Origin of the sequence: Neobacillus sp. C211, assembly GCF_051842875.1 — a bacterium.
Taxonomy (GTDB): Bacteria; Bacillota; Bacilli; order Bacillales; family Cytobacillaceae; genus Neobacillus.
In genome coordinates this window covers 1-57671 of sequence record NZ_JBPXRO010000014.1, presented here as the reverse complement: position 1 = coordinate 57671, position 57671 = coordinate 1, and the positions used below count along the sequence as shown (strand labels likewise).

Below are 57671 nucleotides of genomic sequence, written 5' to 3'. Positions count from 1 at the left end.
ATGCTGCCCTGATGTATCATTCATTTTCTTCCCCTTATTCCCATTAAACCCTCGGGGTTGTGTGCCAGTATGGCTAGGTACAAAATGTTTGCTATCTTTTTTCGGATTACCCATGTCATGATCCCTCCTTACTTTCATTTTCTCCATAAGGTTGGAAAACATAATTGGTAATCTTTTTTAGTTATTCTGCTTTACCGAGACGTTTTTCTTCCAAGCGTTGTTCGATTTTTTCAATTGCAGCACGATCTTTTAAAAGCTGTGATTTATTTTCGGATACAAGCTCTGCAAACGAGCGTTTTCTAGGTTTTCTCATCGGTATCACCGTCCTTATTTCCTATTGTAACAGTTATTATGCCCGGAAACGGTTGCAATTATTACAACTTTTTGAAAATTATATCGTTTTTTAAATATTTATTATAAAAGAAAAAAACGCTGGAGTAATCCAACGTTTTTTGTTTATTTTAGTTTATTTGTAAAATCTTTCATATCTTCAAGTTTCATTCCACCGACATATTTATTCTGGATCATCCCTTTACTATCAATAAAATACGTAGTTGGAATGGAAAGTACTTGATAGGTTTCATTTACTTTATCATCGGCATCAAGAGGGATTGGAAAAGTAATTTTATTTTCATCAACAAATCCTTGAACATCTAATTGTGGATCAATGTTAACCGCTAAAATTACGATATCCTTTTCCATTTGCTTGGAAAATTGCTCCATAGCTGGCATTTCTGCTTTACAAGGAGGACACCATGTTGCCCAAAAGTTAAGCATAACTTTTTTTCCTTTTAAATTGGAAAGTTTCACGGTCTCACCTGTTAATGTTTTAAGTTCAAAATCAGGTGCCTTTGCTCCTATAGCGAGTCCTTCATTACCAGCTGTTGTTTGACTTGTAGTTTCGGGAGTTTCTGTTTTTTTATCCATTGCCTGAACAATCGCTACTGTAAGTAATGTAACTAATATTACAGCAGCAATTACTTTTTTAATCATCCCCGAATCCTCCTTTACTTCATACTCTGCTACTTCGATTTTACACTATAAACCTAGGTGAAACAAAACTTGGATATGCCGAAACTGTGACAATTCACAAAGTTTACATGTTTTTATAGGTGTTTCCCAATTCAGCTAAAATATTTTTCGTGACTATTTTAACGATTAGGTTAACTGCTTTCTTTTCTTCAGGATATAAAAAGTCTGTGAAGCTCTTCCTGATAATTTCCTTTTATTATACCCTTTTCGGTTATGATTGCTGTAACCAAGTCATAAGGAGTGACATCAAAAGCAGGGTTAAATACTTTTACACCTTCAGGGGCTGTCCTTTTGCCAAATCCTTCAGTTATTTCGGAGGCATCTCTTTCCTCGATTGGGATATCAGCACCTGTCTTAGTTTCTAAATCAATGGTAGAGAGCGGTGCCGCTACGTAAAACGGAATATTATGGGCCTTCGCTAATAATGCCACACCGTATGTACCAATCTTGTTGGCGACATCACCATTTGCCGCTACGCAATCACAACCGACGATAACAGCGTCAACCCAGCCTTTTTGCATGACCATTGCTGCCATATTGTCTGTGATTAAGGTGACATCAATGCCAGCTTGCATAAGCTCCCAAGCTGTCAAACGAGCCCCTTGTAAAAGCGGTCTTGTTTCATCCGCAAACACCTTTATATCCCAGCCTTTTTCTTTTGCTAAATAAAGCGGAGAAAGGGCTGTTCCATATCTTGCAGTTGCGATGCCGCCCGCATTGCAGTGTGTGAGAACTCCCATCCCATCCTTTAAAAGGTTTAATGCATGCTCCCCGATCGTACGGCAAACTTCTTCATCTTCATTACGAATTGTATGTGCTTCATTTTCTAGTGCTTCTTTGATTTGATGGATCGGTAATTCTTTTTCTTTTAAGGCTCTGTCATTCATTCGTTTTAGTGCCCAAAATAGGTTAACCGCGGTAGGTCGTGAAGTGGCCAAATAATCTGATTGCTTTTTAAAATGAGCATAAAAATCTTCAAAGGAATTTTCAGGTGCATCTTTTATACCAAGCACTAAACCATATGCTGCCGCGATTCCAATCGCTGGGGCACCTCGGACTTTTAATTGTTTTATTGCATCCCAGGCGTCTTCAATTTTAATCGTTTCAAGAAATTCTGTTATATTTGGAATTTTGGTTTGATCAAGTATTTTAAGGACTCCGTTTTCATAAGAAACGGATTGTAAGTATGTGTTTTCCATGGAGAAACATCCCTTCTGCTTAAATAACCTCTATTATGTATTAAATTTCAACTTCTACCTATGTAATTTTAACAATATCCATGACATATGCAATACTTTCATTTTTATAAGATGGAATTCTTAAATATTAACTAAATTGCGCAAAAATTTGTTAAAATAAAAACAAGACTGGAGGGGATTCTTTTGAAGATTCTTGTTTTAGGTGGAAGTCGCTTTTTGGGGAGAACATTTGTGGAAGAGGCTTTGAGGCGAAATCATGAAGTGACGATTTTTAATCGCGGAATTCAAAATCCAGGAATAAAAGACGTTGAAGTCCTTACTGGGAATCGGTTTGGTAATTTGAAAGCGCTTCAAAACCGCAACTGGGATGCTGTTTTGGATACAAGCGGATTTATTCCATATACGGTCCAAAATACAACCAATTTATTGAAGGATCGCGTAAAACATTATACATTCATCTCGAGTATATCCGTTTACCAAGACTGGGTTCCAGAAAATTTAGATGAAAGCTACTCTGTTTTAGAAATGTCACTTGAGGAAGCTAATAAACTTTCAATGGATTCAGACGAGCCGGTTTATGAATATTATGGACATTTTAAAGCGTTATGTGAGCAGATTGCTGAAAAAAATTTGCCTGGACGAGTGTTAAACGTGCGGGCGGGTCAGTTAATTGGGCCGAATGATTATACCGACCGTGTTCCCTATTGGATTAACAGAATAGCAAAAGGCGGCAAGGTTATGGTGCCTGGGAGCCCTTATCGACGTGTGCAGTTGATTGACAATAAAGACCTTTCGAATTGGATCCTCGATATGGAAGAGCAGGATTCCACAGGAACCTTTAATGCAACAGGGCCTGATTATTCTCTAACGATGAAAGAGTTTATCGACGCATGTATCAAAGTGACTGATTCAAATGCAGAAGTGGTTTGGGCAGATGAGAAATTCCTTTTGGATCAAAAAGTGGCCCCTTGGACAGAGTTGCCTCTCTGGGTACCAGAGAATTATCCTTTATCACCTGAGACTAAAGAGCCTTGGAAAGGTGCTTTCTCCATCAACGTTGATAAAGCGATTCAGAGTGGGCTTTCCTTTAGAAAGCTTGAGGAAAGTATCGCTGATATTTATGAGTGGGAGAAAACTCGCCATTTGACGGAATATGAGTGGAAATCGGGGATGCGAGCGGAAAAAGAGAAAGAACTGCTTACCATATTAAAAGAAAAATAATCAGCTTTTGGATTCGCAAATAAATCCGATTTTTTCACAAATAAACCATCAATTATCGAGGGAAAACAACGGAAGAGAGCAGATATCCCTGCTCTCTTCCGTTGTTAATTGCTTAAATTCCGTTTTTGCTTAAGAAGTTCTTTAAATTCTTGGTCTAATACAAAATATTTAGGATCTTTTTGATCGATTAATGATAATTCTCCCAAAATCACCGCGATCTTGTTTTCAATGATTAATAATGCTTCTTCTTGATTATCCTCTTTCTTTACTTTTTTGTTAAAATATTCCTTTGGCGTCATTTCTACCCGTTTAATTTGCTGGTTTTCAAATACTAGCAGCCGGTCGCATAATTTATTTAAGAAATAATAATCATGGGAAACCGTTATGATCGTCCCTTTAAACTCAGCTAATGTCTTTTCCAGCTGCTCCCTGCTCGGCAAATCTAAATGATTCGTCGGTTCGTCTAGGATAAGAACATCGTATTCTTTCATTAACATATCGACTAGCTTTACTCTTGTTCGTTCGCCCAAACTCAAAGTCCTAATTGGTTTAGTTATGAACGCGTCTTGTAAGCCCAAATTGGCGAGTAAGGTCCGTGCTTTTAACACATCTTCCCTATCTGTGAAACCTAAAGCCTCCATCACCGATTTATCGTCTGGTAAATCATCAACATCCTGACTTAAATAAGCAACGTTTATCGAGTCGCTCTTCCATAGATTACCATCTGTATACGTCTCTTGATCTAGGATCATCTTAATTAATGTCGTTTTCCCGCAGCCATTTTCCCCTAAGAGTCCCATTCGCTCTCCGTGGTTAATGTAGAAGTTAGAGCTATGAAAGAGTGTTCGATCCTCGTACGATTTATTTAGACGTTGGGCCTCGACAATCCGTTTGCCTCTCTTCCCTTGAGTGTCAAACTGGAACCTTACTTGGACTTCATCTAACGGCTTATCAATTTTATTTTTTTCAAGCTCATTTTGCAGACGTTTCATTTTTGATTTCACTTGATTGTCTGTTTTTTTAGCCTTAGCCCGATGGTATTCCTTAATCCCATTTTGTCTTTTACTGGGTCCTGATCCCTTTTTGGTTGAATCACGATGGGCTTTTTCCGACCATGACTTTAATTGTTCCATTTGTGATTCAACCATTTCTATTTGCCGTTGCTGGACGCTATATTGATGGCGCTGATTCTCCTCCCGATGTTGTTTTTCAACACGATAGTCACTATAGTTTCCATTGTAAAAGTGGAGCTTACCATTTTCAATTTCGAAAATACGATGCACTGTTTTATCTAAAAAATGACGGTCATGAGAGATAATTAAGACAGGTCCTTGAAATTTTTCTAGTTCGGTTACCAGCCACTGAATCCCATGAAAATCCAAGTGATTTGTCGGTTCATCCAAAATTAAGAAGTCAGGTTTTGATGCCCAAACCGTCGAGAGTGCCAGTTTTAATTTTTCCCCTCCGCTTAAATGATTTAATCGGTCTTCCTCCCAGTCATAGACCTTTTGAAGACCTAACTCACTAGCATGCAGGAATAATTCTTTCGTTGTGCTTCCTGATAATGACTGATGAAAATCACTTATCTCATAATCAATCGACTGCGATAGATAGCCTATTGTTAACTCGCTTGATTTTTCGATGATCCCTTTATCGGGTGTTATTTTCCCGAAAAGGATATTGGCTAGTGTTGTCTTTCCTGTACCATTGTACCCGACAAGGCCAATCCTTTCCCCGTTCTTTATCTCAAATTGGATATTTTCGAATACCTTTCTTAAATGAAAACTTTTTTCTAAGCCGATTACTTTAATGACTGTTTTTTGATTTGAATGCATAAAAAAACTCCCTTCAATTGAACCTGAAGAGAGTTTATGTCTTAGAAATGATCAAAATTTGCCGTTAATATGAATCAACAAATAAACCTTTTAAAGGTTTTATTGGCATATACGATCAGGACATAAAAAAGGATAGACGAATCCTATTCTTCAGGTTCAACATTTTTCGTTATTCGAATCATGTCTGAAAAATAAGATTATAATTTCATCGTACCTTAATCATTCCTTTTCGATTGTTAGTTTTATTTTATTATACGATCATAAAATTTGTCAAACATTTCTTCCGAAAAAACACCATACCAGCTGGTATGGTGTTTTTCAATATTAAGCTTGTAATTTTTCACGTAGAACCATTGGAAGAATTCCGCCGTGGCGGTAGTAATCAATTTCAACTTCAGAGTCAAAACGAACAAGAACTTCAAATTCTTTCTTGTTACCAGCTTCGTCCGTTGCAGTTACTTTTAGAAAGTCACGTGGTTTTACATTTTCGTCTACTTGAACATCAATGGTTTCTTTACCAGTCAGGCCAAGTGATTCAGCGCTTTCGCCATCTTTAAATTGAAGTGGAAGCACACCCATTAACACAAGGTTTGAACGGTGAATACGTTCAAAGCTTTCAGCAAGAACTGTTTTAATACCTAAAAGGTTTGTACCTTTAGCAGCCCAGTCACGTGAAGAACCCATTCCGTAATCTTTACCCGCAAGAACGATTAATCCAGTACCGTTTTCTTTATACTTCATGCAAGCATCGTAAATAGATGTCACTTCGCCAGTTGGCCAGTAAGTAGTTACCCCACCTTCTGTTCCTGGTGCGATTTGGTTACGAATACGAATGTTTGCGAACGTTCCACGCATCATTACTTCGTGGTTACCACGACGGGATCCGTAAGAGTTAAAGTCGCGGATTGCAACGCCTTTTTCTAGCAGATATTTACCAGCTGGAGTATTTTTACCAATTGCTCCTGCAGGTGAAATGTGGTCAGTTGTAACTGAATCACCAAATTTACCAACAACACGCAGTCCTGCTAATGGCTCGACGATACCTGGTTCTGGTGATAAGCCTTCAAAGAACGGCGGATTTGCGATGTAAGTAGAATCCTCATCAAAAGTATATAAAGGCTCATTGCTTGTTTTGATATCATTCCAACGCTCGTTGTCACCGAACACGTTTGCATATTCCCGGCGGAATAGTTCAGGAGTTACTGTACGTTTAACAACATCATTAACTTCAGCAGTTGATGGCCAGATATCCTTGAAGAATACATCATTTCCATCTTTATCTTTACCAATTGCTTCGTTTGCAAAATCAATATTTACAGTACCAGCAAGAGCGTAAGCAACAACTAATGGTGGTGAAGCAAGGTAGTTTGCTTTAACAAGCGGGTGAATTCGTCCTTCGAAGTTCCGGTTACCGGAAAGAACAGATGTAACTAAAAGATCGTTTTCAGCGATTGTTTTTTCGATTTCTTGCTTTAATGGGCCGGAGTTACCGATACATGTTGTACATCCGTAACCAACGAGATTGAAGCCGATTTGCTCTAGGTAAGGAAGTAACCCCGAATCACGAAGATATCCAGTTACAACTTTAGATCCTGGTGCTAAGGAAGTTTTTACGAATTTAGGAACTTCCATTCCTAATTCAACTGCTTTCTTCGCAACAAGTCCAGCACCTACTAGAACGTATGGGTTAGATGTATTGGTACAGCTTGTGATTGAAGCAATTGCGACGGCACCAGTTTTAATAGTAGTTTCATCACCGTTTAGGAAATTAACAGTTGCAGACTTGTCAAGCTCATCTGCTTGTAAGCCGAAGCCTTGGTTTCCTTGTGGAGCAGAAACAGCTTTCACGAATTCCTCTTTCATTTTAGAAAGTGGAATCAAATCTTGAGGACGCTTTGGACCAGATAGATTTGCTTCAATGACTGAAAGATCGATTTCAACTACATCTGTATAAACTGGCTCGATCGCTGGATCAAAGAACAAACCGTTTGCTTTGCAGTATTGTTCTACTACATTGATATGCTCTTCTTCACGGCCTGTTAAGCGCATGTATGCAAGTGATTCATCATCAATTGGGAAGAATCCGCAAGTAGCACCGTATTCAGGGGCCATGTTTGCAATTGTTGCACGGTCTGCAAGTGGCAGTACTGATACTCCTGGTCCGAAGAACTCAACGAATTTCCCTACAACCCCATGACTGCGAAGAACTTGAGTTACTTTTAAAGCAAGGTCAGTTGCTGTAGCACCGTTTGGAAGCTCACCTGTTAATTTAACACCTACTACTTCTGGTACAGGGAAGTATGAAGGCTGACCTAGCATTCCTGCTTCAGCTTCAATACCGCCAACGCCCCATCCAAGAACACCAAGACCATTGATCATTGTTGTATGGGAGTCTGTACCAACCAAAGTATCTGGATAAGCTTCTAATTCACCATCTGTTTCTGCAACGTGGACAACATCAGCCAAGTATTCAAGGTTTACTTGGTGTACGATACCTGTTGCAGGTGGAACGGCGCGATAGTTATTAAATGATTTTTGCGCCCAACTTAAGAATTGGTAGCGCTCAGCATTACGTTCGAATTCATAATCCATGTTAATTTTTAAGGAATCAGCTGCTCCATATGCATCAACCTGTACGGAGTGGTCGATTACAAGATCAACCGTTTTTTCAGGGTTGATTTTGTCAGGATCTCCGCCTAGGTCTGCCATTGCTTTTCTTAAAGAAGCAAGGTCAACGACTGCTGGAACACCTGTAAAGTCTTGAAGGATAACACGAGCAGGCTTAAATGGTACGTCCACTTCTTTTAGCTCATTTGTGCCCCATTTTGCTAAGTTTTCAACATGCTCTTTTGAAATTGCACGGCCATCTAATTGGCGTAATACAGATTCAAGTAGTACTTTTACAGAGTAAGGCAAATTAGAAACTTTTCCAATTCCAGCCTCTTCTAGTGCACTTAAACGGTAATAGTTGTAACGTTTACCATTCACTTCAAAGGAAGTGCGTGTGTTAAATACATCATTTTTTACCATGTAAAAAACCCCCTAATTCGTCATTAATAAATCGAAAATTAACGAAAAGTTGAAAAGTTTGAATTTTCCCATCCTGCTTAACTTTTCTCACAATTCTTATATTAATACAAGCGATTACATAAGTAAATAACAAGAAAGTTATTGCGATTGATAAGTTTCACTTATGTTTTTTATGTATTTTGTTCTGAAAATTCAAAAAACACTATTTGTGCTTATGTGATTTAAGTCATGGGAAAACCGCCTTTTTCATTATTTATTATCTCAAAAAACTTTTTCAATGTCATGTTTTTTGCTATGGAGGAAATAGTAAAAGTGTAGGAGGTGATTAGAATGGTGAAACGAAAGTCTAATCATGTAATTCCAGGGATGAATGCAGCCAAGGGGCAAGGTAAAGGTGCAGGTTTTAATGAGGAAATGGCGAGCGAACCAGAATTAACTGCAAAAGAAAGAATGAATAACAAAAAACGAAAGAAAAATCAATAATAGCAAAAAGCAGGCGGGCTCCCCCGCCTGCTTTTCCTATTCTGTCTGGTTTACTTCTGTCACCATGCTTTGCAGATCCTGCTGGAAACGCTCTAGCTGCGATCGTTGATGTTCCGATGCCACTTCTAGTGCATTTTCAATTTGTTGGTAGGCTTCATTGACTTCGTCTTTTAGATGCTTTAGTTGATGACCATAACTTGCACTATCACTTACAATTGTCTCGAATAGTCCTTGTGCATTCTCATACCCCTGCTGTGCTGCTTGAAACGCTTGCTGTTTATCTTTATTGTAAGGGAATTTATCCATCTTTCTTCATTCACTCCTTCATTTTGTTTACCGTTAAATTGCACAGAACAACAAAAAATATACGGTATAAAAGGACTTTATCACTGCATCCTAACATATAGGAGGGATGCAATATGAACAAAAACGATGGCAAAGACATGCGAAAAAATGCACCAAAACAATCGGGGCAGCCTGAACCATTAAGTGGTTCCCACAAAGTCAAGAATCGCAACCATACTAGAGCCAAACATAATACACATCACGATATGTAGAAACTTATAAGATAGGCGCAAGCAAAAAATGCCCAGCACTTTATTTAAGTGCTGGGGCATCAGTCGATTACTAAGCTTTTCTATACTTTAATTAATGCCCGAAGCAGGTCCTCTTCTTCTTCTGGAGTCACGGTACGTAAATCAATGATAAATTCATCTTTTTGAATCCTTCCAACAATTGCTGGTTTCACTTCGGATCGAAGCTTTCTTCCCAACTGTTCTGCCGTCAATTCACGATGTTTTAAGGACACGACCATGGTTGGAAGCTCAACATCCGGCATCGTCCCCCCACCCACTTGACTTCTTCCTTCTGTAATTTTTGTAACATATTTTCCAGTATTTTGTAATAGATTTGTAACAAACGACTGCGATCGTTCGTCTAATTCTTCAGAGGAAACTAATAAATCACGAACGGTTGGAATATTTACTACGACATTTTCTCCACGGGCATAATCGATTAACGTCCCCTCAAGCGCAGCCAAGGTCATCTTATCAACCCGGACGACGCGTGCCAACTGGTGTTTTTTTAAGCGATCAATGATTTCTTTTTTTCCAGCAATTATACCGGCCTGTGGACCGCCAAGGAGCTTGTCACCACTAAAGGTTACAACATCTGCCCCTAATTCAATGACCTCTTTTACTACCGGTTCATCACCAATTCCGTGCTTCCTAAAGTCATATAGAGCACCACTTCCAAGATCTTCATAAAAAATAACACCATCTAATCGTTTCGTAAGCCCAACAAGATCTTCGGTATCAACAGATTTGGTAAATCCGATGACCTTAAAGTTGCTCGTATGTACCTTCATGACAATCGAAGTTTCTGAACTGACAGCTTTTTCGTAATCATAAAGATGTGTTTTGTTAGTGGTGCCAACTTCTACAAGCTTTGCCCCGCTTTCTTCCATTATAGATGAGATTCGAAAAGAGCCGCCGATTTCAACAAGCTGTCCCCTTGAAACAATGACTTCTTTGTTAGCAGCTAGAGCTCTTAAAACCAGATAGACAGCAGAAGCATTATTATTAACCACCATAGCCGCCTCTGCACCGGTGATATCTTTAATTAATGCTTCAACATGACTATGTCTTGAACCTCTTTCACCTTCCGTTAGCTTATATTCAAGATTTGAATAGTTCCTTGCAGTGTCAATCACATGGTTGATTGCATTTTCGCTTAACCTAGCCCTTCCTAGGTTTGTATGTAAAATGGTTCCTGTCGCATTTATGACCTTTTCTAAGGTATAAGAATACTGTTTCTGTATTTTTGTTTCGAGAATAAAAAATAGGTCTTCAATAAAATGGTTGGTCCCTGGCCTGCCACCTGGCCAATTATCGTTTAGGATTGCTTCCCTAATGTTGTCAATGACTTCTTTAAGCTGTTTGGTCAGAAGCGTATGATCAAGCTGACTTTGTAGAAGGAGAGTTAAAAACCTCTCATGATTTTGAAGTTCATGGACCGGTGGAATTGAGCGTAGCCATTCTTTCAACATAAAAACTCCTTTATCACATGTTCTTTTTCTCTGACATTTGACTAGTCGCCGCCCGTTTGAATGAGTGGAATTTACAAACGGGCTCTCTAACTTTCCCAATTATATCACATCAGTTTCACGTTTTAAGTCACATTGAATAAAATGAAACGAGCAAGGGGGATTAGATATGTCAAAAAAGAAACAACTTAAAAATCAAGCCTTGGATTTTGACTTAGTGGAGAAATGGCTGGAAAACTATTTTCTTGATCCACTTACTACTTATTATGATGAAACACAATTTCCAATCGATCTTTATGAAACAGAAAAGGAATGGATTGTTGAGGCCATTTTAAGGGAATTCGAAGCTTCGGAAATAAAGGTATATATAGAAGGAAATAAATTAATGATTTCTGCATCCAAATACCCCCCTTACATGAATAAACAAAAACGAGTCCGTTCCATTAATTTTCCGTTTCAAGTCATTAATCAGAACGTATTTGCTACATTTACAAATGGAATTCTAGAGGTATTTATTTCTAAAATAGATAGAGGAGTAGGAAAAAATAGATTCATTACCTTGCCTTAAGAAAACTTGTGGCATCATTTTTTATGCTTAAGTTAACATAATAATTTTATCTGTAAAAAAACACCCCTCATTTCCAAACGGATTTGAGGGGTGTTTGTTAATTTTTAGAAATGATCTCTATCATTTCATCGGTATCAGGGAAAACACCTGTTTCGAGCTTCGAATAGATCTTCTCTCCATTCACGGTCACTTCGAAAGCGCCGCCTGAACTTGGAATCAGTTCCAACTTTTGAATATCTCTAAAAAAATGATTAAATAGCTCTTCCGCGAAACTCGCGGCTTTTGGTGCGTAATTTCATTGCATGCAAAATTCAACAATAACATGATAGTTCTTCATAAAAATACCCTCCAAAAAAGTGTTTCCTACATCAGGATAGTGTTAATATTTTAACCTATTCCTTTTCCTTCAGCAATTTTTTTGTCTATTCGTGCGGTTTTTTTTTGAAAGAGTTATACTATATAAATGGAGGTGGACATGTTGAGTGAACAAGATAAAATTCGCCTAACTTCTTTGTCAACAAAAGCGGGTTGAGGCTGTAAAATTGGTCCTGAGGACCTGGCGCAAGTGTTGCGTCAATTACCGAAACAAGAACCTGTTCCTGAATTATTAGTGGGACTTGATACTTCTGATGATGCTGGAGTTTACCAAATAACCGACTCCATCGCTTTGATACAGACAGTTGACTACTTTACCCCAATCGTCGACGATCCATATATGTTTGGTCAGATCACGGCTGCAAATGCATTAAGCGATGTTTATGCCATGGGGGGTGAACCTAAAACAGTTATGAATATTGTCGGCTTTCCGATTAAAAAGTTGGGTGCCGAAATGCTAGCTGATATTCTTCGAGGTGCGGCAGATAAAGTAAAAGAAGCCGGTGCGATTACCGTTGGCGGCCATTCAATTGATGATCAGGAACCTAAATTTGGACTTTCCGTTACAGGTATAGTCCATCCCGATAAAGTTTGGAAAAATGTCGGCGCCAAGCCTGGTGATGTTCTCGTGATAACTAAGCCGATTGGTGTGGGTATTATCACAACCGGTATAAAGAGAAGTGTGGTAACACCCGAGCAGGAACGAATAGTGACAGAAACAATGGCAACGCTAAATAAAGTGGCAGCTGAAGTGTTAACCGAATTTCATCCTCACGCTGTAACTGATGTAACTGGATTCGGATTACTTGGACATGGCAGTGAAATGGCACGTGGTAGTAATGTCAGTTTTGAATTCTCACTCTCACAAGTCCCTGTTTTAGAAGGTGCTCTTGAATTAGCGAAAAATGGTGTGGTGCCTGGTGGTTCTAAGTCGAATCATAAATGGATAGCTGATGATGTGGTTTATGAGGATATTCTTCCGGAGGAGCAGCTGGTCCTATGTGATGCGATTACATCTGGGGGTCTGTTTGTTTCACTTAGTGAACAGGAAGCGGCTCAATATGTCGACAAGCTACATTCTAATGGTCTAGCATATGCTGCGATTATTGGTAGAGTTACCGAGAAAAAAGACAAATATATCTATGTAACAAGATAACAGCGAAGCCTTAGTTGCTTCGCTGTTTCTTTTATGCAAAAAAAAGACCTGAACCATTTTGGTCCAGGATTATTATAATTATTATTATATTTTCTGACGTAGCTTCTCCACCATATCCTTGGTCATTTTATCCAAATCAAACGCGTATTTAAAGCCCCATTCCTCTTTTGCCGCACTAGCATCAATTGAATTTGGCCAACTTTCCGCAATTTTTTGACGATCTGGATCAACATTATAAGAAATTTCAAATCCAGGTACATACTTAGCGATAGAAGCCGCAATTTCTTCAGGATCAAAGCTCATCGCTGTCACGTTGAAAGCATTACGGTGGATTAATTTTGATGAATCTGCTTCCATTAAGTCAACAATTGCATTTAGGGCATCGGGCATATACATCATATCCATATAGGTACCTTTATCAATGTATGAAGTATATTGGCCATTCTTGAGCGCTTCATAATAGATTTCAACGGCATAATCCGTAGTCCCTCCGCCAGGAAGTGCAACATAGGAAATTAACCCTGGAAAACGCAAGCCGCGGGTATCGACACCAAACTTTTGGAAATAGTAATCAGACAATAATTCCCCTGCCACTTTATTGACACCGTACATCGTCGTTGGACGCATTATCGTATCTTGGGGGGTTTTGTCCTTAGGTGTGGATGGACCAAAAGCACCAATCGAACTTGGTGTGAAAAATTGCGCCTTTAGCTCTTTTGCAGTTTCCAATCCATTCATTAGCCCGCCCATATTTAAATTCCAGGCAAACACAGGCTTGGCTTCTGCTGTAGCTGATAAAAGAGCGGCTAAATGCATAACAGTATCAACATTGTATTTTTTAGCTACTTCCACCATTTGGTTTAAATTCGTTACATCGACGGTCTCAAAAGGACCACTTTGAGCGGCTTCACTGTCATTCTTTTTAATATCTGTAGCAATGACATTATCCGCACCATAGATGTCTCTTAGCTTTAAAGTTAATTCTGATCCAATCTGCCCTAAAGCACCTGTGATTAAAATACGCTTCATCGTCGTTTCTCCGTCCTCTTCACTCTTACTAAAAATAGTGATTTACTTTATTTTTACGTTACTCAATCAGTTAGGGTGATACCTAAATAACGCCCATTTCCTTGCCGACTTTTTCATAAATAGCAATCGCTTGATCGAGCATTTCTTTTGTATGTGCAGCTGTTGGCATGTTACGCACTCGTCCAGTCCCTTGTGGAACGGTTGGGAACACAATCGCCTTTGCATAAACCCCTTCATCATTCAAACGTTTACTGAATTGTTGAGTAAGTGCTTCGTCCCCGATAATACAAGGAGTGATCGGAGTTTCGCTGTTGCCGATATTAAAACCTAACGCCTTCAAGCCTTTTTTTAGATAATTTCCATTTTCCCAGAGCTTTTTATTCAGTTCCGTGCTCTCCATTAAGATTTCAATTGACTTCTTACTTGCTGCCACATCGGCAGGAGTTAATGAGGTCGAAAATAGGAATGGACGGCTGCGAACTTTTAACCAGTCAATGAGATTTTTCTTACCCGCGACATAACCGCCAACCACGCCAATTGCTTTAGATAATGTACCGATTTGAAAATCAATTTTATCAGAAAGACCAAAATGCTTAACGGTCCCTGCCCCATCTCCAAGCACACCTGATCCATGAGCATCGTCTACATATGTAATCAGATCAAATTCCTCAGCAATCTTGACAATTTCAGGCAGTAAAGCAATATCACCGTCCATCGAGAACACGCCGTCTGTAATCACCATAATTTTATTGTAAAGGCCTGACTCCTTTGCTGCTTTTGCTTTTGCACGTAAATCTTCCATATCGGAGTGGTTCACACGGATAATTTTTGCTTTGGAAAGCCGGCAGCCGTCGATTATCGACGCATGGTTTAATTCATCCGAAAGAATCGCATCATTTTTATCCATTACTGCGGAAATAGCCGCCATGTTACAATTAAATCCAGATTGGTAAGCAATCGCTGCTTCTGTATGTTTGAATTCAGCTAATTTTTCTTCCAGTTCAACATGGAGTTTAAGCGTTCCGTTGATAGTTCGAACGGCCCCTGCGCCAACTCCGTATTGTTCTATCGCCTCATTAGCGGCTTTTTTCAAACGTTCATCCGTGGCTAAGCCTAAATAGTTGTTGGAAGACAGATTGACTAGCTCTCTGCCGTTAATTGTTATAACTGGTCCATTTGGGCTTTCGAGTGGATCGATGATATTGTACAAACCTTTTCCCTTTAAATTATCAAGATTTTCATTTAAAAATTGCTCCAAAATAGTACTGGACATATTCAATTCCCCCTTTATTCATTTGAACGTGATTTGTTGTTTACGGAAAAACAATCGTCCGTTTCAGGCGGACGTCTATACCTTTGTTAAACATTGGTATTAAAGGATTGCTATGCTATACTTTATCATAAATTTTTATGGTTGTGCATATCTAGCGGACAAATAAACAAAAATATTTTTTATATTCTTTTAGTGTACCCAATCAAAAATAATGTTATTTCTTAAGATAACAAAACTGCTATCAATGAATTATTTTAGAATGGCATGGTTTTAAGTTATAATGGTTTTTTAATCATACTGAGTCAATCTCTAACTCTATGCTACATAGAAAGGATGTCAACCTTGTCATTTTTGTATTCAACCTTATACACACTAGTTATTGGGGCGGTATTTATTTTTCTATTTATTATTGCCTACGATTTTCTTTACGGTGAAAAACCTGAAAAGCAAACGAAGAAAATACATAAATATTTTCAAAAAGAAACCATTAAAAAAATTGATAGACTGGAACATCAGCCTCGAAAATTTACCATGTACCAAGTCACAATGAATAGTGGTATTAAGAAGATTAAGATGAAACCAGGTTATAAAGTAGTCAATATGGTATCAAAGGAGAAAAACAAAAAGTAAGCAAAATTGGGGGATAAGTTCTTTTGCTCCAAAGAAAAACCGGGCAATGCCCGGTTTTTTTCATCTATTTAATGTTCCTTGTCAAGGACATTTGTTTGCTTCACTGTGAGAGTCTCTTTTCGCAATCGTATGCTTTTCTTATTTGACGGACACCGAACTCAATTTTCCGACATTTCGATTGATATTTTGTAATGCCTCTTTGTATTCTTTTTCTAAACTACTAATTATTTCAGAAGCCGATTCTATTTTATGTATTGCCCCGACGCCATGTCCTGCTGACCAAATATCCTTCCATGCTTTCGCATTCGTCTCCCTTTGCATATTATCAAAGTTTACCTTGTCTTTTTTAACAAGTTTTTCTGGGTCCAAACCTGCCTTTTTGATACTAGGTACCAGCATATTGCACATGATGCCGGAGAAAGCATCCGTTAAAATGATATCCTCTTGTGTGGCTTCAACCAGCATTTCTCTGTATTCATCATTGGCCATACTTTCTGTCGCAACAATAAAGCGGGTTCCCATATAGGCAAGGTCAGCGCCTGCTGCCTGTGCAGCTAAAATTCCCTTCCCTGTTGAAATGGAACCAGCAAGGACAATGATACCATCCCAGAAATTACGGACTATATCCACGAAGGCAAAGCTGTTGATTTGACCCGCGTGACCACCCGCCCCGCTTGCCACCAAAATAAGTCCATCGACACCAGATTCAGCTGCTTTTTGAGCAAACTTCAAATCACTCACATCAGAGAATACGAGCCCACCATATTCATGCACAATATCGACGACTTGTTTCGGACTTCCTAAGGAGGTAATTACCAATTGCGGCTGATGCTTTTTAATCAATGCAAGTTCTTCCTGCAGACGGCTGTAAGAGCTATGTACGACCATATTCATCGCCCAAGGTGCAATTTTTCGGCTAGGATCGAGCGCACGAGCCTCTTCTAACTCTTCATTTAATTGCCCCATCCACTGATCAAGAACCTCAATGGGTCTTGCATTTGGAGCAGGGAAAGAACCAATCACGCCATTCAAACAACAGTTTTTCACGAGTTCGGTGCCTGACACCAAAAACATCGGGGCTGAAATAACCGGTAATTTTAATTGGTTCCACCATGATTCAGGAATTGATTTCTTCATTTTGCTCACCCTTTATTTTAGAATTTTCAGAATAAACGATACACTTTCATAGTACCTGAAAATGAATGGTTATTCAATCTTTGTATGAACCTTTTATTTCTGTCTCTTAAACGCTTACCATCCACGAACGATTATTAATTAAATTGATAAAATGTTCGTTTTTTGCTAAAAATGATTGATTTACTTTTCTCCTGTGCTTTATAATGGGAATAAATTCATATGGTTTCACTCATATAATCGCGGGGATATGGCCCGCAAGTTTCTACCGGATTGCCATTAATAATCCGACTATGAGTGAGTAATGGGAAAGTCGCTCTTCTATTTGAGTGCTCTAATTCCATATTCTTTCGGATACGTAGCCCAAAGATCATTATCTCACTCAATTTTTTGATGTGAGGTAATGACCTTTGGGCTTTTTATTATTTTATAAGGAGAATCTAACATGAGATTACTAGAGGAGAAAATCAACACCGACGGAAAGGTTCTTTCGGAAAATGTTTTAAAGGTTGATTCATTTTTGAACCACCAAATAGACCCGCAATTAATGCTTGAAATAGGAAAAGAGTTTGCAAGGATTTTTGCAGGTGATGGTATTACAAAGATCGTAACTATTGAATCTTCAGGAATTGCCCCTGCAGTTATGGCTGGTTTATATATGAATGTTCCTGTAATCTTCGCAAGAAAAAGAAAATCTTTGACGCTTGTCGATGATTTATTAACAGCTTCAGTCCATTCATTTACTAAAAATGAAACAAACGAAATTTCCATTTCAAAGAAATATGTAAATGAAAATGATAGAGTCCTAATCATTGATGACTTCCTTGCAAATGGGGAAGCTGCACTTGGTTTAGTAGATATTGTTCAAAAAAGCCGTGCAACAGTTGTTGGAATTGGCATTGTCATCGAGAAGTCCTTTCAACATGGTCCACAAAAATTAAAGGACCTTGGTTTAAGGGTTGAATCCTTAGCACGGATTGCCTCGCTTTCAAATGGAAAAGTGTCATTTATAAATGAGAACGTGGAGGAATTAATCTAATGAAACAACATCCTTTTAAAATAGCCTCATTAGGAATTCAACATGTATTAGCCATGTACGCTGGAGCGGTAATCGTCCCACTTATCGTCGGAGGAGCACTTAAATTTACCGGAGAACAATTAACCTACTTGGTATCGATCGATATCTTAATGTGCGGAATTGCAACCATTTTACAAGTTTGGCAGAATCGCTTTTTCGGAATTGGTTTACCGATTGTACTTGGCTGTACGTTTACTGCAGTTGGACCAATGATTGCAATTGGTGGACAGTATGGTATTTCCGCTATTTATGGATCGATTCTTACCTCAGGACTTATCGTCATTATTATTTCTCAATTCTTTGGAAAATTAATTAAGTTCTTCCCACCTGTTGTAACTGGTTCAGTTGTAACCATAATCGGGATTACACTTATCCCGGTGGCAATGAATAACATCGCTGGAGGTCAAGGCAGCCCTGATTTTGGAAGCCTTTCAAACATCAGTTTAGCTTTCGGAACGTTGCTTTTTATCATCTTGCTATATCGTTTTACGAATGGTTTTATTCGCTCCATTTCCATTCTATTAGGATTAATTGGTGGTACTCTTGCTGCTTCTATTATGGGGAAAGTCAATTTCTCAGCGGTTGCTGATGCATCATGGTTCCATATGGTGAAGCCATTTTATTTTGGTACACCTACTTTTGAATGGACCCCGATTCTTACTATGACTCTCGTAGCAATCGTGAGCATGGTAGAATCAACAGGTGTATATTTCGCTCTAAGTGATATCACAGGAAAAAAATTAAATGAAAAGGATTTATCAAGAGGTTATCGTGCTGAAGGTCTCGCGAGTATAATCGGTGCTTTATTTAATGCTTTTCCATACACAACCTACTCTCAAAACGTGGGACTTGTTCAGCTTTCAGGCGTTAAAAGCAAAAACGTCATTTATACCATGGGCGGGATGCTAGTATTTTTAGGGTTTATTCCTAAAATCGGGGCATTCACGACCGTTATTCCAACACCTGTCCTTGGTGGCGCAATGGTGGCAATGTTCGGAATGGTCATTGCTTACGGAATAAAAATGCTAGGAAATGTAGATTTTGCATCACAAGAAAATCTTCTGATCATTGCATGTTCTGTCGGTATGGGGATGGGCGTCACTGCCGTACCAGATATGTTTTCCCACCTGCCAGAAGGCGTTAAAATCCTTACCAGCAGTGGAATTGTAACAGGAAGTTTAACTGCTATTTTTCTAAACATTGTTTTCAATGTTTCAAAGCCAACTAAACAAATTAAGGCAGTAAATTAGCAAATGGCCTCTTAACATTATAGACACAATAAAATCAAAAGAAAATCAAAAGACGATCCTTATTCTCGGTATCGTCTTTTTTTATTATTATTCATCGCCTTAATCAATTCGAAGATATTTGTTAAGTTTCTTTGTGTTCTAGAACTTAATTCAGCACTCGAAGTTACTTCTGTGCCTGTATTATCACTTCCAGAACCTGAGTTTTCCGTTGTTATCGTTAGGGGAGCAATACAACCGGCTCCACCCAAGTTTACAATTCCACCAGAAATGGTTCCTATAGTTATTCCATTTTGATTGGCCGCCAACCTATCCACACCTTCCACTCTTTTTTACTAGAAGCAAAAACGGATCAAGTATGGCTGCATACCAAAGCTTCTACCACCTTAAATAAAATATACCCTCCAGACTACCCTAGAGGGCTTTTGAATCTATATTATGTATGGCCTTTTCACATGTACTAGTCATTTCTCTACACTGGTCAATAGCATCACGAACTAACAATTCTGTTTCTAGCATCTTATAACTGAAATACATCACCGAATGATTCCCATAATGTTGTCTTATGACTTGATTTCTTAAAGTTATATAAGTATTCAACAAACACGTCAGTAACGTATTCTGGATCATTGTTAAATGCAATTTTTACATATAGGTGTTTTATTGGGATTTCAACACACTAATGAGATACTTTTTTCTACAAATTTTTTAATGTTATCGTGCTTTATGTAATAGTGATTATTCCATCTATCAAGTAATAAATTGTCATTCCCTTTTTATCAACCAGATTGTCTAGATTTATGTCATGCCTGACAACCTTAATAAATTTAGCAGCCTCAAGGATTCCTGTATATTTGATAAAGGTCTTTTCAGAAGCACCTATATCCTTCGCCATACGTTCTACAGAAGCGTAACAGTGGTCTTTTCCTACTTGCGTATAATTTATCCACTTTATCCCTCCGTTTATTTGATTTGTTTAAGTATTGCTCAACAAAATTTTTCACATAGTCCGTATTCGGAAAATAATAAACAAATTTAGTTGGTATGTTTATGTCGTTTTTAATTTTCTTTAATCCGCAGCCATTCATCATTAGAAATCCTGCCATACGTTGACTGAATACAACAAAGTCCTTTTCCTTATTCAATTTTGATCCACCTCCCATCCACCTAATAAATTTGTTGTTTTATTGGAAGTCATCACTCCTTTCAAGCATTGTTGAGTTATTATTAATTCCATGTAAAGAAACATGCCATTGTGTTCTATTTAACTTGCCAATCTGATACCTTTAAACTGTAAATATTCTTAGGGGGTATGGTTACTATGGCAAATTTAAAAGATAAATTTACGATTGATGACATGAAGGCATTAGACCAAAGACTTAATCATATTTACTATCAAGTAACCCATTATCAAACTAGATCAAATGCTGGGCTTACTGAACTTCAATTACTTGATACAATTGACCATTTATGCCGAATGTCAGGTATGCTGTGTGATGTGATTGAACAACAGTTAGAAGGGAATATAGAAACAGCAGAACCTCATAGATATATTGATAGAAAATTAGGCACTGTTGAAACTGGTATTAAAAACTTCTTAGAAGTTAAGAAAATTGATTTGGATTAACTACTAGGGGGCTCATAAAGGGCTTCTTTTTTTCAACTCTTTTCAATTTATCTAGCACTGCCAGACTCGTTTATGAATAGATTTAAGCCGTTTTACTTAAATCTAATACAAATACACCTTAGAATGGTTTACGCTATCCAGATTAAACCCTCGTTATCCTGAGTTTCGTTCCAATTTTAAAAAAATGAAAAATTGGATTGATTATTTATCGGAATAGATATATACTATGTTTAAGAGTTTAGCAGATATCAAATTGTCAAAGAACAAAAAATAGATAAAAAATCAGACAATACCAAAACGGTACTGTCTTATTAGTGTTTATAGATACTCTTAATCTTATCATGATTGTATATTATTTACAAGTAGTTTAAGAGAAATATTTTGATTATTTTTCCGATAACCCCTTTCTTCGATTTGCTGGTGCATGAGTTTTTTATAAATCATTAACCGTTCACTTCTAAACGTGTAGGATCTTGGCTGTTTTTTTGACGGGTGAATACTTCCTCTCTCAGCAACTTTGCGAGTGTAGTAAGCGATTCTTTGATATAAAGACTTTTCCATTATCAATTCCTCTCCCCTATTTAAACCCCTCATGATTGTGGGGCATTTACTTATTCCACTTCTAACAATTCACCAGTTTCAAGGCAATTTGCAGTCCAATTTAATTCGAAAAATTCCATTACGCTAATTTCAATCGTTTCCCCTTCACATGTAAAAAAACTGATTCGAGCATCAATTATTGTTTCAGGATGAAGCAATCTTTTAAATTGATCAGGATTCTTGCTATTTGCCATGAAAGAAATTGATGCTGTACCGACCATTAAAGTGTTTGTCATTAGTAAAACCTCTCCCTTTGTTCGACTATTTTTATTTATGATACGAATATTGCTACATGGGAGTTGATTCTAGGTTGTTAAAATGGTTACAATGATTGACTCTTATCAAGCCCGAAAAATAAGCCAACTCCAAAGGTAAATATCGAAAAGAATATAGTAAATGTCATTTCAACCCTCCTTTCCAATTACGTTTAACGTAACCATTTGATACCCTTATCATAATTCCGTTTAGCGTAATTGTCAATGATTAAATTACACTTTGCGTAATTATTTTATTAACGTATAATCTAAGGTAAAAAGGAGAGATTCATGAATGGTTAAAGTAATTGAAATTAGGCTAAAACAAATCCTCAATGAGAGAAATATAGAACAAAAAGAACTTGCTGAAATGACTGGATTAACCACTCGAACAATAAGTGAAATTTGCACCCAAAAAACACAACGAATCCCAAAGAGAGCCATTGAATTAATTTGTGAAGCACTAAATATTGATGACTTGAATGAATTATTTCATTTGCATGATGACAGTGAGCAATAAAAGCATTTCTCCAAGTTGTGGATTTAATTGTGGAAGTACATAAAGCTGAAGAATAACAAAAAGACAATGCATATTGGCTCAGCATCGTCTTTTTTTTTATTTGATAAAATCTAAATGCTCAGTTATCATTGATATGTTAAGAAAATGTAGGACACTTTATAATATGTTGGGTAATTTATCACCTTGAAATCGTTATATTACAATGTTTTTTAAATAATAGGCACTCTAAACCTACTCTCAAAACGTGGGACTTGTTCAGCTTTCAGGCGTTAAAAGCAAAAACGTCATTTATACCATGGGCGGGATGCTAGTATTTTTAGGGTTTATTCCTAAAATCGGGGCATTCACGACCGTTATTCCAACACCTGTCCTTGGTGGCGCAGTGGTGGCAATATTCGGAATGGTTATTGCTTACGGAATAAAAATGCTAGGAAATGTAGATTTTTCATCACAAGAAAATCTTCTGATCATTGCATGTTCTGTCGGTTTGGGGATGGGCGTCACTGCCGTACCAGATATGTTTTCCCACCTGCCAGAAGGCGTTAAAATCCTTACCAGCAGCGGGATCGTAACAGGGAGCCTAACTGCTATTTTTCTAAACATTGTTTTCAATGTTACAAAGCCAACTAAACAAATTAAGGCAGTAAATAATCAAATTTCCTCTTAATGAAAAAGAAATAGTAAAAAGACGATACTGATATGGTATCGTCTTTGTTTTTTCCCGTTCAGGAAATGTATAATAACACTCTATTTATATGCGGCCGTTGCAGGAGCCGCAGATATTTTCCAATTTAAAGAACACAGAAAACTTAGTTTTCCAATAGGGATAATCGTTTTATTCGCATCAGTTACTGTTGCTGCTAATTATTTCGAACATATGAAAGAAGGCGAAATAGGTTATCCGTATTTACACTGGCCTTTTCAAATAATTATTCCAGTTATGCTACTGGGCATCGCTTACTTACGAAAGGCTAGAAATGGATCTAAATAATTTTCAAAAAAGGCGATGCCATTCTAAAGCATCGCCTTAATCATTTCTAAGAGTTCAGTTATGTTTCTTTTAGTTGTAGAACTTAAACCAGTGTTGGTCGTAATATCAGTCCCTGTATTATCACTTCCTGAACCTGAATTTGTTTTAGTTACCGTTATTGGAGAAATATTATTTGCTCCACCAAAGTTTACGATCCCCCCAGAAATGGTCCCAATAGTAATACAATCTTGATTGGTCGCCAACCAATCACCCCCTTCCACGCTTATATACTATTATATGGACAAGATTATTCGGTTGTTTAAGCATTTTCATTATTTATTTTTTAATGCTTCTTAATTTCAAAAAGAGCCACGTGTGAGGCCCATTAGTTTTTCATAACTTTGTTTTTGGAGATTTGCATGCATCCTTTTCTAACTTGCAAATCCACTTATAATACCCTAATAAGATAAGAAGCAAAAACGGATCAAGTATGGCTGCATGCCAAAGCTTCCACCATCCATAATGAAAGAAACCCCACGGAGGAGGCAGCAAGGTGATACCTTCGTAAATCAAAATGGCAATGACAAAAATGGCAATAAAAAAAAATTGCTTAATGACCTTTGATTTATGTGGAAACCAATTTAAAAAAATCATATTTACAGCTGGTACTAGGAAGATATGTGGAAGTATTCCTGCCCAATCGATTTCCCTGTCAAAATACCAGTAACCGTGGTATTTGAATTCAATAAAAACATCGAAGAGGACCTGAAATGAAACTGTAAATGACCAAATATGGACAATTTGGTTAGCACTTAGTATTTTGTTCTTTTTGAAAGCAAAATAATTAAATGTAATAATGGCAATTAATAATCCAATCATATCTTTTTCCTTTTTATATTTAAAATACCCAAATAGTTAGGCATCCTATACTATTTCCAATAAAATTACAGTGTTTTTCTCATCAAAAATCTAGTCGAATCCTTAAAAATCTAGTATGATGTACTAATGTATTAATTCTTGACGAAGCGAGGATTACAAAAAATGAGTTTACTAAATGTAGAAAATTTAAGTCATACTTTCGGAGACCGTACTTTATTTAAAGACGTTTCCTTTCGATTATTAGCTGAAGACCATGTGGGACTTGTCGGCGCTAATGGCGTCGGTAAATCAACATTAATGAATATTATTACTGGTCAATTGATTCATGATAGCGGTCGTGTAGAATGGACACCGGGTGTTCATTACGGTTATTTGGATCAGCATACGGTGCTGACAAAAGGAAGAACGATGCGTGACGTTCTTCGCGATGCTTTCCTCCCTCTTTTCGAAAAAGAAAAGGAACTAAATGAAGTAATCGCCCAAATGGCAGATGCTTCACCTGAAGAGCTAGAGGTTCTCTTAGAAAAAATGGGTGAAATCCAAGATGTCCTTGACGCTGGCGGATTCTATTCATTAGATATAAAAATTGAGGAAGCAGCACGCGGTTTGGGACTTGATGCCATTGGTTTAGACCGTGACGTCGCAGCACTTAGCGGCGGACAGCGAACAAAGGTTCTTCTTGCTAAGCTTCTTTTGGAACAACCAAAAGTTCTTCTGCTCGATGAGCCGACCAACTACCTGGATGTTGAACATATTCGCTGGTTAACTTGTTACCTTAAAGAATACCCATATGCTTTTATTCTAATCTCTCATGATACAGAATTCATGAATCCAGTATCTAATGTCATTTTTCAATTAGAATTTTCGAAGCTGACTCGCTACACAGCAAGCTATGAGAAATTCTTAGAGTTAGCAGAAATTAATAAGAATCAGCATATTAATGCTTATGAGAAACAAATGGAATTCATTAAAAAACAAGAAGACTTTATTGCTAAAAATAAAGCTCGTTATTCAACTACTGGCCGGGCAAAAAGCCGTCAAAAGCAGTTGGACCGGATTGAACGGATTGACCGTCCAGAAACAGCGCTAAAGCCTACCTTCGGATTCAAAGAGTCTCGCAGCAGCAGCCGTTATGTTTTTGAGGCTAAGGATTTAGAAATTGGCTATTCAGAACCACTATTACCGAAAATGAGTATGACCATAGAACGTGGCGAAAAGGTCGCCATCATCGGTTGTAATGGGGTTGGTAAATCCACCCTTCTAAAAACGATGCTTGGTAAAATCGATCCGATCAATGGCAAGGTTGAACGTGGCGACTTCCTCTTCCCTTCTTATTTTGAACAGGAAGTAAAAGCAGGCGGCATTACTCCGATTGACGAGGTTTGGAATGCCTTCCCATCTATGGATCAAAATCAAGTGCGTGCAGCTCTTGCCCGCTGTGGTTTGAAAAATGATCACATCTCTCGACCGATGAATCAGCTAAGCGGTGGAGAACAAGCCAAGGTCCGACTTTGTAAGTTGATGATGAATGAAAGTAACTGGATCCTATTCGACGAGCCGACCAATCACCTTGATATTGATGCAAAGGCAGAACTAAAACGTGCTTTAAAAGAATACAAAGGAACTGTCGTACTTGTCTGCCACGAACCAGACTTTTATGAAGATTGGGTAACAAAAGTATGGAATGTGGAAGAATGGTCACAACAGACAGTGTAAAGAAATATTGTTTAAATTCCCCTGCTCTAATAGCAGGGGTTTTTCTATATTTTCATAACCTGAATTTCTAAATCTAAATAATCGATGGATTTTCATTGACCAAATAGATAATATGAATTTATTTTTACTTATACTTCACTTACAATATATAAGGTTAAGCAATTCTAAGTTATTAAAAATATACTATCGAGGTGTAAATAATAATGAAAAAATGGATTTCTGTCATTATGCTTGCTATACTTGTATTTTCGTTAGCTGCATGTGGCCAAAGTGATGAAAAAACAAGTGAAGGTAAGAAAGAAACGACAACAAATGAAGTGTTTAAAATTGGGGCAATTCCTGACCAAAACGCCGCCGATTTAGATAAAGGTATGACGGCCGTAGCTAAATACCTAAGCGAAAAGACTGGTATGAAAGTTGAATTTGTACCGTCTGTTGATTATGCTGCACTAGTCACTGGTTTTCAACGTGGTGAAATTCATATGGCTTGGTTTGGCGGATTAACAAGTGTACAAGCTAGGAACCTTGTCCCTGAAGCAGAATCGATAGTACAACGACCACGTGACGCGGAATTCCATTCCGTATTTATCACCCAAACATCAGAAAATATCAAAAAGCTTGAAGATCTAAAAGGAAAGTCATTCACTTTTGGCAGTGAAAGCTCAACATCTGGTCATTTAATGCCGCGTTACTATTTATCAGAGGCTGGAATTGATGCCAATACAGACTTTGACGGCAAACCTAATTTCTCCGGTTCCCATGATACAACCTACAAATTAATTGAATCCGGTGCCTTTAAAGCAGGTGCACTAAATGAAGCAGTTTGGGAAGCAGCTGTAAAAGAAGGCAAAGTTGATACGAAAAAAGTTAAAGTATTCTATACAACTCCTGCTTACTATGATTATAACTGGACAATCAATAGCAATGTAGAAGATGTTTTTGGTAAAGGTACTAAGCAAAAAGTAAAAGATGCCCTACTATCGATTACTAGCGAGCAAAAGGAAATTGCGGACTTATTCCAAACAGATAGCTTCGTTGAAACGAATAACGATAATTACAAAAAAATTGAACAAGTAGCGAAAGAATTACAGATTATTAAGTAGTAGGTGTCGTAGATATGACTTTAAAAACAATGATTGAAGCGAAAAATATATCGAAACACTTTATGCGGAAGATAGCCCTATCTTCCCTTTCTTTTTCTATTAAGCAAGGGGAATTGGTAGCGTTAATTGGACCGAGCGGTGCAGGTAAAACAACGTTATTAAATTCAATAGCCGGTCTTGTTCCAATCCAAAGTGGCGAGCTATTGATTGATAGCAAACCGATATCATCCTATAAAAATGGGCATAAATTTGCAAAAAAGGTTGGTGTGATTCGTCAACAATTTGATTTGATTGGTTCAATCGCAGTTATCCATAATGTCCTGGCTGGCCGATTAGCTGACTGGGGCCTTTTCAAATCCCTCTTCTCTTTGCTTGTACCTCAAGAAAAAGAAATCGCCTTAAAAGCACTCGAAAGAGTGGGTCTTACTGATAAGATGTACGAAATTACCTCTACTTTATCTGGAGGCGAACAGCAGCGTGTCGCGATGGCGAGATTAATGGTCCAAAAACCTGAAGTAATTTTGGCTGACGAACCAGTTGCCTCCCTAGACCCTGCAAGAGCCGAAGATGTATTAGCTATGCTGATAAATATCGTTTCTGAGGAAAAACAAACGTTAATTGCCAGTTTGCATTCCATCGAATATGCTCGTAAATATTTCACCAGAATCATCGCTCTTAAAAATGGTGAAATCCTTTTTGATTTGCCAACTGAAAAAGTGACGGATGATCTGTTAACCAACCTTTATCGACTAAAGGAGCACGGTTAAGATGTTGAGACGAAAAACAGTATTGGGTAGGTATAATCGTCAAATCCTTACATTACTATTGATGGCAGTTTTCGTATGGAGCTTATTTTCGATTCATTGGAATGACGACCTTTTCCATGCAGGCGGAATTCCGACGATACTGCAAATATTTGAAGGCCTAATTCAACCTGATTTATCAGCAGAAGTATTGATCAAAGGGCTCGAATCTGCCTGGATTACTCTTGCTTATGCTGTTGCCGGAATGTCCCTTGCTGTAGTTTATGCATTGATTGTAGGGATTCTTGCTTCTGGAACATTAACCTCAAGCAGGGTTGCCCGTTTAACATCTAAAGTGCTTTTTAGGGGTGTTTTAGGATTTACTCGTTCGATTCATGAGTTAATATGGGCATGGCTTTTCGTTGCGGCAGTAGGCCTTTCCCCTTATGCAGCTATATTTGCCCTCGCTATTCCGTATGGCGGTATTCTTGGCCGTATTTTTGCTGATATGTTAAATGATGTTCCAGAAGAGCCTATCACAGCATTAAAATCTACCGGTGCCTCAAGACTTCAAATCCTTATTTATGGCTACCTCCCATTGATTTGGGCAGATATGATTAGCTATACCATGTATCGATTTGAATGTGCGATTCGTTCTTCGGCCATTATGAGTTTTATCGGACTCGGCGGCTTAGGCTATCAAATTCAATTATCGCTCGCTGATTTGAAATATGATCAAGTATGGGCATATGTTTTTTTCCTGATTGCTCTCGTCTTGTTCGTGGATATATGGAGTAATTATGTTAGAAAAGGATTGACGGAACGAAAACGTCGGAACGGATTCAGTACTGGCTGGCGGTCCACCCTATTCACCATGCTTTTAATCATCGGTTCTTGGGTATTTATTACTATAGGTGAGCATGCTAAGTTATTTGAATTACTGTCGGATAAAAATATCGAATATGCGAAGAAGTTTTTTGGCAGCCTAATTGGTTTAAATGATAAGCATCCTGCTTTCCTAAATGGTGAAAGCTGGTCTGCCGCATTAAAGCTCACCCTGGAAACCCTGGAAATGAGTATCATGGCCATCGGATTTGCGACAGTTGCTGCCTTTTTAACTGTTATTCCAGCAGCTAGTAATATAGCAAATGGAAGTTTAACTTCATCAAAGAGATGGTATAATTGGATTCTTTATGGATTCGTACGGATCACTTATATCTTTTCACGTGCCGTTCCTGAGCTGGTTTGGGCAATGTTGATTATTTTTATTTTTAAACCAGGGTTATTGCCAGGAGCAATCGCACTTGCACTCCATAACTTTGGGATACTCGGTAAGCTTTGGGCTGAGGTAATTGAGGATATGGACCCTCGACCGATCCGTAATTTAGCATCCGCAGGTGCCTCCAAAATCCAGATCTTCTTCTACGGGATCTTGCCAAGTGTCTTACCTAGATTTCTTACCTATATTTTATATCGTTGGGAAGTCATTATGAGGACAACGATTGTTGTTGGTTTTGTCGGTGCAGGCGGCCTTGGTATGGAATTTAAGCTTGCGATGAGTTATTTCCAATATACTGAAATCACCCTATTACTTCTTTGTTATATGATTCTCGTCGTCATTGCTGATTTTGCATCAGAAAGCACGAGAAAGGCCGTTAAATAAGATGCTCGCGCAAAGAACTATTCAATGGTATCCATAACTAAAAGAACACTGTTCCTTCGAAAGGAACAGTGTTCTTTTAGTTTTAATCTATGTTATCCGTTTGATATCTACTGCTAGCTAATGGCTATCAAACTCCTAAGTATCTGATATAATCCATGTTAGCAGACATTATCAAGCATATCTGCATACTATTCCCATCAAAGGAAATAATTGATGAATATACTTGTTTTCTTGCCACCGTTTCCATTATCCTATCAATAGGAAGAAAGTTAGTACTATCACCGACTTAAATAGTCATCAAGGAGTGAAAATTCTTTGCAATCTAAGTCCGCTTTACCGATTTTATTTATAGTTATGTTTTTGGTGATGGTGGGATTTGGAATTATCATTCCAGTTTTACCTTTCTATGCTGAAGAAATTGGGGCGAATCCAACCGAATTAGGATTATTAATGGCAGTTTATTCGCTCATGCAGCTCATTTTCGCTCCGATGTGGGGGCAAGTTTCCGACCGAATTGGGCGGAAACCAGTCATGATGATTGGAATTGCAGGACTTGGTCTCTCTTTTCTAATTCAAGCATTGTCTACGGAGCTTTGGATGTTATTTGCAGCAAGAATTATTGGCGGCATTCTTTCCTCTGCAAATATGCCAACAGCCATGGCATATGTTGCAGATATTACCACGGAAGAAAATCGCGGCAAAGGAATGGGGATTGTTGGTGCAGCAACGGGCTTAGGCTTTGTTTTTGGTCCGGCAATCGGTGGGATCTTTTCGAAATTCAGCCTTAATATGCCCTTTTATCTTGCTTGTGGATCTTCGTTCATCACCTTTATTCTTGTTTTTATTTTGCTAAAAGAATCAAAACAGAAAAAAGAATCGGTTAGCAAAGAAAAACCCTCTTTCGGGAAGACGTTTAGTGGTACTGTTACCGTATTATATTTGGTGCAATTATTAATTTCCTTATCACTTTCTGGTTTGGAAGCAACGTTTGCCTACTTTGCTGCTAAAAAGGCAGATTTGGGCTCCACTCAACTTGGATACATTTTTATGATCATGGGGTTTGCAAGTGCGATCGTCCAAGGTGGTCTGGTCGGTAGATTGACCAAAAAATATGGTGAAAAGGTTGTAATTCAGTGCGGAATCATTGTTTCAGCGCTTGGATTTGGTTTGATTTTATTAGTAAATAGTTTTGCAACTGCAGCCATTTATTTAACTATTTTTGGACTAGGAAATGGCGTAATTCGTCCTAGTGTTTCTTCACTAATTACGAAGACGTCTACGGCAGGTTATGGAAGTTCAACTGGGCTTTTATCATCCTTTGATTCTCTTGGCAGGATTATTGGGCCGCCACTCGGTGGATGGCTGTTTTCGATGGCAATGGGCCTCCCTTATATCTCAGGTGCGATTATTTCAATTGCTGCATTTATCCTATCTCTCCTTTTTCGCCCACAGATCGCTACCGTGAAAATAACAAAGATTCAAAACTAATCAATTGGAATATGTTTTTAGGACATGCATAAAATGGGTTACGAGGATGTAAGTAAAAAGGAGCCTAGTTTATGAAATTAAATACCTTTATAAGTATTTGTCTCCTATTGGTAACCTTAGGTTTTGCAGCTTATCTTGATTCACCCTACTCATTTATTAATAAAGATTATGCTTATTCAGCCGATCAACCTGTGATGGCACAGCCTGTAGAAGTTAAGCCTTCAAGCGATGTTCCCGTTTTGGAGGAAAAACTAGAGAAAATCGAAAAAGTGGATGGCTATATCGTAGAAACATACCAGGAGTATGAGGTTTATAAAGACAAAGATGGAAATGTACTAAAAAGTGAGCCTACTGGAAAAATTGATACGCTGCAATATTGGGATGATGCTCAACAATAAAGACCGCTAATGTCAGCGGTCTTTATTGTTGAGAAGATTTATCGCTTTTCCAAATCCGTGGATATAGGTTTAGTAAAAGTTAAGTACTCAAACAAATGGAAAAAGGCAAGGTGAGGTATCCTGCAAAAGTTAATGGCTATTTTAATTGGGAGCCTATTAATAGGTATTGGGGTTAATGCATTTTTAATCCCTCATCATTTACTAGATGGCGGGATCATCGGCTTATCACTCATTCTCCATTATTACTTTGATTTTCAAACGGGCTTATGTGTAATATTATTTAGTTTGCCTCTGTGTATATATGCATGGTTCCGAGAACGGGACTACTTTTACAGTAGCTTTCATGGTCTAATGGTTTCCTCGTTTTTTATTGATTTACTGGCTCCTTTACAAAAACATTTTCCACTTCCTATTATTATTAGTGCAATATTCGGTGGAACACTAGGCGGACTTGGTGTTGGATTAATGCTTCGCTATCAGACAAGCACAGGAGGTACTGAATTGTTAGCTCATTTCTTAGCGAAATCCTTTTCTTTTAATATCGGAATCATTATCTTGATTGTCGATGGTTTAGTCTTATTATCGGGGTTTAAAGTGCTCGGATCACAAAGTTTCTTCTATTCAATACTAACTATTCTTTCTTTTGGATTCATCACATCATTACTGGTAAAAAATTATAAAAGTGATGCATTTTAATTAGGGTAAGTTCATTTTTAAGAAGTTAAGTTGGTATGTTATTTGAGATTGAAGTTATTATTTTATCAACTTTGTCATAATCTTTTCATTTCATCTTTCCGTATATTTTTTCCGCGTAACTGCCAAATCGTACATTTGTATTTTTTCTTCTATGCTCCATTACTTTTTCAAACTGCAGCTGTTTGCGCGTTAATTTTTCTTGCAACCTAGCTATTTCTTCGTCATCGGTTGCAACAGAGATTAAATCATTTAAGGTGATCAATTCTTTTCTTAAATCAACTTTATCTGAAATGTACCCAGCATTCTTAAGCATGCGGTAGCTCATTTTCATTTCAGCGCTCATCCCTGGCAGTTCATCACTTAAATCCAATGGTTTTCCCATTCCAGGTAGATTTTCAAACTCCTTATTTTTTATCGCTTCTTTTATTTTATCTTCTGCCATTCTTGAAAATAGGTCCATGACAAATCCCTCTTTTTATTTTTATTTTACCCTATGTAAATGTTATACGGAATGACAAAACATACAACAACATGATTCGATTTTTATCTGATTGATATAAAGACTCTAATCAAATGTATTTTGCTTAAAACAAATTCAACTTCCCTCTAAACAGAACAAATGTTTTATAGTATATTAAATATGTTGTGGTGTTTGTAAAATACCATAAATAACATATAGAGGTGAAATAAAAGTGAACGGAACGGCACATGCAGCAATAGGTGCAGCAACAGGTTTTATAGTTGCGAACACTTTCCATACCTCCCCTTCAACCACACTCTTTCTAATCGGATTAGGTGGTATTTCAGGCTTAATCCCCGATCTCGACATAGACGGGAAGCTTCGGGGGAAAATCACCTTATCTCATAAGGTGATTCGGATAGTGGCACAGTTAATTGGAATACTGATGGTCTTTTATAGTTTTTATGAAGGAACTACTAGAGAGAAGTGGATTGGTTTAGGGATCGGAATAGGGTTGATGATTGCAGCCTCATTGATCAAGCAAAAGCACATGTTAACGATCACAGGAATCGGTGTAATTGCAGGCGGATTCTCCTTAACAGAAATTTGGTTAATACTGCTTGGTATTTATATTTTAATCGCGTCTCTAGTTTCACACCGAAGCTATACCCATTCCATATTAGGGGTTGTTTTCTTCGGAATTATTGCTTCCAAATTAGAAAGATCCCTAGGCATTGACGGCGTTTTCTACACCTGCCTTGCTGGGTACATAAGTCATTTGATTGCAGATTTTAAAATCTTACCGTTCAATAAACGAGGGATTAAGCTTTTTTTACCTGTTTCATCGAAAGAAATATAATAAGGTAGCAATAAATTTTTTTCGTATATCAGGTTATTTGTAATAATTATATTTTAGAAACGTACCCATGCCTTTCATAGTGTCAGCCAGATATTTATGGTTGACTTTTTTTAGTACTTATATAATGCATGGGTAATAAATATAACTTATTCCAGATTTTTCGTTGGACTAATAAATAGGATGAGAGTATAGTAGTTTCCATGAGTTTTGACTATAGGAGGACTACGATGTTTGGTATATCCTTACCGCAATCTTTTTTACAGATGAATACCATTTTTATTTCGATCTTAATTGAAGCCCTGCCATTTGTAACTTTAGGCGTACTTATTTCAGGGATCATTCAAATATTTGTTACCGAAGAAATGATTGCAAAAATCATGCCAAAAAATAAAGTATTGGCTGTAATCTTTGCAAGTTTCTTAGGTATTTTATTTCCTTCTTGTGAATGTGGGATTGTTCCAATCGTCAGTAGGCTAGTCTCAAAAGGAGTGCCAATCTCTGCGGGAATCGCCTTTATGCTGACAGCACCGATCATCAATCCTGTTGTCTTGTTTGCAACTTTTATTGCATTCGGCAGTGACTGGAAGATGCCGTTATACCGTGCGTTGGGAGCAATCATTGTAGCTATTGTAGTAGGAATTTTGATCGCTTTTCGATATAAAGGGAGCCCTTTAAAAGAGCATTTCCATATTCACCATTCTAATGGAAAATCGACCCCATTTTTCAAAAAGATCTGGCAGACCCTGGAACATGCAGTTGAAGAATTTTTCTCAATGGGTAAATATTTAATTATCGGGTCACTAATTGCCGCAGCCGTTCAAACATATATTAAGACATCGACTCTTGTTTCGATTGGTCAGGGACAAGCATCATCTTCCATCGTGATGATGACTCTCTCTTTTATTCTTTCTCTTTGCTCCGAAGCAGATGCATTTATCGCTTCATCTTTTAGAACGACATTTTCAACTGGTTCATTATTAGCGTTTCTTGTGTTTGGGCCAATGGTGGATATAAAAAATTTAATGATGATGCTTGCAACGTTTAAAAAGCGGCTAGTTTTTATGATTGTTTCTACCGTTTTCGCTGTTGTATTTGTATACTCTTTGTTGTTTTAAGGAGCGGGAACTATGATAAGAAGCTTAATATTAATTGGTTTTACTTATTTAATCTTTCAAATGCATCTTACAGGGGATATTAATAAATATATCAACATGAAATATTCTTATCTTTCTGCAACTGCTGGTTATGCATTACTTGTATTAACGATTGTCCAAATCTTTATGCTCAGTAAAGGCGAGTCAAAAGATGCTGGCTGTGATCATGATCATTGTGGGCATAATCATTCAAAAGAGAATAAATGGTATAAAAAAGTTTTCATATATCCAATTTTCGCCTTTCCAATTATTTCAGGATTATTTTTTCCAATTGCCACACTTGATTCAAATATTGTAAAAGCAAAAGGATTTCATTTTCCCATTTACGATGAAGGAAAAGGCGATTCCTTTATGCAACAGCAATTTTTACGTCCAGATACGAGTGTGTATTATGGCAAAGATGATTATGATGTGTTAATGAAAAAGGAAAAGAAAAAGTATGTAAATAAAGAAACGATTGTTTTGAATGATAAGAATTATTTAAAAGGTATGGAAACTATTTATAACTTCCCTGGTGATTTTCTTGGAAAAGAAATCGAGTTTAAAGGTTTTGTTTTCAAAGATTCAGAAACCATAAATAAGAACCAGATATTTGTGTTCCGCTTTGGAGTGATCCATTGTATTGCAGATTCAGGTGTCTTTGGAATGTTAGTTGAAATGCCTGATGGCAAGAAATTTAAAAACGATGAATGGGTAACTGTAAAAGGAAAAATATCAACAATCTATTATCAGCCCTTTAAAACCAACATTCCCTATTTAAAGGTAGAAGATTGGTCGACTACTTCTGCTCCTAAAGAAGAGTATGTTTTTAGGGGATATTAATTTATTAACGAAAAATGACCTATTCCACAGATGAATAGGTCATTTATTATTTATATTTTTAAAATGATAGTTTTAGTGCCTCAAGATTGTTTTTCATAACATCTATAAAGTCTAAACCTTTTTCTTGCTCTTCTTTAGTTAATCCTTCTAATGGATTTAAAACTTCAGTTTTAGCACCTATTTCATTAGCTAACGTCTGAGCCACTTTAGAAGAAGTAAGTCCCTCAAAATAAATAACCTTTACATTTTTCTTCTTCGTTACTTCTGCTAATTCTTTCAATTTTCCTAGGGTTGGTTCTACATCTGGGGATAATCCAGCTATCGGAATTTGAGTTAACCCGTATTGTTTTGCTAAATATCCAAATGCGGCATGTTGTGTTACAAATTCTTTTTTCTTCGCCTGATCAATTGTCTCCTTGTACAAGTGATCTAAATCAGCAAGTTGGGATTTAAAATTCTCTGCATTCTTTTCATACTGATTTTTATTATTTGGATCTAGCTTTTCTATAGCCTTAGCAATAGTGTCGACCTCCTGCTGGGCTAACACGGGAGAAAGCCAGACATGTGGGTCTTTTGAAGCTGCATGATCAGAATGATGTTCCTCCTCTGATTCTAATGCATTCATCAATTTAATCCCCTTTGAAGCTTCTACAACAGTTAAACTGGAATCATTAATACTCTTTAATACTTTTTCAGTCCAGCTTTCAAAGTATCGACTATTGTAGATAAACAGATCTGCATCTTGAATTTTAGCCATATCCTTTGCTGTTGGCTCCCAATCATGTGGTTCTGCACCGTTCGGTATTAATAGTTCAACATTCGCTGAACTGCCAGCCACTTTTTGGGTAAAATAATACATTGGATAAAACGTGGTGACAATTTGTATTTTTTTTGTACCTCCACTAGCTTTTTCTCCTTTTGTCTGAACGGCATTGGAACAGCCGCTTATCACCATAAGAAAAATAATTATAGGGCATATTAGTCTTTTCATGATTTTATTTCCCTCCATAACAGTCTTTAATTAGGAATTATTACGATTTAAAACGAATGATTATTCCATATAATATTAGTTTATTAGATTTAACAAATCGTAATTGTTACGAATTGTATCTTATACCGATTTTTTATTTATGTCAATGACATGTTAAAGTCAAAGATAATAAATATTAATGATTAGCTTTATGTCCAATGATGAGTATCATTGTTGGCGTGAAGATTAATTAAACACACAAAAAAAAGAGACTCACTGTCTCTTTTTTTGTTGAGAATAATTAATAATAAAAAATTTCCAGTGATTTTTATTTATTTCCAGGTGCAGGTTGGTCCACACCTCTTATATGGTGCTTATGCCCATCATTTTCTGTAGTATAAAAATCATAATGATGTACATGCATGCCATTACCTACGGGAATAGCTGGACCGCTATATGCCTTATAATAATGGGTATGGCCATTTTCGAAAAGAACATATCCCTCTGTATAATGAATATGGTTTTGATCCTGAGTCTGGATTGGCGGCGAAGTAACATCTAAACACTGATGGACATGACCTGCATCCACAGAAGTATAATCAACCGAACCATGATTATGGTTCGGCACAAACCCCTGAACAAAATCATCTTTACTTACCTTACTCACGTCCTCACCTCAGTTCATTTTTTGGGCTAATTTCGTTGTTTTATAGATTTTGTACACGATAGACAAATAGTTGCTCGGTTCCGATTCAGATCCTGCTGCGAATGATTCTGGAGCAATTAACATCTGATTAAACTGGTCGATTTTTACTTGACCAGGAAGTTGAGGCTGATTTTTTTGATAAACCTCCTTTGCTGCTTTATTACTAATGATATTTACTTAATAGTAGGAATATGTTTTAGACAGCCAAAAACAAGGTTTTATTTTTTAGACTTCAGCGGAATTATGGAAAAACAGGTACAAACCTAAAGCCTGTCTTAGTTGTTATACATATACATACAGTACAAAAACACAAGAGAGATAGATGGAAGGGGGGGACATGTGCGGATTGCATAAGGAGGAGGTAAGGTCGTCTCATGATTACATCATGAAATACTAGCTTCCGAAAGGAGAAATATTATTCAATGGTTTGGTTAACTATAGTATCTTTTTTGCTTACCCTAGGATTTATTCTTTGGAGACCTAGGGGTATTAATGAAGCGATACCTGCTACGATTGGTGCGATTGTTGTCCTACTAAGCGGTAGTGTTACATTATCCGACCTCGGTATAATTGCGGAAACGATAAGCGGTGCTGCAATTACTATTATGGCAACGATTGTAATGGCCATCGTCTTAGAGAGTTTTGGATTCTTTAACTGGGTAGCAGAAAAGCTTGCAGAAAAAGCAAATGGGTCAGGCATCAGATTATTCTGGTATGTCAATCTCTTATGTTTTCTCATGACACTCTTTTTTAATAACGACGGGAGTATTTTAATCACCACTCCAATATTAGTTATGTTATTAAACAACATGGGATTAAAAAATCATCAAAAAATTCCCTATTTGCTATCAGGAGCCTTAATTGCAACAGCATCGAGTGCTCCAATTGGTGTAAGTAATATTGTCAATCTTATCGCTTTAAAAATCGTCCATATGAGTTTGTATTTGCATACGGCGATGATGTTTGTTCCTGCCACGCTTGGTTTATTACTGCTGACATGGCTGTTGTTCCTTCGCTTCAAAAAAGTCTTACCGAAAACTGTCCCTACTAAGGTAACGGGTTTGTCCCTCCCTTCTTACCACCCACTGAAGCCCAGTTCCATGAAACATGGTTCTGAGGAGGAACGTTCAAGGTTTATGCGCAACGTCCTACTATTTGTATTTGCTGTCCGTGTCAGCCTCTTTGTCGCTTCATTTTTGTCCATTCCAGTCTCGCTTATGGCTGTTATTGGTTCGCTTGTCCTTTTAGGATGGAGATGGGCTTATTTAAAGATACCGCCAACCGATATGCTGAAAAAAACACCGTGGTATATAATTGTTTTCGCATTCAGTATGTATGTGATCATTTATGGTCTAAATAACATCGGTCTAACAGACTGGTTGATCCAATTTATGCGTCCAATGGTTTCTGGGAGCCTTCTCCATGCAAGTGTGTTAATGGGCGTCCTGCTCTCGGTACTTTCAAACATATTTAATAATCACCCTGCTTTAATGGTTGGAACACTCACGTTAACGAATATGAACCTAGATTTATTATCCTTAAAGATCGCCTATCTTGCCAACGTTATTGGCAGTGACATGGGATCATTACTACTTCCAATGGGAACTCTGGCTACGCTAATGTGGATGCATATCGTAAGGAAAGGAAAAGTAATGATCAGTTGGTGGCAATATATCAAAGTCACTATAGTTGTTATCCCGCCAGCGACATTGTTTACCCTAGTTGTTCTTTATTATTGGGTTTCATGGCTTTTTGGTGGAACACTTCAAGGATAATACAATTGAAAAAAGGAGAAATAAAATGAATATAGAATTATTAGATTTAAGAAATAAATATATTGAGGTTGAAATTTCCGGGGGAAGTTTTCACAGGGGAATTCTTATAGATGCCGGGTTAGATATAGTCGTAATATACGATGGCAGGAATAATATATTCCTATATATCCCATTTGTCCACATTCAACAATTGAAAGAAATATTAATTCAGGAAGAAACTTTTTACGATCCTCCTTCAGAAAAACCAATTACTTCCGATTCAATCTCCTATCGTAAAATATTAACAAGTGCGAAAGGTTTGTTCGTTGAGGTTTATGTAACAGGAAATAAATCCATTCATGGCTATTTAACCAGCATTATGAATGATTATTTTGTCTTCCACTCTCCTGCATACAAAACAATGTATATATCAATGAACCATGTAAAATGGTTAATCCCGTATCCACCAAATACAACGCCTTATTCATTAGAAAATCAAAATCTACCTCTAAAACCCGTATATCCTACATTGGCAAGATCTTTTGAAGAGCAGTTAAAAAAATTGGAAAATCAATTAATTATCATTGATGGTGGATACAATGAGGAAAAAATCGGCTTACTCCAAAAGATTCAAAATAACAAAATGATACTGATAACAGCTAAAGGGGAAAAGCTTTTTCGGAACTTGGAGCATATCAAAACCATTCAATTACCGTAATTCCAATGGTAAAACTCTTTAACCAAATTAAAAGAAAGGTGCTTTTCACATGAGCAAAAAAAAACAAAAAGAATAATCCACCCTGTTTTGGCCGACGAGGTTGGATTACTCATTCACTGCTTGAGTTGTATTTTAGACCGTGTCCATCGGCCACGGTCTTCTTTTTGGTTTACCACCTATTAATAGCATATGGTTTTTCGATTATTTTTGTTCAAAGGAGAAAAAATTTTCATTTACCACATTATAAGATTCTCATTAATTTACAAAAGATTAACATGAAATCCATTATCTCTTCGTATTAACAGCATAAAATGTAACTATAGCAATACCAATTCAATAGCTCTTCTTATAAGTACATTTTCTGACTAGGAGGAAGTTGCATGTATAATTTTCTAAATTTTCTGTTCTTAATGTATATCTCAGTTGCCTTTATAAGAATTTTTTATTACTCTTTCTTCAAAACAAAATCGAATAAACATTGATTGCTACACCCAATCATTATCCATCTACTTATCCACAAAGTTATCTAAACATTTCATGTCCTTCCCCTAAAATTTCGCACCTGTGCCTATGTAGACTCTGTACATTTCCAACGAACTAATAAACACATAAAATAAGGAAACCCTTTTGGGTCTCCCACAATGGAAATAAACTAGGTTTGTTCTAATCTAAACTAATTGGAACATATCCTCAAATACTTCGTTCCAATTTTTTGTTTTAGCAAGTGTCTTACGTCTAAGGATATAGTTTTCGTGATTTTTGATGCTTTCTAAATGTTCACATGCACTGATAAATTGGCTAGAATCATTTGTATCTAAAAGAGCATATACAGACTGCTCAGCATATTTTTTAGTAGATGGTAAATGCATGCCAATTACTGACTTCCCCGCTGCTAAAAATTCAAATAACTTTAATGGAAAGACCGCTTGGTTATACTGAGATGACTTGTAGGGCATAATTCCAATATCAATTAAGTTCATATATTTTGGAACCTCGGAAGGAGCGACACTTCCAGTCCATAAAACATTCTTCTCAGTTAATAAATTTTTAAATTTAGGATGATCATTGGTACCATCTGGACCCACAAAAAGAAAAAGCCACTCACGCTTTTTTCGTGCTACTTCCTGGATCAAATCAAAATCCAGCTTAGGTTTAATTCCCCCGATAAAGCCTAAAACCGTTCCGTCAAAATGATCAGGTAGAATATGATCCATTTGTGTAGGATAGTTTGCAAACCTATCAAATTCCACCCCATTTTCAAAGGTAAACACCTTTTCTTCAGCACCTAACTTTTCTATGATTCTTGTACGTAAATATTCAGAGGTACAAAAAATCACATCTGCCCTTTTAATAATCCGCTCTTCTGCCCTTGATATGATATTTTTTCTAAAATTGGCTAGGATAGAGTTTTTCCCATTGATAGGAGAGGTCCATAAATCACTGCAATCATAAACCACTTTATTCCAAGAAAAGAGGTTAGAAAGTGTTGGAAATCCTGGAAAGGTATACCATAAATTAACAGTATACCTTTCCTTAGCTTTTTTTAAATATGTTAGTAATGGCTGCAATTTAATTTTATGAAATGCATCGATATAGCGGCCAAACCGAAACACTTTTTGTGGAAACAAATCTTGGATGGTCCATTGATCTATTCCATTTGACAATCTTTTATTGTGCTTTTCTTTTTGGTTTGGTGTTGGACATAACCAGATTACTTCCTTTGTTTCAGGATGATTTTGCAAATATTCTGCAAGCCGATGTCTACGATACCGAAGTTGATCTTGATCCCACTCACCTGTTGCCACAATGATATGTATACTCTTCATTTGTCCCATCCCTTCTAGATCCTTTTAACAACCGCATGTAAGGCATAATGAGAGAAACACCAAAATGCTTTTATAAGGTTTAGCTTTTCTACCTTGCGATACACAAACCAATTCATTTTTGCAGCTTTCCACTTGTTTCTCGAAATGGAAGGATTTCCTATCCGGTACTCGGCCAAATTTTCATTTAACCCGTATGCATTTATGCCCTTTTTTAAAATGGCCAGCCAGGTGGCTAAATCCTGTCGTGTTCGTATATTAGGCATTTGTATTTGACCGACAATGCTTCGATCGATCATTACTGTCAAACATCCTATTATAGTATTCTTTAACATATCATTGTACGAAACCTGCTTGGGAGCTTCTATCCGTTTGTTTAATTGTACTCCTTCATTTGATACAATTTCGTAGCCAGTAAACGTAAAAGCATAATCGTTTGTTTGCATAAAATTTAGCTGTTTTTCCAATTTTTCTGGTTTCCAGCAATCATCACTATCAAGAAATGCCACAAATCTGCCCTTTGCATGCTGCAAAGCAATGTTTCTTGCAACAGCAGCCCCACCATTCTGATTTAAATAAATAACATGTATTCTTTCATCTTCTTTTTCAATACGCTCTAAAATATCTGGTGTATCGTCAGTAGAACAATCATCGACAATAATCAATTCCCAGTTTTGATAGGTTTGCTTTCTTACAGAAGTGATTGTATGTTCGATAAACAAACTAGCATTATATGAAGGCGTAATAATCGAGATCAATGGCTGCTGTGGACTCATGTGAAAACCTCCTATTAAAATGACTATTCCCGGAAAATGACGGGGAAAACGATCCATAAAAAGCTTAATGTTACGCCCAATAAAATCCCTAATACTGCTCTTTCCTTTGAGTTGAAGGCTCTATTTTCAGTATTTATTGCATTAATATCAGCAGGTTTTAATAATGCAGCATGTTTTATGTCATTTTGAGCCGTATTAAGTTCATATAAGAAACGTTGCTGGTCTACTTTTGCCTCAGGTCCTACTTTTTCATTCGTTATTACATCAATAGATTCTTGAATGATTTTCTGTTTTTCTTGGAACATATCTTGATCGATGGCCAAAAAGGCACTTGTAATCTCGTTAAGAATCTGGGCTGTGCTTTCCTCTGATTCATCTGAATACGAAAGATTAATCATGTTATACGGACCTATGGTTACATGTAAATTCGTCCTAATTTCCTCAGACTTTTCTTCCCATAGCTTTTTCAAATGTTCTTCATAAAAAGGAGCGTTTGTTAACAAAATGATGACACGTTTAGGATCATTTAGCTCAGGATTATCATAGTTTCCTAAGGTTAACGATGCTTCTAATGTATAATTTGATTTCTCATGTCCTACGGGAAGAAGCCATCCGATTACGCCCAGCAAAATCGTAGTTGCTAATAATATTAGGAAGTATTTGTTCATTCTTTCTTTTAAACTTTGAATCATTTGTCCCATTTGAACCTTGCTCCTTAGTAGGAATTTTCTTCATGATGTTGATTTTTCTTGTCCTTAAGCACAGAAACCGTAGAAATCACTAAACCTAGAAATACCCAATGAAAAAATAGATTACTAACTGAACTCGGACTGATACTTGAAACAGCGAATCCAATAAGCCCCATCATACATGCTTCAAGTAACCCCTTTTGGTTCCTGTTGCTTCCAACTTTATAAAATTTGTAGAGTCTTATGAAAAGATAGGCATACATAGTTATATAACCTAGCAAAATAAAAATCCCAAAGTTGCCCATTATTTCAGCAAGCCAATTATGCACCTCTACAACATGATTTGTTGCATAGATTGACTCGTTTTTTAAATAGAATGGGATATTGCCAGCCCCAACCCCAAATCCGAAGGTATCTAATGAGAAGTGAAGGGTATTCCTCAGTAAATTTAATCTCGCTACATTAGATGAAAGCATTTCATTACTAGTACTAAAAGTCGAAGCGCTAAACAAGTCGTCTAACTTGGCGAAAAATACGATCGCACCCAATAGAAACACTGCTGAACCTATAATAGCTGCTATTCTCTTTAGATATCTCGGAAGAAGGATAAACATATAAACGACTAAGCCAATCATGACTCCAAGCAAGCTAGCCCGTGAATCCGTCAAATAAATGAGATATACACAAATAATTGCAAAAAGTAAGCTGGTTGTTTTCAAAAATACATGTTTACTATTTTTTGTAAAAGATAGATAAAAAAAGAATGATATTGTAAGAAAAGTGGCAAAATCATTTTGATTAAAGAAAACAGATGTTGGATATGACAGCTTATACTCTGGGGCACCATACAATGTCGACGTAGGCAGCTGGATATGTGCTAAATGATTGATTAATCCAATCACCATTAAAATGACTGTCATAAACATCCAAATTCCATAAAACAGGTACAAGTTGATCATTTTCCTGAATGTAAAGACGGCCAAAAAGATAAACGATATTCCCATACCCAAAAGAAATAACGACTTAATTCCCTCTATAACCGATTTTGCCCAAAGCAATGAAACCGCGCCATAAGCCATCCAAAACAGTAGAAAAAGCAGAACACCTTTTACATTTACTTGATTCCAAATTTGAGGAAGATTCCTTTCTTTCATAACATGAACCAAAAAGAGAGTAACTGCTGCAATCAGTACCAACCGATACAAAAATAAACTAAAAAATCCAACATGAATGTTTAAAACAGATTGATTCAAAAATGTTGTCATGACTAGTAAGTACATAGCGCTAGGAAATTGCGGTTTACTAATAACGTTGATTTTTATTAAAAAAGTTAAGACGAGAATCGCCCATAACCCAAGAAAAACCATCATTTCAATCTGCATTTCAACAAGTGAATAGGTGATGGCAAAGCCTACTAAGAGAAAAGCTGACACACCTGTTGCTTGTTTAACTAGAGGATTACTTTGCATCAAACTTCCTTCTCCTTTTTCAAACTAACCATTTAAGATAGCAATTGTTTATCCTTTGAGAACTGGAGTGTCTCCTGCAACCCTTCGTATAGGTTGATAGACGGCTCCCAATTTAGTAATGTTTTTGTTTCTTCATTGGAAAGAATACTATGCCGAATATCGCCTGGGCGTTCTTGTTTATAGATTGGTTGCAGATTCGAACCAGCAGTTTTTTTCATCGTTTCAAACAGTTTATTGATGGAAATGCGTGATCCAGATGCCACATGAACACAAATATTTTCCTTTGCATTAAGTGCTTTTACATTTGCAGCTGCCACATCTTTAACAAAAATAAAATCTCTTGTTTGCTCTCCATCCCCATATATAACGGGTGTTCTATTTTCGGTCAGTTGATTTGAAAAAATAGCTACAACTCCCCCTTCACCCTTTGCGTCTTGTCTTGGTCCGTATACATTGCTGTATCGCAAAATACTATATGGCAGTTGATACAGTTTACAAGCCAATTTTAAATACTTTTCAACAGATAACTTTGTAAGTCCATATGGTGATTCCGGCTGCGTTGGGTGAGAAATGGTGACAGGCAATGCAACAGGATTTCCATACACAGCCGCGGATGAAGCAAAAACAACTCTCTTCACCTTTGCTTTAATCGCAGCATTAATAATATGAAGAGATCCCCTAATGTTTACTTTTTCATCAAATAGAATGTCCCTGACAGACTCTGCCACACTTACTTGGGCTGCTTGATGGATAATATAATCTGGACATAGGGAATGAATTAATTCAATGACACTTGGATCGGTTATGTCGTGATTAATGACTTCAATAGGTAAATGATCGATGTTTTCTCGACGACCAGTTGAAAAATTATCAATCACTGTGACATTGAAATCTTGTTGCAGCAATTCCTCTACTATATGAGAGCCAATAAATCCCGCACCGCCTGTAACTATTACTCTACTCATTAGAAAAACCTCCTATAATGCCTTTGATATAATTGATTTTGATTGAATGGCTGGTCTTCCAACTGAAAGGTAGGTAAATCCAAGTTGTTTCATCAACTCTAAGTCAAAGAGATTCCGACCATCAACAATCAGAGGCTGATTCATATATTGCTTTACTAATGGTAAATCCAATTTTTTTACGTCCATCCAGTCTGTTAAGATCATACATGCATCTGAATCATTGATAGTTTCATATATATCCTCTGAATAGGTGCACTGATAACCGATCTGTTTTTTTGCTTCTACAATCGCGATCGGATCATATGCCTTAACGATTGCCCCCTGCTCTGTTAAGTAAGGAATAATATCCAATGCCGGAGAAGACCGAATATCATCGGTATCTGGTTTAAATGCTAATCCTAAAACACTAATGGTTTTCCCTTTTAAAGAACCTAATGCACGTAACAATTTTTTCACCAGCTGTACCCTTTGCCCTTCGTTTGTATCAATGACAGCCTTGATTAATTTGAAATCGTACCCACAATCCTCGGCAATGTGCAGAAGGGCAGCCGTATCTTTTGGAAAGCAGGATCCACCAAATCCAACACCGGCTTGTAAAAATTTATTGCCAATCCGGCTATCTAAACCAATGCCTTGGGACACTTTTGTAACGTCAGCACCAACGCGTTCACAAATGTTGGCTATATCATTGATAAATGAAATCTTTGTCGCCAAAAATGCATTGGCAGCATATTTAATGATTTCAGCTGTTTCTAATGAGGCTTTCACTATATTTGCTGTAAAGGGCTGATGAATTTCCGCAATAATTTGATAAGCTTTTTCGCTTGTGGCTCCAATTACTGCGCGCTCCATATTCATCGTATCCTTAATAGCAGTACCTTCTCTTAAAAATTCAGGATTGGAGACAACGTCAAAAGGATGTTTTCCTTTGCCATATTCTCTAATCACAGATTCTATTAATTTTCCAGTGCCAACGGGCACGGTACTTTTTGTGACAATTACTTTGTAACCATTTAAATTTTCACCAATCGATTTAGCGACTTGTTTTATATAGGTTAAGTCAGCTTTACCTGATGATGTCATTGGGGTCCCAACTGCAATTAATATAACCTCAGCATCCTGTATCTCTTGACTAATATTAGCGCTAAATTTTAGTGTTCCTTTCCGAACATTTTTGTGGACCAACTCTTTTAATCCAGGCTCATAAATTGGCATGATCCCCTGTTTGAGATCATTTATTTTCAATTCATCAATATCACAACAAGTAACTTGGTTTCCTGAATCAGCAAAACATGTACCAGAGACGAGACCAACATATCCAGTTCCTATAACAGCTATTTTTTTCATCCTTATCAATCCTTCCAGTTCTTAATTACTTGCAGAAAAGACTATAAAGTTGAATAAATGGATTCTATCGTCCGCTTATAGACAGCTTTAAGCAAAACCGCATTGTGATCAACATGATAGTTTTTTTTGATATTTTCATATAGTTCATGCTGAACCTGCGGGGTAAAAAGATTTCTATTTAAAATATCGTTTATTCGATTTACTAAGCTTGATACCGATTTACTTTCGATTAATAGCGAACGATTTTCACCAAATAATTCCGGAACACTTCCCACTTCAGTACAAATCACAGGCACCTTCAGGGCTAATGCTTCAATGACAACGGTTGGCATCCCTTCTGTATAAGAGGGGAGAGCAAACACATCACTAGCAAACAAATAATCACTTACTCTTTCATTTTCAACTTGCCCTGTTAAGAACAGTCTTCTATTAAAATCGGAATGCTGCCTTAATTTATCTTTAGCTGGTCCATCTCCAACAAATACAATAGCTACATCATTAGGAAGCCATTGAAGTGAATAAGCCAGTTCAAAAACTCCTTTTTCTTGTGTTAACCTTCCGATAAAAACTATAATCTTCTTTTCCTCAGGGAGTTGAAGGCGTCTTCTAATTTCCATTTTAGTTTCATCTGCAGGTTGAAATCGTGATAAATCAACACCTATGGGGAGTACCATGCTATCTCTGCCTGCTAGCTCCTTTGCTCTAATCCTTAGGCTCTCACCCACTGCCAATACCAGATTTGCAGCCTGTACAGTATGTTCAAATGCTTTTTTTGCACCTGCACTAAAATTTGGATAAATATTTACATCACTGCCATGTAACGTTAAAATCCACGGCAGCTTTTTTTGTTCGGCAACAATTCTCGCTGCCCCTCCAGACGGCATCGCAAAATGTGCGTGAATTAAATCTGGCTCTATGTCATAATCAGACATTGTTTTTAAGATGGTGGCAGCGATACGTTTATCCGGCTGGGCCCATCTAAGTTGGCCCGGAAGTGCTAAATATGGCGGACGGTAGACCGTCACTCCTTTTCGCACATACTTAACTGGAATCTCGTTATTAACACGGTATTGTTTTTTTACATATTTGATCAAAGTTGGATGACGCGGCACAGGACAAATCACTGTAACCTCTACACCTAACCGGATTAATGCTTGAACTTGAGTTTCATGAAAAACACCAAGACCAGGTTTCTTGTCACTTGGATATATACTTGTAATCCATAAAATCTTCATTATGTTTGCTCTCTTATTTGTTTTTTTATGATTCTTAAGAAAAAAGGGGGATACATCTTATACAGTAGAAAAATATAGACAACCCCACTTATGCCTACTGAAAAAATAAGTGGCCAAATACTGGTCTGAGAAAAATAATAAATAGAAACCTCTTTCAGACAAAAAGCGATTATAGTTATGAGCAAAGATAATAGAAATGGTATCGAAATAGTTTTCAGATATTGCCGAAAACGGAGTTGAATCAACCAGTTTAATAACCATCTTCCTATTAAGAAGTTCACCAGGCTTACTCCTGCATAGGTCCAGGCTACAACCTCCAATTTATTCGACATGACAGCTAGCCATAAAGAAGCACCATACAGAATGAGAACCCCAGCATCCCAATAAAAAGCTATATTTGCTTTCCCTTTTGCTAAAATAACTGATCCATTTGGATTCATTAAAACCCTAAGAATGCCTACGACTGCCATGATTTGCACAACTGGAACGGCGTCCAGCCATTTCTCTCCAAAAATAGTTAAAATAAACACATTAGACACCGCTGTGAGACCCATCAAGATGGGAAAGGAAACTAGACTCAATAGCTTGGTCATATGTAAGAATCCATCTGTTAATAAAACTGGATTTTGGTGACTTTTCGAAAAAACCGGAAAAGCAACTCTGGTAATAATCGGATTAATCTTTAAGACCGGAATCGTTACAATTTGATAGGCAAGATTATATATACCAAGTGCCTCTGCACCCATAAATCGGCCGATTAATATGACATCAAGGTTGGAGCCAATTCGATTGACTAACCGTGAGGCTAATTGGTATGCCCCAAACGACATGTATTCCTTGCATTCCGACAAATCAAATATTAATGAGGGCCGCCATTTCTTTTGATAACACATAAAATAAAGAATGCCTTTTAATGAATTCAGCACGACTTGTGAAATAACAAAGGAATAAATCGGACTAATGGTAAGTATAAGAATCACCAATGTTAAAAAGGAAAATAACGTAGTCCCTACTTCAATCGCCCCCAGTAAATTAAAACGTAAATCTTTTTGCAACAGATACTGGCATTGCTGCCCAACCGGAGCGATTAAAAACATCACGGCCAAAATTCGTATAAGTTCGACTAATTCACTTCGCTGAAAGTACAAAGCAATCAGAGGGCTAAAGAGGAATAAGATCAGAAACAACCCGATTCCTACTAGTACATTTAGCCAAAACAGAGTTGACAAGACACGAGCCGTAACCTCTTCTTTTTGAATGACAGCTGAACCAAAACCAAGATCAAGCAATATCTGAGCAAACACTACAATCGTGGTAATCATTCCTACCAGCCCGAATTCGGATAGGCTCATTAATTTTCCAAGTAATGCAAACTGGATGACTTGGATGGCTGTAATTATAAGTGTAGAAATCCCAGTCCACTTTACTCCTTTATGTAGTTGGCTTCTTATGACTGTCATTTGCTTCCCGCCTTTATTAACGAGCTCCCTCTCCGGTGAAAATTACCTTGAACGTCTTCAAAATAATTTTAACTTCAAGCGAAAATGTTAAATTTTGTATGTATTCCAGGTCGAATTTAAGTTTTTCTTTTGGTGAAATATCATATCCTCCACTAACCTGAGCAAGACCTGTGAGTCCCGGTTTAACAAGCAGCCGATTTTCGAATCCCTTTATCTCTTTATTAAATTTCGCTGTAAAGAATGGTCTTTCGGGTCTCGGACCTACAATTGACATGTCTCCTTTTAAAACAGAGGCTAATTGTGGAAGCTCATCAATACGAGTCCTTCGGATAAATGCTCCCACTTTTGTAATACGAGGGTCATTTACCACTGCCCACTTGGCCCCCTCCTTTTCAGCATCATTCCTCATGGATCGTAACTTTACCATCTTGAAACGTTTTCCATTCTTCCCAATCCTCTCCTGAACATAAAATGGTGAACCTGGTGTTTCAAGGACGATGAGGGCAGCAAATATTACAATGATTGGCAGTGCGATAAGAAACCCAGTAGCTGCAAGAAAAATATCATACACTCTTTTTAAATAGAGATAATGTTCCACATTCTTTGATAATGTGAGATTAGAGGCTGGGACCGTCAAATAATCTTGGTAGAAATTGTAGCTTTTTTCAGTACTCACAAATGTACCACCCCATAAGATTTATTAATAAGAGTTTTGCTAATCCATACGTAAAGTATAGGTACAAAACTTGAAGTTGCTGTTGAGTACTGGTGAAGAGTTTGTAAAATATTTAGAATATATATTAAGTTTCTAAATACTTTGTAAAGATTTTTACAAAGTATAGGTAGATATAACGATATAATGAAAAAACTGACACAATAAGGATTTGGACTTTTCCTTTTTGTGTCAGTTTCTTAGATTCTTATAGGTTGTTACAAAAAAACTCCCTCTTATCTAGACAAGAGGGAGTTAGTTTAAGCAATCGATTCTTGCTTGGCAATTTTTAAAATTTCTAATGATTTAATATGGTAACCATCGATTTCAAGCACTTTAAATTCATAATCATCATATCTAACTTTATCGCCTTCGACGACATCCATTTTTTCTGATAAGATCCATCCACCGATGGTATCCATATCTGAATCGTCAAGGTCTAAACCGAATAAATCATTAATTTCATCAATTAGGACTTTACCCTCAACGATGGTTTTATTTTCACTAATTTTATTAATTTCAGGTACTTCATCCGCATCAAACTCATCACGGATTTCACCAACAATTTCTTCTAAAATATCTTCGACAGTGACTAATCCTGCTGTACCGCCATATTCATCCATTAAGATGGCCATATGAACACGGTCTTTTTGCATTTTCAGGAGCAAATCATGGATTGGGATCGATTCAATAACCTGGATAACTGGGCGAACATACTCTTGAATCGATGTTTCAACATTCTTGCCTTTAATATATTCGGTAAAAACTTCTTTCATATTTACCATACCGACGATGTTATCCTTTTCACCATCGATAACCGGATACCTTGTATAATTTTCTGCGGTAACGATTTGAAGACATTCATTTAAAGATTGTGAGATATCAAAAGCAATAATCTCAGTACGCGGTACCATAATTTCATTGGCGTTTCGATCATCAAATTCGAAAATATTGTTCACATATTTATATTCAGATTGATTAATCTCCCCACTCTTATAGCTTTCGGAAATGATTAATTGAAGTTCTTCCTCTGAGTGTGCTACTTCATGTTCTGATGCAGGTTTCAGTCCAAAAACTCCGACGATGAAACGAGCTGAACCATTTAGTGCTTTAATAAATGGATACATTATTTTATAAAAGAGAATCATCGGTCTTGCAAAAATCAAAGTGACCTCTTCCGCTTTTTGTATGGCAAACGTCTTTGGTGCAAGCTCCCCAACAACTACGTGAATAAAAGTTACTGATGCAAACGCTAATATAAATGAAGTAATGCCTGATATTGATTCTGGCATGTTAAAGTAACTTAATAGTGGATGAAGGATAAGTTCCACCGTTGGTTCTCCTAACCACCCGAGCCCTAAAGCTGTAACGGTAATTCCTAATTGACATGCAGATAAATATTCATCAAGATTAGTAACAATCGTTTTTGCCGCGATCGCGTTCTTGTTCCCTTCGCTAACGAGCTGATCAATACGTGTACCGCGGATTTTAACAATAGCAAATTCATATGCCACAAAAAATGCTGTAAATGCAATTAAAATTGCTATTATTAGTAGATTACTAATTATCAATAGTCTCCTTACTTAATAGATAAGTAAGGAATACACCTCCTGTTTTTTTACGAGTTTATTTATTTTCTATCAAAATAATAAATTAATACTTAGCTAAACAATAATAATAATGTTTGAGCCAATGTAACGCCTTCTGATGATAATTTATTAACAAGTGATTCTTTTTGCTGGTTGTTTAATTTTTGAAGAATAGGTTCCATGACATTTATTTCTTCTTTCAGATGCTGCATAATACTAGCAATCTGCTCCACATGTTTTTCTACTTTTTGTTTATCAATTGTATTATCTGACTTAATCAATTCAATGGAAGACTTTATTTCCTCAAGGGGCATATTCAAATTTTTATAATGTTCAACCATATTTAAAATTTGAAGACACTCCTCATTGTACAATCGATAATTAGAATCCGTCCGAATAGGGTTAAGTAAGCCTATTTGGGTGTAATAATCAATTGTCCGTTTGGAAATATTCTTTAATTTTGCTATTTCACCAATTCGATACAACTCCCCAAATTACTCACCCCTTCCCAGTTAAATGTTAAATTAAATATACCATAGATCAAACCGTACAGTCAACGTTCCGGTTTGATCTATGGTTATCAGCGTGTTAATATGACTGGTCCGTTTTTAGTTACGATAAGTGTATGTTCGTACTGAGCAACAAAGCTTTTTTCTGTAACAAAGGTCCAGCCGTCCTCTAGTTGAAACACTTCTTCATCATGGGTTGAGATAAATGGTTCAAATGCAATAACCATTCCTTCTCTAAGCAATCCATTGTCAGAGGTTTCATTATAATTATAAATATATTCAGGTTTTTCATGGATTGTTCGTCCAATACCGTGTCCTGTAAGATTTTTAATAACGGTTAATCCATGATTTCTAGCTGTTTGGAAAACGACTTTACCCATCCCGTTTATTTTGGAACCTGGTTTTGCTTTTTTAAGACCAGCTTCAAATGCCTCTTTTGCAACAGCGCAAATTTTTGATAAAATTTCTTCACCTTTTCCAATTACAATCGAGACGCCTGTATCTGCAAAATAACCGTTCTTGGAACCAGAAACATCTATATTAACAAGATCTCCTTCTTGAATCACTCGATCACTCGGAATTCCATGAGCCACTTCTTTGTTGACACTAATACACGTAAACCCGGGAAAATCGTATTCCCCCTTTGGAGCAGAAATGGCGCCCTCCTTCTCAAATAACTGACCAGCTATATCGTCGAGCTCTTTAGTAGTTACCCCAGGTACCGCTCGTTGCACTAATTCATCGCGAATCGCGGCAACGATTCTGCCAATTTCTTTCAATCCATTAAAATCCTCTTCCGTCTTTGCAATCATGCTTTTTCCCACCTATTTTATTTTATCTTAATAAACGTTCACCTATTAGATTGTACATTTATCCTCAGATAAAATCCAAGCATAATAATTTCATGATGATTAAAACAACAAAAAACAGAGTTACCCAATGTAACACTGTTTTTTATCCATCATAATAATTTTACTTTTTTAATAAAATTTATTTCATTTTGAAATTTTTCAAAAATTTCTTTGTAGGTGGAATTAATTAAAAGTGGAAAGAGGTTTTCTAGTGCTTCTTGGTAATCTTGACCTAACGCTTCCCGGAGAAAAACATATTCATGAAAGAGCAGTGCCTTTTCAAAATCAATACCTAATTCATGTAAGCCTTTATACAAGTCCTTCTTAGGTATACGTAAGATCTTCTTAAATATTTTAATATTTTTTTCAATGAATTTCTCTTCAATATACCGTGTTACATAGTCTGTATACACCATCTGACCAATAGTATTTGTTTCATTTTTTGAGAAGTTGAATCCAATCACACGATCTTCCTTATTTTCACGAATAATAAACGTTTTACTACCTCTTAAATGTGTAATAAAATTTTTGACGCTTTTATCAAAAATTTTATCAAATTGAATAATTTTTTGCAGTTTAACGGCAAAATCAGTATGTTCTTCACCCACAACAAATAACCGGTCAACAATCGGTAAAAGCTTTAAGACTCCTTCGGAAAGTTGACTTGATGCATCATAAATAATGATATCGTACTCGTTTTTCATCAACTTCACTTTTCGTTTTTGTTCGATTAAAGTTAATTTCGAAAATTCGTGTATGAGCTCATTTGAGGTCTCTTCTTTTTCTAAGGTCCCGTAAGAAATGAATGCTGCAGCTATATTTGTATTTAATTTAATCCAATTATAAATGGATAAAGACAATTCAGTTACACCTGATTTTGCTTTTGGAGAGTAAAAGCCAACTAAATACATGTCCCTCACATGCCTTTTATTTAAATCATATGCAAGAAGAAAACAAGTGTTAAAGACAAGCGACTACTTTACAATTTATAACGTAGCAAAAATATTCTTGTGATAAAATATATATATTCTAAAAAAACGCTGATTATAATCCCAAAAGACAGAGGTATCCCAATGAAGAACATGAATAACAAAGAAATACAAACATGGCTCGATAGCAAAAAACTCCCATTATTAGAAAAACTCAAATCATTAGATGAAGTATTTTGGATGAATCCTAACCTTGAAAATTCTCAGCAAGGGATTGAAAAATCTCCGCTGACTGTAGATGAGATTAAAGATGCGGAAGAAAGATTGAACCGTTTTGCTCCCTATCTCGCTAAGGTTTTCCCGGAAACAAAAGCAGCAAATGGGATCATTGAATCTCCATTAGTGAGCATACCATCAATGCAGCAAAAATTAGCCCAGGATTACGGACAGCCTAACTTAGGTGATTTATTACTAAAGTGTGATAGTCACCTGCCAATCTCTGGGTCAATTAAAGCGCGAGGCGGTATTTATGAAATACTCAAACATGCAGAAGAATTGGCTCTTTCACATCAATTGCTTACCCTTCAAGATGATTATTCCATTCTAGCAAGTGAAAAATTCCAATCCTTCTTTTCCCTTTATTCTATTGCCGTCGGTTCTACTGGAAATTTAGGGCTAAGTATTGGTATCATAAGTGCTAAATTAGGGTTTAAGGTAACAGTTCATATGTCCGCGGACGCAAAACAATGGAAAAAGGACTTGCTTCGCAGCAAAAATGTGCAGGTAATTGAATATGAAGCCGATTACAGCAAAGCTGTCGAGCAAGGACGCATCCAAGCAAAAGCAGATCCTAGTTGTTATTTCGTGGATGATGAAAATTCAAGTGATTTATTTTTAGGATACGCCGTGGCCGCCTCCCGGTTGAAAAAGCAGTTAGAACAGTTAGAAATCACAGTTGATGAAAACCACCCTTTATTCGTTTACCTGCCATGTGGGGTTGGCGGTGGTCCAGGAGGCGTAGCATTTGGATTGAAGCAATTGTTTAAAGATAACGTCCACTGTTTCTTTGCTGAACCCACCCATTCTCCTTGTATGTTACTCGGATTAATGACGGGATTACATGATCAAATTTCTGTTCAGGATATCGGAATTGACAATGTCACCGATGCAGATGGACTTGCTGTCGGAAGACCCTCGGGATTTGTCGGCAAAATTATTGACCCTTTCTTAAGTGGAAGTTATACAATAAGCGACGAACAATTATACAAATTGCTCAAGGATCTTGTCGATACTGAAGAAATTCATTTAGAGCCTTCTGCACTCGCAGGGATGATTGGACCGGTTTTCTTATGTAGAGAGGGAAATGATTACTTATGGAACCATAATTTATTGGATAAAATGAGCAATGCTGCACATATCGTTTGGGCGACTGGTGGAAGCATGGTTCCTGCAGAAATGATGGCAGAATATTATCAAAAAGGATCAAAATAATTGAGAAAAACATTATTTATTTCAATGATGATTTCTTTTGTTATATTTATTCTTTTTTCACCTGTTTTTATTCGACTAGTTTCATATTTACACCCAATCGTTTTAATAGTGGTCCTGTTCTGTATTGTTTGGTTGGTCTTATGGTTGGTTCTATTTATCCGGAAAGAAACGATCAATCTTCCCTACCCACTCTTTTTGGGAGGGTTAACTCTCTACACGGTTGCACTTGTGATATTGTTATTTTTCCGTCCAAACGAGCAAAGCTATCACTCAATGAATCTTGTCCCCTTTTCCACCGTTGCATTTTATTTGTCAGGAAAAGTGAACTGGTTAATTTCCTTTTATAATCTAGCTGCTAATATTGGTTTGTTTCTTCCCTATGGCCTATTCCTTAGGTATAAACAGTTTTCTCAATGGAAGGCATTATTTATTGCTTCATTGATGATTGCATGCATTGAGGTTTTGCAATTTGTTTCCCATCGTGGGAGCTTGGACATAGACGATTTGATTTTAAATTTACTTGGAATTTATCTAGGCTGCGTTCTCTTTCCTTTGGTTAAACAAGTGGTGAATATCCCGAATACTAAAGGACCCATCGATAGATGAGTCCTTTAGTATCATTCATTATCAAGCGGCAAATACGAGTAATAGCCATAAATACAAGCTAATTAGCGTGAAAATTAGGGTTAGAGGTATGACAACAATGGTCACTTTTATATATTCCATCCAAGTTATTTTAATCTTATTAGTCTTTAAAATATGCATCCAAAGTAGTGTTGCAAGAGTTCCGATTGGGAGGATCAGAGACCCAATATCACTGCCAATGATGTTTGATAAGTAAACGGTTTTCGTTAATAGGGGTTCTAGTCCCATATCCGTCAAGGCTAAGGTTGAAATCATTAAGGCTGGATGGTTGTTAAAGATATTTGAAAGAAATGCTGTTATGACACCCATGGTTAAACTAGCATGAATCAGACTATTATTAACGATTGGTTTTAGATAGCTTATAAGAAGATTCGATAATCCAATATTGTGTAAACCATAGATGATGACATACATACAAAAGGCGAATATTAAAATATGCCACGGAATTTTACCGATCACATCTTTCGGATTTACCTTTAGGTGAATCCATCTCCATAAAAGCAAGATAACCGAACCAGACACAGCTACCAACGAGACTGAGATGCCAATAAAGGATGCGACGAAAAGGCTAATCCGTACAAGGAATACAAAGATGAGCATATTGATCATGAGTTTCTTTTGTTGATTGAATAAAGTTTCCGAGTCTTGTTGTAATGGATGATATGGGCGGTTTTTATGCAGTGGAATGGAGTAGGAATGGAAGCGGATTTCTTTCGGAATATCTTTCTTAAAAACTAGGAATAATAGATAGGATAAAAATAGTAATCCCAGAACCCCAGGAACAAACATCATTTCCGTTTGGAGATACAAATCCATTCCTATTATTTTCAAGGCTATTAGATTAACGATGTTACTAACACCTATTGGAGCACTTGAAGCAGTCGCAATTAACGCACCACTTAAGAGAAACGGTATCTTTTGCCTGTTTTTTAACTTTAGATTATTTAAAATTAAGATCAGGATTGGTGTAGTAATTAAGATACTTCCATCGTTATTAAAAAATAGTGTCATTAAAAAGCAGAGTATTAAAGTATTCCAATATAATCGAATACCCGAACCCTTCGATATTTTCAACATTAACGCAGCTGTCCAGCTAAAGAAACCGAAACTTTCAAGTACGATGGCCATAACAATTGTGGCGATGATGGTAATTGCAGCCCCCGTAACTTTTGAACTTATATCTAATAAATCCCCAGTCGAAACGCTTCCACTTACAAAAACAATAGTGGCGCCTATTGCCGCTGGGATTGCTTCATTCATATTTTTTGGACGGATAAAGATCAGGACCATTGTTAGAATAAAAGCAAAGATGGTAATGATTACCGTCGATTGATGATACATATAAATAAATTACTCCCTTCACAAAAAATTCGTTCATTATTTTCCGTTTATTTCCTTCTTATCCTTTGCTTTATAGTACGTCCCAATGTGAAGGCTTGTTCTAAACGAATGTCTCGTCTTTTCATAAATCAGCATGTAACTAGAAGTATTTTCAAAAATTCTACTAGATTTTTACCTATATTTTTATATATAGACGAATGACACACATGCATTTTAATAGGTTTATGTAACAAGAAATGTACAAAAAAACCGATACTTTTGAAAGTATCGGTTGCTACTGTTAGTGTTTTTTGCCTTTTTTAGCTTTTGGACCTTTTTTAGCTTTTGGGCCCTTTTTACCGTGGCTGCCGCTACTACCGCTGCCTGAGCTGCCTGAGCTGCCTGAGCTGCCTGAACTGCCTGAGCT

Annotated in this window: 59 protein-coding genes, 2 pseudogenes and 1 riboswitch (1 of these 62 running past the window's edge); of the genes and pseudogenes, 25 read left to right on the top strand and 36 right to left on the bottom strand. The window is 36.9% G+C overall.

What is annotated here, in order from left to right; genetic code table 11:
* From ACSU6B_RS14760 to mtnA, 4 genes are all read right to left on the bottom strand, one after another.
* Positions 1-114: the 5' portion of an acid-soluble spore protein N gene (locus ACSU6B_RS14760; protein ID WP_098260605.1), read on the bottom strand. The gene continues 30 nt to the left of window position 1, outside the view; only the first 114 of its 144 coding nucleotides appear in the window; it begins with the start codon at positions 112-114; the stop codon falls past the left edge of the window.
* 67 nt (positions 115-181) lie between these two features.
* Entirely contained in the window at positions 182-313 is a 132-nt protein-coding gene (locus tag ACSU6B_RS14755) for an FbpB family small basic protein (protein WP_088087694.1), read from the bottom strand.
* A 143-nt stretch (positions 314-456) separates the two neighbouring features.
* Complete coding sequence (locus ACSU6B_RS14750) at positions 457-993, bottom strand: redoxin domain-containing protein (protein WP_410886261.1); 537 nt, start codon at positions 991-993, stop codon at positions 457-459.
* A gap of 188 nt (positions 994-1181) precedes the next feature.
* Complete coding sequence (gene mtnA / locus ACSU6B_RS14745) at positions 1182-2231, bottom strand: S-methyl-5-thioribose-1-phosphate isomerase (protein WP_410886259.1); 1050 nt, start codon at positions 2229-2231, stop codon at positions 1182-1184.
* A 183-nt stretch (positions 2232-2414) separates the two neighbouring features.
* Here mtnA and ACSU6B_RS14740 point away from each other — a divergent pair, with 183 nt between their 5' ends.
* Entirely contained in the window at positions 2415-3452 is a 1038-nt protein-coding gene (locus tag ACSU6B_RS14740) for an NAD-dependent epimerase/dehydratase family protein (protein ID WP_410886257.1), read from the top strand.
* Between the two features lie 104 nt (positions 3453-3556).
* Here the strand turns inward: ACSU6B_RS14740 and abc-f are convergent, their stop codons facing one another.
* On the bottom strand, positions 3557-5287 hold the full coding sequence (gene abc-f, locus ACSU6B_RS14735; RefSeq protein WP_410886255.1) for a ribosomal protection-like ABC-F family protein: 1731 nt from the start codon (positions 5285-5287) through the stop codon (positions 3557-3559).
* A gap of 324 nt (positions 5288-5611) precedes the next feature.
* Complete coding sequence (acnA, locus tag ACSU6B_RS14730; RefSeq protein WP_410886253.1) at positions 5612-8317, bottom strand: aconitate hydratase AcnA; 2706 nt, start codon at positions 8315-8317, stop codon at positions 5612-5614.
* Positions 8318-8647: 330 nt separating this feature from the next.
* Here acnA and sspO point away from each other — a divergent pair, with 330 nt between their 5' ends.
* Positions 8648-8800, top strand: a complete 153-nt coding sequence (sspO, locus tag ACSU6B_RS14725; RefSeq protein WP_026567316.1) for a small acid-soluble spore protein O — start codon at positions 8648-8650, stop codon at positions 8798-8800.
* A 36-nt stretch (positions 8801-8836) separates the two neighbouring features.
* Here the strand turns inward: sspO and ACSU6B_RS14720 are convergent, their stop codons facing one another.
* Entirely contained in the window at positions 8837-9106 is a 270-nt protein-coding gene (locus ACSU6B_RS14720) for a hypothetical protein (RefSeq protein ID WP_088087700.1), read from the bottom strand.
* Between the two features lie 113 nt (positions 9107-9219).
* Here ACSU6B_RS14720 and ACSU6B_RS14715 point away from each other — a divergent pair, with 113 nt between their 5' ends.
* Positions 9220-9357: a small acid-soluble spore protein P gene (locus ACSU6B_RS14715; protein ID WP_088087701.1), complete on the top strand. Its 138-nt coding sequence runs from the start codon at positions 9220-9222 to the stop codon at positions 9355-9357.
* An 80-nt stretch (positions 9358-9437) separates the two neighbouring features.
* Here the strand turns inward: ACSU6B_RS14715 and selA are convergent, their stop codons facing one another.
* Entirely contained in the window at positions 9438-10844 is a 1407-nt protein-coding gene (gene selA / locus ACSU6B_RS14710; protein ID WP_410886426.1) for an L-seryl-tRNA(Sec) selenium transferase, read from the bottom strand.
* A 169-nt stretch (positions 10845-11013) separates the two neighbouring features.
* Here selA and ACSU6B_RS14705 point away from each other — a divergent pair, with 169 nt between their 5' ends.
* Positions 11014-11412: an Hsp20/alpha crystallin family protein gene (locus ACSU6B_RS14705; RefSeq protein ID WP_410886251.1), complete on the top strand. Its 399-nt coding sequence runs from the start codon at positions 11014-11016 to the stop codon at positions 11410-11412.
* A 97-nt stretch (positions 11413-11509) separates the two neighbouring features.
* Here the strand turns inward: ACSU6B_RS14705 and ACSU6B_RS14700 are convergent.
* Positions 11510-11695 (bottom strand): annotated as a pseudogene (locus tag ACSU6B_RS14700) (Rdx family protein); the annotation flags it as partial.
* Positions 11696-11887: 192 nt separating this feature from the next.
* On the opposite strand from ACSU6B_RS14700, the gene selD reads away from it, so the two are divergent.
* A complete protein-coding gene (gene selD, locus ACSU6B_RS14695; RefSeq protein WP_410886249.1) occupies positions 11888-12943 on the top strand; it encodes a selenide, water dikinase SelD in 1056 nt (351 codons plus the stop codon).
* A gap of 84 nt (positions 12944-13027) precedes the next feature.
* Here the strand turns inward: selD and ACSU6B_RS14690 are convergent, their stop codons facing one another.
* Positions 13028-13972, bottom strand: coding sequence for an L-threonine 3-dehydrogenase (locus ACSU6B_RS14690; protein WP_410886247.1), 945 nt, complete (start codon positions 13970-13972; stop codon positions 13028-13030).
* An 82-nt stretch (positions 13973-14054) separates the two neighbouring features.
* Positions 14055-15245, bottom strand: coding sequence for a glycine C-acetyltransferase (locus ACSU6B_RS14685; protein WP_410886245.1), 1191 nt, complete (start codon positions 15243-15245; stop codon positions 14055-14057).
* 342 nt (positions 15246-15587) lie between these two features.
* Between ACSU6B_RS14685 and ACSU6B_RS14680 the strand changes: the two genes are divergently transcribed.
* Positions 15588-15875, top strand: a complete 288-nt coding sequence (locus ACSU6B_RS14680; RefSeq protein ID WP_215004249.1) for a hypothetical protein — start codon at positions 15588-15590, stop codon at positions 15873-15875.
* Between the two features lie 138 nt (positions 15876-16013).
* On the opposite strand, the gene ACSU6B_RS14675 is transcribed toward ACSU6B_RS14680, so the two are convergent.
* Positions 16014-17012, bottom strand: a complete 999-nt coding sequence (locus tag ACSU6B_RS14675; RefSeq protein WP_410886243.1) for an NAD(P)H-dependent flavin oxidoreductase — start codon at positions 17010-17012, stop codon at positions 16014-16016.
* Positions 17013-17221: 209 nt separating this feature from the next.
* Positions 17222-17323: riboswitch (purine riboswitch) on the top strand.
* Positions 17324-17454: 131 nt separating this feature from the next.
* On the opposite strand from ACSU6B_RS14675, the gene ACSU6B_RS14670 reads away from it, so the two are divergent.
* Together ACSU6B_RS14670 and ACSU6B_RS14665 are read left to right on the top strand one after the other, a co-directional pair.
* Positions 17455-18048: a xanthine phosphoribosyltransferase gene (locus tag ACSU6B_RS14670; protein WP_215004245.1), complete on the top strand. Its 594-nt coding sequence runs from the start codon at positions 17455-17457 to the stop codon at positions 18046-18048.
* Positions 18048-19337 (top strand): nucleobase:cation symporter-2 family protein, encoded by a 1290-nt coding sequence (locus ACSU6B_RS14665; RefSeq protein WP_410886241.1) that lies wholly within the window; start codon positions 18048-18050, stop codon positions 19335-19337. The genes ACSU6B_RS14670 and ACSU6B_RS14665 overlap by 1 nt, the downstream gene beginning before the upstream one ends.
* Positions 19338-19396: 59 nt before the next feature.
* Here ACSU6B_RS14665 and ACSU6B_RS14660 read toward each other — a convergent pair whose 3' ends face one another.
* Together ACSU6B_RS14660 and ACSU6B_RS14655 are read right to left on the bottom strand one after the other, a co-directional pair.
* Positions 19397-19642, bottom strand: coding sequence for a spore germination protein (locus ACSU6B_RS14660; RefSeq protein ID WP_410886239.1), 246 nt, complete (start codon positions 19640-19642; stop codon positions 19397-19399).
* A gap of 561 nt (positions 19643-20203) precedes the next feature.
* Positions 20204-20479, bottom strand: coding sequence for a DUF5659 domain-containing protein (locus tag ACSU6B_RS14655; RefSeq protein ID WP_410886237.1), 276 nt, complete (start codon positions 20477-20479; stop codon positions 20204-20206).
* Between the two features lie 176 nt (positions 20480-20655).
* On the opposite strand from ACSU6B_RS14655, the gene ACSU6B_RS14650 reads away from it, so the two are divergent.
* On the top strand, positions 20656-20961 hold the full coding sequence (locus ACSU6B_RS14650; RefSeq protein WP_215004237.1) for a hypothetical protein: 306 nt from the start codon (positions 20656-20658) through the stop codon (positions 20959-20961).
* A 339-nt stretch (positions 20962-21300) separates the two neighbouring features.
* Here the strand turns inward: ACSU6B_RS14650 and ACSU6B_RS14645 are convergent, their stop codons facing one another.
* Positions 21301-21522 (bottom strand): hypothetical protein, encoded by a 222-nt coding sequence (locus tag ACSU6B_RS14645; protein ID WP_410886235.1) that lies wholly within the window; start codon positions 21520-21522, stop codon positions 21301-21303.
* 50 nt (positions 21523-21572) lie between these two features.
* Complete coding sequence (locus ACSU6B_RS14640; RefSeq protein ID WP_410886233.1) at positions 21573-21797, bottom strand: hypothetical protein; 225 nt, start codon at positions 21795-21797, stop codon at positions 21573-21575.
* Positions 21798-22110: 313 nt separating this feature from the next.
* Between ACSU6B_RS14640 and ACSU6B_RS14635 the strand changes: the two genes are divergently transcribed.
* On the top strand, positions 22111-22335 hold the full coding sequence (locus tag ACSU6B_RS14635; protein ID WP_410886231.1) for a helix-turn-helix domain-containing protein: 225 nt from the start codon (positions 22111-22113) through the stop codon (positions 22333-22335).
* A gap of 229 nt (positions 22336-22564) precedes the next feature.
* Positions 22565-23002 (top strand): annotated as a pseudogene (locus ACSU6B_RS14630) (solute carrier family 23 protein); the annotation flags it as partial.
* A 347-nt stretch (positions 23003-23349) separates the two neighbouring features.
* Here the strand turns inward: ACSU6B_RS14630 and ACSU6B_RS14625 are convergent.
* Together ACSU6B_RS14625 and ACSU6B_RS14620 are read right to left on the bottom strand one after the other, a co-directional pair.
* Positions 23350-23568: a spore germination protein gene (locus tag ACSU6B_RS14625; protein ID WP_168244083.1), complete on the bottom strand. Its 219-nt coding sequence runs from the start codon at positions 23566-23568 to the stop codon at positions 23350-23352.
* Between the two features lie 130 nt (positions 23569-23698).
* A complete protein-coding gene (locus ACSU6B_RS14620) occupies positions 23699-24184 on the bottom strand; it encodes a hypothetical protein (protein WP_410886229.1) in 486 nt (161 codons plus the stop codon).
* A 162-nt stretch (positions 24185-24346) separates the two neighbouring features.
* Here ACSU6B_RS14620 and ACSU6B_RS14615 point away from each other — a divergent pair, with 162 nt between their 5' ends.
* The 7 genes from ACSU6B_RS14615 to ACSU6B_RS14585 all read left to right on the top strand — a co-directional run bounded on the left by ACSU6B_RS14615 (position 24347) and on the right by ACSU6B_RS14585 (position 31991).
* Complete coding sequence (locus ACSU6B_RS14615; protein WP_410886227.1) at positions 24347-25900, top strand: ABC-F family ATP-binding cassette domain-containing protein; 1554 nt, start codon at positions 24347-24349, stop codon at positions 25898-25900.
* A 203-nt stretch (positions 25901-26103) separates the two neighbouring features.
* On the top strand, positions 26104-27003 hold the full coding sequence (locus tag ACSU6B_RS14610; RefSeq protein WP_410886225.1) for a putative selenate ABC transporter substrate-binding protein: 900 nt from the start codon (positions 26104-26106) through the stop codon (positions 27001-27003).
* A gap of 14 nt (positions 27004-27017) precedes the next feature.
* Positions 27018-27770, top strand: a complete 753-nt coding sequence (locus ACSU6B_RS14605; protein WP_410886223.1) for a phosphonate ABC transporter ATP-binding protein — start codon at positions 27018-27020, stop codon at positions 27768-27770.
* 1 nt (position 27771) lies between these two features.
* Entirely contained in the window at positions 27772-29409 is a 1638-nt protein-coding gene (locus ACSU6B_RS14600; protein ID WP_410886221.1) for a PhnE/PtxC family ABC transporter permease, read from the top strand.
* 315 nt (positions 29410-29724) lie between these two features.
* Positions 29725-30897, top strand: coding sequence for an MFS transporter (locus ACSU6B_RS14595; RefSeq protein WP_410886219.1), 1173 nt, complete (start codon positions 29725-29727; stop codon positions 30895-30897).
* A gap of 71 nt (positions 30898-30968) precedes the next feature.
* The gene (locus tag ACSU6B_RS14590; protein ID WP_410886217.1) at positions 30969-31295 is read left to right on the top strand and encodes a hypothetical protein; all 327 of its coding nucleotides are present in this window, start codon (positions 30969-30971) and stop codon (positions 31293-31295) included.
* 132 nt (positions 31296-31427) lie between these two features.
* Positions 31428-31991 carry a YitT family protein gene (locus ACSU6B_RS14585; RefSeq protein WP_410886215.1) on the top strand — a complete coding sequence of 188 codons (564 nt, stop codon included), beginning with the start codon at positions 31428-31430 and terminating at the stop codon, positions 31989-31991.
* An 85-nt stretch (positions 31992-32076) separates the two neighbouring features.
* Here the strand turns inward: ACSU6B_RS14585 and ACSU6B_RS14580 are convergent, their stop codons facing one another.
* Positions 32077-32451 carry a DnaJ family domain-containing protein gene (locus tag ACSU6B_RS14580; protein WP_410886213.1) on the bottom strand — a complete coding sequence of 125 codons (375 nt, stop codon included), beginning with the start codon at positions 32449-32451 and terminating at the stop codon, positions 32077-32079.
* A 232-nt stretch (positions 32452-32683) separates the two neighbouring features.
* Between ACSU6B_RS14580 and ACSU6B_RS14575 the strand changes: the two genes are divergently transcribed.
* The 3 genes from ACSU6B_RS14575 (at position 32684) to ACSU6B_RS14565 (ending at position 35286) form a co-directional block, all read left to right on the top strand.
* Complete coding sequence (locus ACSU6B_RS14575) at positions 32684-33310, top strand: metal-dependent hydrolase (protein ID WP_410886211.1); 627 nt, start codon at positions 32684-32686, stop codon at positions 33308-33310.
* 227 nt (positions 33311-33537) lie between these two features.
* Positions 33538-34425, top strand: a complete 888-nt coding sequence (locus tag ACSU6B_RS14570) for a permease (RefSeq protein WP_410886209.1) — start codon at positions 33538-33540, stop codon at positions 34423-34425.
* A gap of 12 nt (positions 34426-34437) precedes the next feature.
* Complete coding sequence (locus tag ACSU6B_RS14565) at positions 34438-35286, top strand: TIGR03943 family putative permease subunit (RefSeq protein ID WP_410886207.1); 849 nt, start codon at positions 34438-34440, stop codon at positions 35284-35286.
* A gap of 58 nt (positions 35287-35344) precedes the next feature.
* On the opposite strand, the gene ACSU6B_RS14560 is transcribed toward ACSU6B_RS14565, so the two are convergent.
* Together ACSU6B_RS14560 and ACSU6B_RS14555 are read right to left on the bottom strand one after the other, a co-directional pair.
* On the bottom strand, positions 35345-36277 hold the full coding sequence (locus ACSU6B_RS14560; RefSeq protein WP_410886205.1) for a metal ABC transporter substrate-binding protein: 933 nt from the start codon (positions 36275-36277) through the stop codon (positions 35345-35347).
* A gap of 307 nt (positions 36278-36584) precedes the next feature.
* Positions 36585-36923 carry a YmaF family protein gene (locus ACSU6B_RS14555; protein ID WP_410886203.1) on the bottom strand — a complete coding sequence of 113 codons (339 nt, stop codon included), beginning with the start codon at positions 36921-36923 and terminating at the stop codon, positions 36585-36587.
* 461 nt (positions 36924-37384) lie between these two features.
* On the opposite strand from ACSU6B_RS14555, the gene ACSU6B_RS14550 reads away from it, so the two are divergent.
* Both ACSU6B_RS14550 and ACSU6B_RS14545 read left to right on the top strand, forming a co-directional pair.
* Positions 37385-38737, top strand: coding sequence for an arsenic transporter (locus ACSU6B_RS14550; protein WP_410886201.1), 1353 nt, complete (start codon positions 37385-37387; stop codon positions 38735-38737).
* Between the two features lie 25 nt (positions 38738-38762).
* Positions 38763-39434, top strand: coding sequence for a DUF2642 domain-containing protein (locus ACSU6B_RS14545; RefSeq protein ID WP_410886199.1), 672 nt, complete (start codon positions 38763-38765; stop codon positions 39432-39434).
* Between the two features lie 668 nt (positions 39435-40102).
* Here ACSU6B_RS14545 and tuaH read toward each other — a convergent pair.
* The 13 genes from tuaH to ACSU6B_RS14480 all read right to left on the bottom strand — a co-directional run bounded on the left by tuaH (position 40103) and on the right by ACSU6B_RS14480 (position 53770).
* Positions 40103-41269, bottom strand: a complete 1167-nt coding sequence (gene tuaH, locus ACSU6B_RS14540) for a teichuronic acid biosynthesis protein TuaH (RefSeq protein WP_410886197.1) — start codon at positions 41267-41269, stop codon at positions 40103-40105.
* A 5-nt stretch (positions 41270-41274) separates the two neighbouring features.
* A complete protein-coding gene (gene tuaG / locus ACSU6B_RS14535) occupies positions 41275-42033 on the bottom strand; it encodes a teichuronic acid biosynthesis protein TuaG (protein ID WP_410886195.1) in 759 nt (252 codons plus the stop codon).
* Between the two features lie 23 nt (positions 42034-42056).
* A complete protein-coding gene (locus ACSU6B_RS14530; RefSeq protein ID WP_410886193.1) occupies positions 42057-42734 on the bottom strand; it encodes a hypothetical protein in 678 nt (225 codons plus the stop codon).
* A gap of 14 nt (positions 42735-42748) precedes the next feature.
* Complete coding sequence (gene tuaE / locus ACSU6B_RS14525) at positions 42749-44191, bottom strand: teichuronic acid biosynthesis protein TuaE (RefSeq protein WP_410886424.1); 1443 nt, start codon at positions 44189-44191, stop codon at positions 42749-42751.
* 32 nt (positions 44192-44223) lie between these two features.
* Entirely contained in the window at positions 44224-45156 is a 933-nt protein-coding gene (locus tag ACSU6B_RS14520) for an NAD-dependent epimerase/dehydratase family protein (RefSeq protein WP_410886191.1), read from the bottom strand.
* 12 nt (positions 45157-45168) lie between these two features.
* Entirely contained in the window at positions 45169-46503 is a 1335-nt protein-coding gene (tuaD, locus tag ACSU6B_RS14515; protein WP_410886189.1) for a UDP-glucose 6-dehydrogenase TuaD, read from the bottom strand.
* Positions 46504-46544: 41 nt separating this feature from the next.
* Positions 46545-47738: a teichuronic acid biosynthesis protein TuaC gene (gene tuaC, locus ACSU6B_RS14510; RefSeq protein ID WP_410886187.1), complete on the bottom strand. Its 1194-nt coding sequence runs from the start codon at positions 47736-47738 to the stop codon at positions 46545-46547.
* A complete protein-coding gene (gene tuaB / locus ACSU6B_RS14505) occupies positions 47738-49198 on the bottom strand; it encodes a teichuronic acid biosynthesis protein TuaB (protein WP_410886185.1) in 1461 nt (486 codons plus the stop codon). Before tuaB ends, tuaC begins: the two co-directional genes overlap by 1 nt.
* 16 nt (positions 49199-49214) lie before the next feature.
* On the bottom strand, positions 49215-49835 hold the full coding sequence (locus ACSU6B_RS14500; protein ID WP_410886422.1) for a sugar transferase: 621 nt from the start codon (positions 49833-49835) through the stop codon (positions 49215-49217).
* Between the two features lie 335 nt (positions 49836-50170).
* On the bottom strand, positions 50171-51481 hold the full coding sequence (locus ACSU6B_RS14495) for a hemolysin family protein (RefSeq protein WP_215001286.1): 1311 nt from the start codon (positions 51479-51481) through the stop codon (positions 50171-50173).
* A gap of 89 nt (positions 51482-51570) precedes the next feature.
* Positions 51571-51984 carry a MerR family transcriptional regulator gene (locus ACSU6B_RS14490; RefSeq protein ID WP_098934885.1) on the bottom strand — a complete coding sequence of 138 codons (414 nt, stop codon included), beginning with the start codon at positions 51982-51984 and terminating at the stop codon, positions 51571-51573.
* A gap of 95 nt (positions 51985-52079) precedes the next feature.
* Positions 52080-52820, bottom strand: a complete 741-nt coding sequence (gene map / locus ACSU6B_RS14485; RefSeq protein ID WP_410886183.1) for a type I methionyl aminopeptidase — start codon at positions 52818-52820, stop codon at positions 52080-52082.
* A 149-nt stretch (positions 52821-52969) separates the two neighbouring features.
* The gene (locus ACSU6B_RS14480) at positions 52970-53770 is read right to left on the bottom strand and encodes a hypothetical protein (protein ID WP_410886181.1); all 801 of its coding nucleotides are present in this window, start codon (positions 53768-53770) and stop codon (positions 52970-52972) included.
* Positions 53771-53941: 171 nt separating this feature from the next.
* On the opposite strand from ACSU6B_RS14480, the gene ACSU6B_RS14475 reads away from it, so the two are divergent.
* Together ACSU6B_RS14475 and ACSU6B_RS14470 are read left to right on the top strand one after the other, a co-directional pair.
* Complete coding sequence (locus ACSU6B_RS14475) at positions 53942-55279, top strand: D-serine ammonia-lyase (RefSeq protein WP_410886420.1); 1338 nt, start codon at positions 53942-53944, stop codon at positions 55277-55279.
* A complete protein-coding gene (locus ACSU6B_RS14470) occupies positions 55280-55885 on the top strand; it encodes a VanZ family protein (RefSeq protein WP_410886179.1) in 606 nt (201 codons plus the stop codon).
* 21 nt (positions 55886-55906) lie between these two features.
* Here ACSU6B_RS14470 and ACSU6B_RS14465 read toward each other — a convergent pair whose 3' ends face one another.
* Both ACSU6B_RS14465 and ACSU6B_RS14460 read right to left on the bottom strand, forming a co-directional pair.
* On the bottom strand, positions 55907-57265 hold the full coding sequence (locus tag ACSU6B_RS14465) for an arsenic transporter (protein WP_410886177.1): 1359 nt from the start codon (positions 57263-57265) through the stop codon (positions 55907-55909).
* Positions 57266-57487: 222 nt separating this feature from the next.
* Positions 57488-57671, bottom strand: a 184-nt coding sequence (locus ACSU6B_RS14460) for a hypothetical protein (RefSeq protein WP_410886175.1), incomplete at its 5' end; no start/stop codon positions are given.

What these genes read in the sequence shown, in the direction of transcription:
- ACSU6B_RS14755 (WP_088087694.1), bottom strand. Translation starts at nt 313, where the DNA reads ATGAGAAAACCTAGAAAACGCTCGTTTGCAGAGCTTGTATCCGAAAAT.
- ACSU6B_RS14750 (WP_410886261.1), bottom strand. Translation starts at nt 993, where the DNA reads ATGATTAAAAAAGTAATTGCTGCTGTAATATTAGTTACATTACTTACA.
- mtnA (WP_410886259.1), bottom strand. Translation starts at nt 2,231, where the DNA reads ATGGAAAACACATACTTACAATCCGTTTCTTATGAAAACGGAGTCCTT.
- abc-f (WP_410886255.1), bottom strand. Translation starts at nt 5,287, where the DNA reads ATGCATTCAAATCAAAAAACAGTCATTAAAGTAATCGGCTTAGAAAAA.
- acnA (WP_410886253.1), bottom strand. Translation starts at nt 8,317, where the DNA reads ATGGTAAAAAATGATGTATTTAACACACGCACTTCCTTTGAAGTGAAT.
- sspO (WP_026567316.1), top strand. Translation starts at nt 8,648, where the DNA reads ATGGTGAAACGAAAGTCTAATCATGTAATTCCAGGGATGAATGCAGCC.
- ACSU6B_RS14720 (WP_088087700.1), bottom strand. Translation starts at nt 9,106, where the DNA reads ATGGATAAATTCCCTTACAATAAAGATAAACAGCAAGCGTTTCAAGCA.
- ACSU6B_RS14715 (WP_088087701.1), top strand. Translation starts at nt 9,220, where the DNA reads ATGAACAAAAACGATGGCAAAGACATGCGAAAAAATGCACCAAAACAA.
- ACSU6B_RS14705 (WP_410886251.1), top strand. Translation starts at nt 11,014, where the DNA reads ATGTCAAAAAAGAAACAACTTAAAAATCAAGCCTTGGATTTTGACTTA.
- ACSU6B_RS14690 (WP_410886247.1), bottom strand. Translation starts at nt 13,972, where the DNA reads ATGAAGCGTATTTTAATCACAGGTGCTTTAGGGCAGATTGGATCAGAA.
- ACSU6B_RS14685 (WP_410886245.1), bottom strand. Translation starts at nt 15,245, where the DNA reads ATGTCCAGTACTATTTTGGAGCAATTTTTAAATGAAAATCTTGATAAT.
- ACSU6B_RS14675 (WP_410886243.1), bottom strand. Translation starts at nt 17,012, where the DNA reads ATGAAGAAATCAATTCCTGAATCATGGTGGAACCAATTAAAATTACCG.
- ACSU6B_RS14670 (WP_215004245.1), top strand. Translation starts at nt 17,455, where the DNA reads ATGAGATTACTAGAGGAGAAAATCAACACCGACGGAAAGGTTCTTTCG.
- ACSU6B_RS14665 (WP_410886241.1), top strand. Translation starts at nt 18,048, where the DNA reads ATGAAACAACATCCTTTTAAAATAGCCTCATTAGGAATTCAACATGTA.
- ACSU6B_RS14650 (WP_215004237.1), top strand. Translation starts at nt 20,656, where the DNA reads ATGGCAAATTTAAAAGATAAATTTACGATTGATGACATGAAGGCATTA.
- ACSU6B_RS14645 (WP_410886235.1), bottom strand. Translation starts at nt 21,522, where the DNA reads ATGGAAAAGTCTTTATATCAAAGAATCGCTTACTACACTCGCAAAGTT.
- ACSU6B_RS14640 (WP_410886233.1), bottom strand. Translation starts at nt 21,797, where the DNA reads ATGACAAACACTTTAATGGTCGGTACAGCATCAATTTCTTTCATGGCA.
- ACSU6B_RS14635 (WP_410886231.1), top strand. Translation starts at nt 22,111, where the DNA reads ATGGTTAAAGTAATTGAAATTAGGCTAAAACAAATCCTCAATGAGAGA.
- ACSU6B_RS14620 (WP_410886229.1), bottom strand. Translation starts at nt 24,184, where the DNA reads ATGATTGGATTATTAATTGCCATTATTACATTTAATTATTTTGCTTTC.
- ACSU6B_RS14615 (WP_410886227.1), top strand. Translation starts at nt 24,347, where the DNA reads ATGAGTTTACTAAATGTAGAAAATTTAAGTCATACTTTCGGAGACCGT.
- ACSU6B_RS14610 (WP_410886225.1), top strand. Translation starts at nt 26,104, where the DNA reads ATGAAAAAATGGATTTCTGTCATTATGCTTGCTATACTTGTATTTTCG.
- ACSU6B_RS14605 (WP_410886223.1), top strand. Translation starts at nt 27,018, where the DNA reads ATGACTTTAAAAACAATGATTGAAGCGAAAAATATATCGAAACACTTT.
- ACSU6B_RS14600 (WP_410886221.1), top strand. Translation starts at nt 27,772, where the DNA reads ATGTTGAGACGAAAAACAGTATTGGGTAGGTATAATCGTCAAATCCTT.
- ACSU6B_RS14590 (WP_410886217.1), top strand. Translation starts at nt 30,969, where the DNA reads ATGAAATTAAATACCTTTATAAGTATTTGTCTCCTATTGGTAACCTTA.
- ACSU6B_RS14585 (WP_410886215.1), top strand. Translation starts at nt 31,428, where the DNA reads ATGGCTATTTTAATTGGGAGCCTATTAATAGGTATTGGGGTTAATGCA.
- ACSU6B_RS14580 (WP_410886213.1), bottom strand. Translation starts at nt 32,451, where the DNA reads ATGGACCTATTTTCAAGAATGGCAGAAGATAAAATAAAAGAAGCGATA.
- ACSU6B_RS14570 (WP_410886209.1), top strand. Translation starts at nt 33,538, where the DNA reads ATGTTTGGTATATCCTTACCGCAATCTTTTTTACAGATGAATACCATT.
- ACSU6B_RS14565 (WP_410886207.1), top strand. Translation starts at nt 34,438, where the DNA reads ATGATAAGAAGCTTAATATTAATTGGTTTTACTTATTTAATCTTTCAA.
- ACSU6B_RS14560 (WP_410886205.1), bottom strand. Translation starts at nt 36,277, where the DNA reads ATGAAAAGACTAATATGCCCTATAATTATTTTTCTTATGGTGATAAGC.
- ACSU6B_RS14550 (WP_410886201.1), top strand. Translation starts at nt 37,385, where the DNA reads ATGGTTTGGTTAACTATAGTATCTTTTTTGCTTACCCTAGGATTTATT.
- ACSU6B_RS14545 (WP_410886199.1), top strand. Translation starts at nt 38,763, where the DNA reads ATGAATATAGAATTATTAGATTTAAGAAATAAATATATTGAGGTTGAA.
- tuaH (WP_410886197.1), bottom strand. Translation starts at nt 41,269, where the DNA reads ATGGGACAAATGAAGAGTATACATATCATTGTGGCAACAGGTGAGTGG.
- tuaG (WP_410886195.1), bottom strand. Translation starts at nt 42,033, where the DNA reads ATGAGTCCACAGCAGCCATTGATCTCGATTATTACGCCTTCATATAAT.
- ACSU6B_RS14530 (WP_410886193.1), bottom strand. Translation starts at nt 42,734, where the DNA reads ATGGGACAAATGATTCAAAGTTTAAAAGAAAGAATGAACAAATACTTC.
- tuaE (WP_410886424.1), bottom strand. Translation starts at nt 44,191, where the DNA reads ATGCAAAGTAATCCTCTAGTTAAACAAGCAACAGGTGTGTCAGCTTTT.
- ACSU6B_RS14520 (WP_410886191.1), bottom strand. Translation starts at nt 45,156, where the DNA reads ATGAGTAGAGTAATAGTTACAGGCGGTGCGGGATTTATTGGCTCTCAT.
- tuaD (WP_410886189.1), bottom strand. Translation starts at nt 46,503, where the DNA reads ATGAAAAAAATAGCTGTTATAGGAACTGGATATGTTGGTCTCGTCTCT.
- tuaC (WP_410886187.1), bottom strand. Translation starts at nt 47,738, where the DNA reads ATGAAGATTTTATGGATTACAAGTATATATCCAAGTGACAAGAAACCT.
- tuaB (WP_410886185.1), bottom strand. Translation starts at nt 49,198, where the DNA reads ATGACAGTCATAAGAAGCCAACTACATAAAGGAGTAAAGTGGACTGGG.
- map (WP_410886183.1), bottom strand. Translation starts at nt 52,820, where the DNA reads ATGATTGCAAAGACGGAAGAGGATTTTAATGGATTGAAAGAAATTGGC.
- ACSU6B_RS14480 (WP_410886181.1), bottom strand. Translation starts at nt 53,770, where the DNA reads ATGTATTTAGTTGGCTTTTACTCTCCAAAAGCAAAATCAGGTGTAACT.
- ACSU6B_RS14475 (WP_410886420.1), top strand. Translation starts at nt 53,942, where the DNA reads ATGAATAACAAAGAAATACAAACATGGCTCGATAGCAAAAAACTCCCA.
- ACSU6B_RS14465 (WP_410886177.1), bottom strand. Translation starts at nt 57,265, where the DNA reads ATGTATCATCAATCGACGGTAATCATTACCATCTTTGCTTTTATTCTA.